Below are 57671 nucleotides of genomic sequence, written 5' to 3' on the forward strand. Positions count from 1 at the left end.
CGATCATGACCCACCACCTACTTTAAATACTGATATCCTTTGAGCGGGTCATTAGCTCAGTTGGTAGAGCAGTGGACTTTTAATCCATTGGTCGATGGTTCAAGTCCATCATGACCCACCATCTCAAAATTCTAATTCCTATCTGTATGGGTCATTAGCTCAGTTGGTAGAGCAGTGGACTTTTAATCCATTGGTCGATGGTTCAAGTCCATCATGACCCACCATACATCTTCATGTTCATTAAATATTAATAATCCTGCACTAATCGCGTCACAGACTAGGATTATCCACTGCAATTTCGTATAATTCGCGTCAATTTTGCAAAGTGCACTAATGGTCGAGAAATGAGTTTAGCAGAACAAATTATGCCAGAGGATTACATCTTTCCTCCAAAGCCGGCGCCACTTAACGACGCCGAGAAAGCTGAATATAAAGCACGTATTAAACAACTTCTAATAGATAAAAATGCTGTATTAGTTGCGCATTATTATACTGATCCTGAGATCCAAGCATTAGCTGAAGAAACAGGCGGCTGTGTTGCTGATTCTTTAGAGATGGCACGTTTTGGTGCAAATCAAGAAGATAAAGACATCATCATCGTAGCGGGTGTTCGCTTTATGGGCGAAACGGCCAAGATCTTAACGCCGAACAAAACCGTTGTTATGCCAACTCTTGCAGCAACCTGCTCACTCGATGTGGGTTGTCCAATTGATGAGTTCTCAAAATTTTGTGATCAACACCCAGATCGCAAAGTCGTGGTTTATGCGAATACATCAACAGCTGTAAAAGCACGTGCAGATTGGATCGTAACATCTTCTTGTGCTTTAGAAATTGTTGAACATCTGGACTCTGAAGGTGAAAAAATCATTTGGGGTCCTGATAAGCATCTAGGCTCTTACATTCAGAAGAAAACTGGCGCTGATATGATCATGTGGAATGGTGCATGTATCGTTCACGATGAGTTCAAGACTAAAGCGTTAAAAGATATGAAGGCACTTCATCCAGATGCAGCTGTGTTAGTTCACCCTGAATCACCTGCAGAAATAGTAGATCTTGCTGATGCAGTAGGTTCAACAAGCCAGCTAATTAAAGCAGCACAAGAGATGGATAATCAAAAGTTCATCGTTGCTACTGACCGCGGTATTTTCTACAAAATGCAGCAGTTATGTCCTGAGAAAGAGTTCTTTGAGGCGCCAACAGCCGGTGAAGGTGCAACGTGTAAAAGCTGTGCTCACTGTCCTTGGATGGCGATGAACGGCCTTAAAGCAATCGAAGAAGCACTTGTTAGCCCAGAAGGTAAAGAAGTATTTGTTGATATGGACTTACGTGAAGGAGCGCTACGCTCACTAAATCGTATGTTAGATTTCTCTTCTAACTTGAAGAAGTAATCAAATTTGCCGATATGTTAAGCAGTTAGATTAGCATATTGGCAAAAAAGCTTGCTTAAGTGTGGTGCTTTACTTAGTATAGCTTCGCGCTAAGGCGCAGTGGAGAGGTGGCTGAGTGGCTGAAGGCGCACGACTGGAACTCGTGTATAGGCTAACCCCTATCGAGGGTTCGAATCCCTCCCTCTCCGCCATTTCTTTCTATTTAAGTTCTGTTTTATTCCCTTACATTGGTACAATGTGTTAAATTCTTTATTCCTATCTTAATGGCTTTCGATTAGAATAACTTCAATCCTTTAAATTAACTTAAATGTCGTTGAGCGAATACTTGCTAACTAATTGACATATTTAGGTTGTTTCGTACTAGTCGATGATCGATTGGAAGTATTATGCAAGAAGAGCTACTTAACTCAGTCATAAAAATAACCAAAACTAGAGATGTTGATTCTCTCGAATATAGTTTGATTTCTACTATTCAAGAGTTTATTGGATGTGAAGAAGTTGGTATTTATAAAGATCTGCAGGTTCAGGGGAAGTTGGTAATTGAACGCAGTTTATGTTTAAAAGTACTACCTCATGATGACTTTCTTTGGGAAGACAGAGACGTAGTTCAAGAGCCGCCATCAGAGCTGGTTTCTTGTTTACAATCTGCATGTATCATCACTGTTCAATCTGCGGATGGTACAGAGCGACGCTGGTTGCCTATTACGTTGCAAGAGAAACCAATTGGCGCACTTGCAATTGTGAGTAAGGGGTTAAGCAGCTCAGATCAGGTCTTATTGAATGCTTTTTGCCGTATTTTTGAAAATTATTTAAGTATCTTGCACGAAAATGAACGAGATAAGTTAACTGGCCTTCTCAACCGACAAACGTTTGAAAAGAAGCTAAAGCAGCTGTTAGAAAAACAATTAATAGACCATCACAAGACAAGCTTTCCAAATGAAAATCGAAAACGAATTTTTGGGGCGACTTCATGGCTTGCCATGGTAGATATTGACCATTTCAAAAAAGTTAATGACAACTATGGCCATGTCTGTGGTGATGAAGTTTTATTATTGCTAGCGCAAAAAATGCGTCAATACTTTCGCTCCAGTGATTTGATATTTCGTTTCGGTGGTGAAGAGTTTGTTTTAGTCTTTGAGCCATGTGACTTTGATGCAATGAAAGCTAAAATTGATCAGTTTATGGAGCTAATCAGACAAACTCATTTCCCATTTGTTAAAACCATGACGGTGAGTATAGGTATGTCTAGGATCAGCCCTTATGACTTTCCTATAACGGTTTTAGAACAAGCTGATAAAGCGCTTTATTACGCAAAAGAAAATGGCCGAGATAAGTTGTGTTTCTTTGAGCAACTAATAGACGATCAACTGATTGATGAAAAAAATAGTGATGAAAGTAACGATATAGACTTATTTTAAAGACTACATTCGCATCAGTTTTTTAATGATTAAACCCCATAACTTGTTATGGGGTTTAATTTTATCTAGATAAATATTGTTTACTAGATCCCTGTCACTATATTGTTTTTCATAAATAAATTACACTCAGCCCTGTGTTATATTTACCTTGTATTCAACATGCACTGGAACGCAGAGGCTTGTCATCATGTTACATATCATTCAGTCAAATCGCATGGAGGCGTTGCAAGCGCAACTCCATAAAGTATTAGACACCGCGCCTTTAGACAGTATTTTTAGTAAAGAAATTATTCTTGTTCAGTCACCTGGTATGTCGCAATGGTTAAAGCTGGGGGTGAGCCAACATTCAGGTTTGGCTGCGCAACTCGATTTTCCATTGCCTTCAAGTTTTATTTGGCAGCTATATCAGACCTTTCTACCGCAAGTACCAAAAGAGTCGCCTTTTAACAAAGCGAACTTAACTTGGAAGCTGATGACCTTGTTGCCTGAGCAACTCGGATTATCTGTGTATGAGCCTCTTAAACTTTATTTAGAAGATGATGAAGCTGGCAAAAAGCGTTTTGCTTTGTGTGAAAAAATTGCCGACGTGTTTGACCAATATTTAATGTATCGTCCTGAATGGTTAGACACTTGGGAGTCGGGCATGGACGAGTTGCCAGACGTGGATGTTTCTATTGCGCCTTGGCAGCCTGACTTATGGCGAAAGCTTGTTTTATTAACTGAAGACTTAGGACAAAGTCCTTATCACCGAGCCAACATGCATGGCATGTTAATCGAAGCATTAGCTGGAGCCTCTTCAGAGCAGTTACCCCAGAGAATAAGCTTATTTGGTCTGTCAGCCATTCCAAGTAGCCAGCTTGAGATTTTCCAAGCGCTAGCTCAGAAAACCAATGTGTTGCTATTCTTGTTCAATCCGAGTGAACACTATTGGGGCGATGTGGTTGATGAAAAAACACAGGCTAAAATAGCCGCTAAATTTGTAAAATATCCAGAGCTCGAAGCGCAATCAGGGGAATACTTCCAAATCGGTAATCCTCTTCTATCGGCATGGGGTAAGTTAGGCCGTGATTACTTCGAACAGCTGCTGCAACTTGACGCCTCATGGATAGACGGTTTTGTCGAAGACTTTAGCGATAACGTATTGGGCAAAGTACAAAAAGAAATTTTCGATTTATCGTTTAAAGGCGAAACCCTAGTCGAAAACACACAGTGGTTTATAAACCAAGAGGGTCAATTATCCATCGAAGAAGATGATAACTCTATTGTGTTTCAAGGCTGCCATACGCCACTTCGTGAAATTGAACGTTTACACGACCATATATTAGCTTTGATGCACGAAGATCCAAGCCTTACGCCGAAAGACTTTATTGTTATGATGCCAGATGTAGCTAAATACAGTCCTTATATTGAGGCAGTATTTGGCGGGGCAACTGCAGAGCGCTATATACCTTACTCTTTGGCTGACTTGGCCATTGATCAAGAAAAGCCGGTGATCAATTCATTTTTGTCTCTGGTTGATTTACCTTTTAGCCGCTTTGGCGTATCAGATATCTTAGATTTATTTGCTGTTGAGCCAATTGCGAAACAATATCAGTGTAGTGAAGATGAATTTGAGCAGTTCAGATTTTGGCTTGAAGAAGTAGGGGTACGCTGGGGTATTAACGCAGAGCATAAGGCCGAGCATGAACTGCCAAAAATGCAGCTTAACACCTGGCAACAGGGCTTAAATCGTTTATTGCTTGGCATTGCTATGAGCGATGAGTCTTTAGAATTTGAAGGCATTTTCCCAAGCGATCAAGTTGAGGGCATGGCCACTGAGTCGCTCAGTAAACTGATTCACTTTATTGATGATTTAATAAGTCACAAAAACACCTTGAGTGAACATAACCCACTTGATATCAAAGCCGTACAGCTCAAATCACTGATAAAGACTTTTTATCACCCAGATTCAGATCAAAGCTGGGATCTGCAAGTGCTCAATAAAGTAATTGAAACTTTACAGACCCACTTTGACAATAAAGATATGCTTGAAGCGGTAAGCCCCGAAATCATCAGTTATTGGGTCAAACAAGGGGTCGCACAGAAAGGGGTCGGGCAACGTTTTCTTGTGGGCGCTGTTAACTTCTGTACACTAATGCCAATGCGTGCTGTGCCGTTCAAAGTCGTTTGTCTACTTGGCTTGAACGACGGTGACTATCCGCGAAGTGTTCAGCCGATAGGCTTTGACCTTGTATCGCAAAGTCAGCGTAAAAAAGGTGACCGTTCACGTAAACTCGATGACAGGTATCTATTTTTAGAAGCATTATTGAGTGCGCGAAAACAACTCTTACTCAGTTACGTGGGGCGCTCATGCTACAACAACGAGCCGCAAGTTCCGTCAATTTTGGTCAGCGAACTTATTGACTACATTGACCGTTGTTTTTATATCGAAGGCAAAGCGTGTAAACCTTCTACGCACCTATTAAACCAAGCCACACTGCAGCCATTCTCTACGTTAAATTATATTGAGAGCGATCAACAAAGCTTTAATCCCACTTGGTTGATTACAAAGGCTACTAAAGAGCCTTCGAGCAATGGAAACAACACGAGTTTTAACGAAGGCCTGCCAAGCCTGTTTGATACAACAGATCATGAAGTAGATATCAATCAGTTAATCCGAGCCGTTTTAAATCCACAAGCAGCGTTTTATCAACAACGTGTGGGTGTGCGTTTATATAATGCAGAAGAAGTGATTGACGACGATGAGCCATTTGCACTCGATGCTTTGTCTCGCTATCAATATCTAGATGAATTACTAACAGACTCTCTGAATGATTCAGAAAAAGCGCCTGAGCAACTTTTACAACGAGGCGACTTGCCACAAGCCGAAGTGGGTAAAGTGCAACTTGGTCAATTACAGCAAAGGATCACACCCCTAGCTGAGCGTATAAAAACAACACTCACCTCACCTTCAGAGCCAGTTGAAATTGATATCGACTGCGGTGCAATAAAACTACAAGGATGGCTCGATAATCTCTTTACGTCGCAACAAATCTTTTATCGCCCAGCAAGTATTAAAGCGAAAGATAAACTAAGAGCGTTTATTTACCACTGTGCAGCGAATTGTATGGGGCAATCGGTCACGACTTCTGTTTATGGTTTAGACGAGCAAGTTAGCCTTGCGTCGTTAGAGGCAGAAGAGGCAAAAACCGAGCTACAGAAATGGGTCAATTTTTACATTTCGCTTATGAGCAGTCCGCAACCTTTCTTTGTTGCATCTAGTTATGAATATGCGCTCACTGAAGACATCAATAAAGCGGCCAATAAATTTAACGGTGGCCAATATATCGGCATGGGCGACAGCGAAAACCCTTACGTGGCGCTCGATTTTAAAAATCTATTTGATTTTGAAGCTGAATTTGTCAGCTTAAGTAAATCGTTATTTGGCAAACTGATTGACCTTGCGAAGGAAGAAAAATATGCAAATGCTTGATCCAACAGTTATGCCTTTGGTTGGGCAAAACTTAATTGAAGCCAGTGCGGGGACGGGTAAAACTTATACCATTACAGGTTTGTATTTACGTTGTTTACTGGGTTTGACCGTACCTGAGCAAGAAAGCATGCCATTAAACGTTGAGCAAATCTTAGTGGTGACCTTCACAGATGCGGCAACCGCTGAGATCAGAGACCGAGTAAGAAAACGCATTGTCGAAGCGCGCGATGTGTTACTCGGCAAAGAATCAAAAGACGACCTCATTCTTCGAGTGTTAAAAGACGTCAAAGACAAAAAACAGGCTTTTACGTTACTCGATGCTGCGGCCAAATCAATGGATGAAGCCGCGATTTACACCATTCATGGTTTCTGCCAAAAAATGCTGAAACAGCATGCTTTTGAATCGAACATGGGTTTTAACCAAACGTTTGTACTCGACAGTGCAGATTTAATCGACCAAGCAGTAAAAGACTATTGGCGCAGTTTTATTTACCCGCTCGATACCGATACCACTCAGACTATTTTAGAGCATGTGCCAAACCCGCAATCTCTGAATAGTAAAGTGAGTAAACTGCTGAGTAAGGGTAATATCACTATAACACCAAGTTATGACTTAGATGATGTGCTGGCCACTAAAGCGCAATACCAGCAACAAGCACAAACATTTAAAAGTGCGCTGTTAGCAAGCGACTTCTTTACTGCATTGGATAGTTCGGGCCTTGCGAAAAACAAAGCGCCTGGGCGAGTAGCGAATATTGCGGCTTTAATTGAATACTGCCAATCGGATAATTGGTATTTTGAATTTGGCTCTGCAAAGCATTCATTCAACTTGTGGAGTGAAGAAACGCTGTCAGACAGCCAGTATTACAAGAAAGGGCAAGCGCCGATGTCGCATCCCTTGCTTAAATCGTTTACTGAAATGTTTGCACTGCACCAAAAGTTACAAGAAGGGTTACCGCTGGGCATAGTGCAACAAGCGTCGAAGCAAGTTGCATCCTTATTAGAAAAACAAAAACGAAAGCAGGGTGTTTTAACGCCTGATGATTTGCTTACTCAGTTGCATGCTGCACTCACTGCTGAACAAGGCGAGCTATTAGCTGAGAAAATTGCCACGCTTTTCCCAATGGCGATGATCGATGAATTCCAAGATACGGATCCCATTCAATACGGTATTTTTCAATCGATTTACGGCACGCGCGAAACGACTACTTTGACCATGATCGGCGATCCAAAGCAGGCGATTTATGGGTTTAGGGGCGCAGATATTTTCACCTATATCCATGCCAAAAAGCAGGTGCAAGACTCACATCAATATACCCTTGCAACTAACTTCCGCTCTGCAAAAGGCGTGGTCGATGCGGTTAACAGTATTTTCAAACAAAATGAAAATAGCTTTATCTATAACAAAGACATTCCGTTTGAAGCCGTGGCTGCAAATGGCAAAAAGCCCGGCGAAGGCTTTGAGCTAAGCAATGAGCCTGCAGCACCATTGTGTTTTAGCGTTTTAAAAGATGCCTCTGAGGTCACCAGTAAAGGCGTGGCGCATCCAGCACTGGCCGAGCTTTATGCCAGTAAAACCGCAATGCTTTTGAATCAAGCACAGCAGGGGGCAGCCACAATTGCGGGATTACCTGTGGCGGCAGGAGATATTTGTTTTTTGGTACGAGACAGAAATGAAGCGGCTTTGATAAAACATGCTTTAACCAATAAAGGCATAGACAGTGTGTATCTTGCCAGAGAAAGTGTCTTCCAGCAGCCAGTTAGCCAAGCCTTGATGCAATTTTTGATGGTGCTTCATGGTCCATACGACGAAGCTCTATTAAGAGGAGTTTTGGCCAGTGATTTATTTGGTTTGAATTACCAGCAAATTTTTGCATTGCAGAACGAATCAGACAACCTTAAAGCAGCTCAAAATCATGTAACACATAAAACCTGGCAGGAGTATTTATTACAGTTTTCTAAGCTAAAAGCTTTGTGGTACAAAAAGGGCGTGATGGCCATGCTTGAGCAATTGTTGGTTGAGAATGACCTCCCTTTGCTTTGGCAACAAAAAGGCCATCACGTAGAGCGTTGGTTAACGGACTACCGTCACCTTGCAGAGCTCTTGCAGCATAAGCAAATTGAACTAGAAGGCACACAGCGGGTTTTACGTTGGTATGAAAAGCAGTATACCGAGTCGTTAAGCGATACTGCACAGGTACGCTTAGAAAGCGATGAGAACCTAGTTAAAATCATCACCATGCACGCTTCAAAAGGATTGGAATATCCAATAGTGTATCTACCATTTGCCAGCGGCTATCGTGAAGCGAGCGAAGCGATTTACCATAAAGACGACACACTGATGTATGACTTATCTAAATCCGATGGCGCAATGCAACAGGCTGAAAAAGAGCGTTTAGCTGAAGATATTCGTCTTTTGTATGTAGCCCTTACACGCGCTGTGCATCACTGCGATGTGGGTATGTATAACCTAGCAGAAGGGCGCAGCAAAAAGCCAGGTATTACTCGCACAGCCCTAGGTTATGTGCTTTTTGCTCCAGATATTATGACCTTTGCAGAACAGTGGCACGCGCGACTTGATGCACTTTGTACAAGTGATGCGAATTTACAGGTCGCTTATTTTGATATTAATGCTTTGCCAAGCGAAAGTTACACACCAGCTCAACAAGCGCAGACGATTGATTGTGCTGTAAAAGCGGTGTCAGCGAATATAGAACGAGATTGGCGAGCAACCAGCTTTAGCCAGTTAACCTATCATCAAGATCACGATGACAGACCATTAGGGGCAATAGATGAAAACCACTTGCTTGACCTGCCATTGGCAGAAAGCCAAGAAACACTAGATGCCTACACCTTTCCAAAAGGTGCAAAAGCGGGTAGCTGTTTACACGAAATTTTTGAGTTAATTGATTTTAGCGAGCCTGAAACGCCGCAAGTACCGAACCTGACACTAGAAGAAGCAGTAAAACAGACGCTGGATAAATTTGGTTTTGAAGAAAAGTGGCAAGCACCGGTCAAACAATGGGTATCAGCGTGTCTGGCATGCAAACTTAATAATAATTTAGCGCTAAAAGACATAACGCCTGCACAGCGTTTAGTGGAGATGGAGTTTAATTTACCTCTCGCACCATTAGACCAAGTGACGCTGAATAATATTGTCACAAACATCACCCAGCATCCGAGTAACCTTAAATTTGATAATGTCAAAGGGCTACTCAAAGGCTTTATAGATTTAATCTTCGAGCATCAGGGCAAGTATTATATTCTTGATTACAAATCCAACTATTTAGGCGATGCACCGAGCGACTATGCCAGCGATAACCTAGTGCAAGCTATGAACGCGCATCAATATCATCTGCAATATATGATTTATACCGTGGCACTTCATCGCTTACTTAAAGCACGCTTACCTAACTATGAGCCAGAACAACATTTAGGTGGCGTCTATTATGTTTTCTTACGCGCCATGGGCGACGGAGAAGGGGTGTTCTTTAAACAACTATCACTCAGTGAACTCGAACAGTTAGATGCCTTATTTTTACAAGGAGCAGCATAATGGAACAAACCGACTTATTTGCTCAACCTGCATTCACTGCTCCTTTTGAACATCAAAGCTTTATCGGGCTTTTAATCGAGCAAGAAAAACTGCTGCACAGCGATATCGCGCTGGCGACATTACTCAATGGGTCCAAAATTGATGACGCATTTTATCTAATCTTGTTATTACTGAGAGCGCAAAGACAGCAACACAGCTGCTTGGAGTTAGAGCAGATTGACTGGCAAAACCCATTTTCGCTACCAGTAAAATTACAAGGCGAAAATGTGTTAACCGCGCCTTGGTCTGATGACAAACAAGCTGCGATAAAAGCGTTAGCGTCACACGCAGCTGTGGGTGACGATAAACCAATGAGGTTATTGAATAATAACTTATATTTAGCCCGTTACTTTGACTACGAAGCAAGCCTTGCTGAAGCTTTCCAAGCGTTGAACAACAATAAAGTGACCTTGAACCTGGACACACTCACTGAATTACTCAATCACTTCTTTGATGATCAAGATGACATTGATTGGCAAAAAGTGGCGTGTGCGATGGCTGCATTAAATCGCTTTTGTGTGATCACCGGGGGCCCGGGTACAGGTAAAACCACCACTGTTACTAAGTTGTTGGCAATTTTACAGTCGCTGTATCGCAGTGCACCACTGAGTATTAAACTGGTAGCGCCAACCGGTAAAGCCGCAGCGCGCTTAACAGAGTCTATGATAGGTGCGAAGAAAAAGTTAATCGAAAGCGGCATGATAGATGGCGGGTTGTTTGATTTGTTGCCTGAGCAAGCGCAAACCATACATCGCTTACTGGGAGTTGTGCCGCATACTCATCACTTTAGGCATAACGAGCACAACCCGCTGCACTTAGACCTACTTATTGTCGATGAAGCGTCGATGATAGATTTACCCTTGTTAACTAAATTAGTCAAAGCGTTACCATCTCATGCTCGTTTAGTCTTACTTGGTGACAAAGACCAACTGGCCTCAGTCGATACAGGTAATGTGCTAGGGGACTTATGTGAGCATCTAAAGTTGGGCGAGCAGCCCCATTACTCACAAAACTGTGTAAATGCACTCAAGCAAATTTGTTTTAATAATGCGACAAAATTATACGAAAAACCGAGTCATTTTTTGCTTTGCGACAATATCGCATTTTTACAGCAGAGCCATAGATTTAATGCCCAAAGTGGTATTGGTCAATTGGCACAAGCGGTGAACAATAACGATCAGAGGCATTTACAGCAGACAATTCAGCATGGCTTTGAAGATTTAGAATTGTATGACTTCAGTAATGATGCCTATCATGCGTTAATCGAAAGAGCGGCAGGGCATTACCAAAACTACTTACGCCTCATTCAAAGTAAAACAATTTTGAATGCCGAAGATGTGCAAGCAGTGCATCATGCTTTTAGCCAGTACCAGTTACTTGCAGCGGTGAAAGAAGGCCCTTATGGAGTAAATGCACTGAACCAACGTATTGAGCAGAGGCTGCATCAAAGTGGTTTAATTGATTTAACCCAGCGCCAATATGCGGGCTTGCCAATTATGATCACCCAAAACGACTATCAGCTTAATTTATTTAATGGTGATATTGGGGTTTTAGTGAATTATCAATCAAATAGTTCTGCATCGGCGAGTTTAAAAGCCGTGTTTGTTGATGAGCAAGGTCATGTTCGAGATTTCTATCCGAATAGGTTACCTAGGCACGAGAAAGTCTATGCTATGACCATACACAAATCTCAGGGCTCTGAGTTTGCGCATACCGCCATGTTGTTGCCGCCAATGCAAAGGGCACATTCAGGTATTAACAGACAGTTGGTTTACACCGGGATCACCCGAGCAAAACAAAAATTTGAGCTGGTGGCACAAATGTCGGTTTTAACTCTTTCATTGTCTAGACAGTTACAACGTTGTTCAGGCTTAAGGCAGAGATTGCAGACAAGTTAGCCCTTTAATACCAACCCTCAATAATACTCAATCATTTTGAGGGACTAAAACTGACGCTAACTTTGTTAGAAACTTCTTATTTACGACTGCATGGATGCAGAAGGTAGAGCAATGCAGGAGCAATTGCCGAGAACAACTAAATAGCAAAATTTCCGCCTAGTTACCGACAAGTTTTCCTTGCCTCAAAATAGGTAGCTTAATTAAAAGGATTGGTATAAATTGACAATGAGGCGAAAAGTGTGGTTTTAATTTAGTGTTATAACTCTATTTATAAGTAGAACTAAAATGAAAAAATTAGACCAACACTTAATCAAATATGCGCTCTACCATCGCGATGAGCGCAATATTTTAACCCATTTTTTGGGCGTGCCGCTGATTGTATTTGCGGTAATAGGCCTATTGTATTTTCCTTTAACGTCAGTCAACGGTCTTCTGATCACCCCAGCATTGATTATTGCGATACTCGCCATGCTGTTTTACTTAGCTTTAGATATTAGATTAGGGCTACTCATGAGTGGCTTATATTTATTAGGGCTTTGGGGGGTAGACAGTATTTTTGAAAGCATGAACGCGCAAACGGCGAGTTTCTATGGGTTATTTGTGGGGCTATTCGTTATTGGTTGGATAATTCAATTTATCGGTCACTATTATGAAGGCAAAAAGCCAGCATTTGTTGATGATTTAATAGGTTTATTAGTTGGGCCATTATTCGTTGTGGTCGAGTTACTATTTAAACTTGGCCTACTTAAAAGCTTAGAAGCCCGCATAATTGAACATGCAGGCCCCTACAGAAATTAGCAATTTGATGAAACTGTGAGACTTGCTCTAGATAGAAATGCGGGTCTCAAGTTTACTGCCTTTAACAATGGTAATGTCATTACAGTTAATTCTGACTTTACCATTTTCTGATTCAAGCATGTAAGCAAATTCAGGACATATATCTAAACACGCATCAGCTAATTGTTTTCTTGCTCTGTGCAACATGATATTCATATTATTCATTTGAATACCTAATGCTTTAGTTAACTCTTCTCGATACATCCACCCTTGTAACTCTGGCTCTAACCCAGCTTGTTTGTCGAGAATACGAGTTCTAGCAAGGAGTAAAAGAAGGTAATGATGTGAGCGAGTACCTAAGTCAACTGTTTCACCAGCTACATTAAGTGTAAGTTGTGTATTTTCTTCATCTAAACTTACTGCGAAAGATAATGCATATTGAATATTTTGCGCCACTTCACTTTTAATTTGTTTAGTCATAGTCGACGGGCTAGAGCAATAAAATTGCCACTGATCATTAAAAATGCTGATCAGCCCTCCATCAATCAAAACTTGTCTATCATTTGTGAATAGGTCTTCTAAAAACCAGTAATTCAACATGCCATCAAAATAAGCAATATGCGTGGCTTCTTGTTCATTAGGAAGCAGCAGTTGATCTTTAATTTCGATGACCTTATTGGTATTAGACTGAGAAACTAAAAATTGACAATCAGTACTTAAATCGCCGACTACAAAAGAGTTTCTTCCCGGGCCCGCAAAGTCAATTTTATCGTTTAGGCATAATTGATATGGTAAATTTTTACATATTTTCTTTTCGTTGATCCAAATACCATTGGTACTCACATCTCTGATCAGCCAATTCCCTTGATTATGTTCAATAATGGCATGGTGGCGAGAAATTTCAGGCATATTTATTAGCGTATCAACGTTATATTTGAAGCGCCCAACGGTGTGGTAACTTTTCAAATAAACCTTTTCAAGCTTTTGTTCATCAATGAGATAAGCCATAAATGCTTCCTTTTCTAAATTTAACTAGAATAATAATATCCGTGAAACAATCTGCTGATATAAAATTCTAGTTTATCAGCGCAATATTATTTAGCTTGTCAGTATACATATTGAACTCATTAATTTTTAGAGAAAAGTTCAAATTATAGTAACCAATATTGAGTCTATGCTTTTTTCAGAAAAGAAGCGATTACACTAGGTTACACTTCTTGCGTAATTAGATTTCCTGAGCCATATTTTTATTTACATAATCGAAATAAACTTGGTGTGTAGAAGTAACAAATGGGTGAGTTTAAAAATAGACACAGTTGAGTTAAAAGGAGTGTATCAATTCTGCGATCATTTCGACTCTGAAAAACTAGATCTTAAGAGTAGTGCCCTTAAGATAGTGACCGATTTTACCCGACGAACGCCGCAAGTTATTTTAAAAGACGTAGATGTTGATCATGCCTTATTCATGATGGTAAATGGTCATGTTAGGTCTAAGTTAGTAATAGACCATGACGATACTTTTTTAGGAGTCATTAATTCTCGTGATTTAACGGGTAGAAAAGTGCTGACTGTGGCGCAGAAACGTAACCAGTCTCGCAATGATCTGACTGTTGAAGATTTAATGACAAAAAAATCAGATCTGCGTGCGATGCCTTACTCAATGGTAGAAAACTCTAAAATAGGCGATGTACTCGAAACGCTTAGAGGGTTAGGTCATCAACACATTTTATTGGTTGATGAAAAAGGTAACTTAAGAGGAATGATCTCAGCCAGTGATATTGCTAGGGCGTTACATATTCCAGTTAATATTCTTCAGACAGCGCATTCATTTAAAGAAATCTTCGAAATTATTCATGATCACCAAGAAGTCACAGCTTAAATGATATAAAAGTGTCTCAAAATTGAGACACTTTTATTTTTTAAGCTGTTTCAGTTTCGACACAATATAGTATTATCTCCAACCTGAAAAATATAAAAATCATTAAATAACAATAAATTAAATCTTGGCTCGATAGTTGATTTAAGTTACCCAGTTCAACTATTGGAGTCAGCTATGGATACGAAGAGAACCTCACAACCAAAACCTGCAATTAAGCGATATTGGTACTTACCAGTTATATCTTTGATCGCCCTAGCCATTTACCTTTCAAAGCAGTTTTTAGGCGATGCTTCTTATTTTGTCGCACGAGATAAATTACAAATGGCTAACGTACAGCACGGAGACTTCAAAATTGAAGTTAGGGGCTCTGGGGTTTTAAAGCCAAAATCACTGCAATGGAGTGCAGCGCAATCTAGAGGCAGAGTTCAACAGTTACTTGTAAAGCCTGGAGACAGTGTAGTGCAAGGTCAGAAAATTGCGGAGTTAGAAAATGTCGAACTGCTGAGTGAACTAGAGAAAATTCAATGGGAACTTAAAGCCATTAAGGCTGAAAATAATGCCGCTGCTGTTGCACAACAAGCTCAACAACTTGATCTTGAAAATGCCGTTATGGAAGCTGAGTTTAATTACAAAAGCTCAAAACTAAAACTTGATGCAGAGCAATCGTTACTAGATCAAGGCAAAGGCTCATTGTCTGCATTAGATTTTAAACGCACTCAACTTGCTGTTAAGCAACAGTATGCTCGCTGGCAGGCACAAATAAAACGTGCTGATAAAATGCAACAAAACTATCAAGCTAGCGAATTAGCAAGACAAGCACGTCTTGAGCAGGTTGAAAATAACCTCAGAAAAGCACAGCAGCAGGTAAGTGGCTTAACGATCACAGCGGGTATCTCTGGCATAGTTCAAAAGCTGCCGATTGAACTTGGTCAGCAACTTAATAGCGGTGAAAATGCAGCCTTAGTGATAGATCCAGCTTCACTATTTGCTGAGATAAACATTCAAGAAATACAAGTCAAAGACGTTGTGATGGGTCAACCCGTTACCATTGATACCCGCTTTAATAAACTCTCTGGTGAAGTGCAGCGTATTTCACCGCTATCTGAAAATGGTCTAGTGGCAGTGGAGGTGGGAATTATCTCTGAACTGCCTAAGGAAGCGCGCTCAGATCTCAATATTGATGGTTACATTGAAGTGACAAACATCAAAAACACGCTTTATGTAAAACGCCCTGCATTTGCACCAAAAAATCGTACGGTAGATCTGTTCAAAACGACCAGTGACGGTGCGTTTGCACAAAAACATGAAGTCAAACTTGGCACCAGTACTGCCAAATATATTCAAATTCTCTCTGGTCTTAACCCAGGCGATCAAATTATTATCTCTGACACCAGCGCATGGGCATCTCATAGCAGTGTCAAAATACAATAATATCAATAGGTTTAAAAAGGATCTCTCATGTCATTATTAAGTTTAAGTAACATCAATAAATCATTTTTAACTGAAGACATTGAAACCCATGCGTTAAGTAATATTAATCTTGAAATAGCACAAGGTGAGTATGTTTCCCTATCTGGCCCTTCTGGCTGCGGTAAAACTACCTTGTTGTCTATTTTAGGCTTACTAGACACCGCAACTAGCGGACAATATTTATTTAATGGTCAGGATGTCACGGGTTTTAGTCGAGATAAACGGGCTAAGATCCGTTGTTATGACATCGGCTTTGTTTTTCAGTCTTTTAATTTAATTTCTAGTCTCACAATCAGTGAAAACATCATGTTGCCGCTGACTTACCAAAATGATGTCTCTAAGAGCTTGATGCAAACTAAGGTGGATGAAGTATTGGAACGTGTTGGTATGCAACATCGTGCGAATCACTTTCCTTCTCAGCTGTCTGGTGGTCAACAGCAAAGAGTGGCCGTTGCAAGAGCTTTGGTGAACGATCCTAAAATTATCTTTGCCGATGAGCCAACAGGTAACTTAGACAGTCAAAATGCAGAAAAAGTGATGGCGTTATTTGACCAGTTACATCGAGATGGCAGCACGATTTGCATGGTGACGCATGACCCTCGCAGTGCTCAGATGGCGCAGCGACAAGTTAGTATTCTTGATGGCACATTAGTCAATGATGTCATGCTTCATTCCGTCGAAAAAGTACCAGCGTAAGGAGCACAGTATGTGGCTTGATATTAAGTATGCACTCAGACAATTACTTCAGTCGCCTAAATTCTCAGCCTTGACGCTGCTGGTGCTTATTGGCGGGCTATTTGTCAGCTTGTATAGTTTTTCATTCTTGAATTCAGTGCTATACAAAGATTTACCTTTACCCGAAGGCGATACCATTTTACATATATCTTCTCAATCACAAGAAGATGCAGACCTAGATCCTATGCCGGCTTGGGAAACCGCGAATCTAATCGAATCACAAACCAGTTTCGCGCAGATAGGTCGTTATGTATCAACATTTGGGCATATATTATTTGAACAAACATCTAAACGACTTAGTTTAGAAAAAGTAGACAGTAACTTCTTTGAGTTTGCAAAAGTTCAACCATTAATGGGACGTACACTACAAGCTGAAGACTACCAAGCCGGTGCAGAACCTGTGGTGGTGTTAAGTTATGTTATTTGGCAGAGCACTTTTAATGGTCAGCAAGATATAGTTGGTCAAATTATAAATCTTAATAATCAATTAACGACGGTTATAGGCGTTATGCCTGAAGGTTTTGCGTTTCCAGTCGCAGGTAGAGCTTGGCAGCCTTTATCTTTGCAATATAGACAGCCACAAATGAGCAACGATGAGTGGCTTAGTGCCTATGGTCGTTTAAATAAAGGCACGTCTGTTGAGCAAGCCGAAACTGAATTATCTAGCTTGTTAAAAGGGTTTTATGCTCAGAAGCAGCAAGCACTGGGCCGTGACTATGAGCCAAGAACAGTTGCGATTACATCGTTTCCGAGTGCACAAGTAAATGGTGCGGGTGGTATTGTTTTTACCTTTATCAATGGTGTTGCACTATGCATATTATTACTCGCTTGTATCAATGTTGGTAACTTATTGCTTGCTAGAGCGTTAGAGAAAAATAAAGAGACGGCGATCCGTGCTGCGTTAGGTGCCCCCACAAAGCGTTTAATTTCTCAGTTAATGTGGGAGGGGAGCATTTTAACCATTCTTGGTTCTGTGTTAGCGGTTTTATTAGCAGGAGCTGCCCTGAGTTATACAGAAATCGTTTTACAAAGTCATATGGCTGATAACCTTGCATTCTGGTGGCATTGGGGAATGGATACTGACACCTTATTCGCAGCCTTAGTGTTTGCAATAGTGACGCTTTTCTTTGCTTGTTTCTTACCTGCGTGTAAAGCAGCAACACAAGATATGAATGCCACTCTACGAGATGGTACAAGAGGAGCTCAAGGTAAAAAAGCGGGTCGACTTTCTAAAGTATTATTGACCGCACAAATATTTTTAATTTCTACCCTAATGCTTATTGGCGGGTTATCTGCGTTTTTATCCCAAACTATTATTAATATGGATATGGGCGTCGACTTCAAGAATAGTCTAGATGTGAATTTAACGTTAGATGAAAACCGCTATACCTCTGCAGAACAAAAACTTACTTATTATCAATTACTAAAAGCTGAACTTGAACAACAAGATAGTATTAGTGATGTGTCTCTCAGTGCTTATTTGGGGAAGAAACCTGTCTACCCAGAAGGTCAAATCATTGAAAGAGATCAGGATAAACCACAAGTAGATGTAATTGAGCTGATTGGAAACACACAAAGCTACGGTCCGTATTTGCTAGAAGGTCGTCACCTTGAAGAGCAAGATCATCGCAATGCCATGCGAACGGCTGTGATCTCAGATTCAATGGCAAAACGGTACTGGCCGAATGCCAGCCCAATTGGAGAGCAAATAGACGTTGAACTTAAATCAGGTAAAGAGACGCACACAATTGTTGGAGTTGTGACAAACAGAATGAATGTATCGTCTCTATTCGCTGCACTCGATAAAGAAGACGAAATTTATACATCGGCGTTACAGGGTGAAGTTGGGCCTTTAAGAGTGACATTAAAACACTTTGGAGATAGCCAACAAGCACAGACCGATTTCTATCATGTATTTTACCGTTTAGATCATGCGTCAGATCCAGGCTATTTCAGATCGAAAGAAGATGACTTTGGCATGCTGCACAAAATGGCTAAAACAGCGTTCTTTATTACTTTTGGATGTGCTTTCTTTGCATTGTTTTTAGCATTAACAGGTATTTATGGCTTAAGTGCGGGTACCGTTTATCAACGTTACAATGAAATTGGTATTCGCCGTGCTGTTGGTGCGACTGATAGAGCGATAGTCAGTCTGTTCGTAAAGCAAGGCAGCAAATTGTTGGTATTAGGAAGTGGTTTAGCCTTGTTATTTTTTGTCTTGATTGCTTATCTGTTTCATAATTTTACGGAACAGCTCGTGCCAGCTTATATATATCCTATGCTCGCATGCGTTGTAACAGTCTTGGTGGCCAGTGCAGTGTTACTAGCCATTTATTTCCCGACTAGAAATGCGGTAGTATTGGAGCCAAGCCAAGTGCTTCGCTATGGGTAAGGAATAACAAAAAGAATGGCAAATATTTTAGTGGCTGACGATGATATTAATATCATCGCCAGCTTACAGTTTTTACTCGATGATCATGGTTTTGATGTGCAAGGGGTAACATCTATTGAAGCCGCTAAAACCCAATTAACACAACATAACTTTGATCTTGTCATGCTGGATATGAACTTCCATCGGGATACTACCTCAGGCAATGAAGGTACTGAATTTATTCAGCAAATGAATGAATTGTTGACCGATAAACTGCCGCCGATTATTGCCATGACTGGTTGGGCAACCATAGATATTGCGGTTGCTGCATTGAAGGCTGGTGCAAAAGACTTCGTGCAAAAACCATGGCAAGATGAAGCACTCATCAATACCATTCAAACCCAAATTAAACTGGCTGAAAGAGAGCAACAACTTGAACTCGCAAAAGACGAGAACAGCCAATTAATACAAGACCTATATCTTCAACATGATGATCTCATTGCAGAATCAGCAGTGATGCAGCAATTGCTAAAACAAGCACAGAGCTTAGCAAAAAGTGATATGAACATTTTGATCACAGGTGAAAACGGCACGGGGAAAAGTTTACTTGCAAGCAAAATTCATCAGTTTTCACAGCGTGCTTCAGGGCCCTTTGTTAGTGCAAATATGGGCGCGATTGTAGAAAGTTTATTTGAAAGCGAGCTATTTGGTCACGTAAAGGGCGCGTTTACAGATGCCAAACAAAACCGTGCAGGGCGCTTTCAAATGGCGCAGCAGGGCACATTATTTTTAGATGAAATAGGCAATATTCCGCTTGCCCAGCAGGCAAAATTGCTGCGCGTTCTCGAAGAAAAGCAATTTGAACCTGTGGGTTCAAGCAAAACCCAATGTGCTGATGTAAGATTAGTTTCTGCGACCAATACAGATCTTGAGTCTGCTATTCAAGCTGGGTCATTTCGACAAGATTTATTTTATCGCTTAAATACGGTTACCTTGCATATGCCAGCGTTGAAAGCGCGCAAAGATGACATAGTGCCATTGGCTAATTACTTTGTTGCGAAACACAGTAAGCATTATGGTAAAACCGATGTTTGTTTATCTGAGTGTGCTAAAGCTGCATTACTTGCATATCACTGGCCGGGTAATTTAAGAGAGTTAAGCCATTGTATAGAGCGTGCACTGTTTTTAAGTGACAGAAGTATCACAGCTGAAAGCTTGAATCTCAGCGTAACAGGTAATGATGCCCAGCAAAATTCCCCAACATCGGAGCCAGAAGAAAACATAATCACTCAACCTAATTTAACTTTAGATGAAATAGAGTTTCAGGCAATGGAACAAAGACTTAAACACTTTGCAGGGAATGTCACCGAAACAGCCAAATCTTTGGGTCTTAGTCGCAGTGGCTATTACCGTCGTTTAGCTAAATACGAAGCGCAATAACATGCAATTTTTTAAGCGCTTAAAAACGAAAGCGGTTGATCATAAACAGCAACAGACTCGGTTATTATTGGGTTTGTCGATCCCTATGATTTTAGTGTCGTTTTTTAGTTTATTTTACGCCGGGATAAACACCTATTTGCTGGCGTTTTTCAGCATCATTGCCATGTTAGGGTTATTTTATGTGGTGTATGCCACACGAAATAACATAGACAAACAACAACAGCTTATTAGTAACTTATTGGCGGCTTTGATTGAAGAAGATTACACAATGCGTGGAAATTTACAGCAAGATGCCGCCATCGCACCGTTACTGAAACTAATCAACACGCTCGCAGATAACTTACAAACCAAGAGTCGGCAAGTATCTGAAAAACAGGTCCTGATCGATAAAATTTTAGATCAGGTTCAAGCGATGTGCTTTGCTTACGACATTGATCAAAGTATTGTGATGGCAAATCATGCCGCGCATACCCAGCTATTTTTAGGTCAAGAGTTAGAAGCTTGTTCACTTCAAGATTTCAATTGGATGAAATCACTCACTGAGAAAAACTCAGCGGTAGTCACGTTAAACACGACACAGTTACAAGGTGAGTATTTTGCATTTAAAGATAAGTATTTAAGCGCTGGCAACCCACAGACGCTGTTGCTTTTAATAAAAGCTGAGCAAATACTAGATGAACGTAAGCAGCAAGCTTGGCAAGATCTATTACGCGTATTAAGTCACGAACTTAATAATTCACTCACGCCAATTGCGACAATCAGCCGTAGTCTTAATAAGAAAATTCAACAATGTGAATTTCCTAAACAATCTCAGTTCCAGCAAGGACTTGAAATAATTTCCGAGCGGGCAAGCTCTTTGCAGGCCTTTATTACCAGTTACCGTGAATTGGCTCAATTACCAAAGCCGAGTAAATCAGCTACCACAGTACAAAGTTTATTTGATCCGATCTTGCCTTTGTTTGATTGTGAATTTACTTATAGCGAAAATTGGCCAAAACCTGCCTCACAGTTAGTGCTGAATGTTGATAAAAAACAGCTTCAGCAAGTGCTTATCAATCTGATAAAAAATGCCATTGAAGCCAATACAGCAAATAACCAACAAGGCATTGAACTAAACCTTGAGGCAAGCGATGACATGTTGAAAATTAGCATCCGAGATTTTGGGCAGGGGATCGCTAATTTTGATAACTTATTTGTGCCTTTTTATACCACCAAGCAGCAAGGCACTGGCTTAGGCTTAGCATTAAGTCGACAGATAATGCTTAACCATGACGGGCAATTACAATTAGAGAATCATCTTGATCAAGGTGCAATCGCAACCGTGACTTTGCCAGTGTTGCAAAGAGATAACGAATAACTGGTAATTCATACAGTATTTTGGCATTATGCCAAAAAAATAAATGAGAATGTGCTTTGGCAGTAATCTTAGGCATAGATCCCGGTTCAAGATTTACCGGGTACGGTGTGATTGATCATCAAGGAAGTAAGTTTACCTACTTAGGCAGTGGCTGTATTAAAGTGGGGGAGCATGATTTTCCGACCCGATTAAAAATGATCTTCCAAGGTGTCACTCAGTTGGTGGAGCAATTTAACCCGCAAAGCTTTGGCATAGAGCAAGTGTTTATGGCACATAATCCAGACTCTGCATTAAAACTAGGGCAAGCCCGAGGCGCTGCGATTGTGGCCGCTACTATGCAAGATATACCCGTATATGAGTATTCAGCTAGGCAAGTAAAACAGGCGGTAGTAGGTACAGGCGGCGCTAAAAAAGAGCAGGTCCAAGAAATGGTCAAACGTATCCTGAAGCTACCAGGAACACCGCAAGCCGATGCAGCAGATGCATTAGCCATTGCCGTTTGTCATGCACATTCTGAGCAAAATTTAATTCGTTTAGCTGGTAACGCCAGTAAAACAGTTCGTCGAAGATTAAGGTAATAAACATGATTGGAAGACTAAACGGCATACTATTAGAAAAACAACCACCGGAGATTTTACTTGATGTAAATGGGGTAGGTTACGAAGTTCAAATGCCAATGACCTGTTTCTATGAGTTACCTAATGTTGGCGAGCAAGCAGCGATTTACACGCATTTTGTGGTACGTGAAGACGCCCAGTTGTTATTTGGCTTTAATCATAAAAAAGAGCGCGCTTTATTTCGAGAATTGATAAAAGCCAACGGTGTTGGTCCAAAACTCGGTTTAGCGATTTTATCGGGTATGTCAGCTGAGCAATTCATCCACTGTGTGAACAACGAAGATGCGACCACTTTGGTGAAAATTCCGGGGGTGGGTAAGAAAACCGCTGAACGTTTAGTGCTCGAAATGAAAGACAGGCTAAAAGACTTTGGCAATGATTTATTAACCCCGTTTAGCGATAATGCAGTGATAGCACCGCAAGAAGATCCGACTGTTGCCAATAATCCGACCGATGATGCAGTTGCTGCCTTACTCGCGTTAGGCTATAAATTAGCGCAAGCACAAAAAGCGGTGAAAGCGGTAAGCCAACCTGATATGAACACTGAAGCGCTGATCAAAGAAGCGCTTAAATCTATGATGTAAAAACCTTATGATTGAAGCTGATAGACTGATTGAACCCAGTGTTCAAGGCAATGAAGAAGTAATTGACAGAGCCATAAGACCTAAGTTACTCGATGACTACACAGGTCAGCCCCATGTGAAAAAGCAAATGGAGATTTTCATTGAGGCGGCGCGCTCACGTCAAGAAGCACTCGATCATCTTCTGATTTTTGGCCCACCAGGTCTGGGTAAAACAACGCTTGCCAATATTGTTGCTAACGAGCTTGAAGTGAATATTAAGACCACTTCGGGTCCTGTACTCGAAAAAGCCGGTGACTTAGCAGCATTGCTTACCAATTTAGAAGAAGGTGATGTGCTGTTTATTGACGAAATTCACCGTTTGAGCCCACAGGTTGAAGAAATTCTTTATCCTGCAATGGAAGACTATCAGCTTGATATTATGATTGGCGAGGGGCCTGCAGCACGTTCGATTAAACTAGACCTGCCGCCATTTACACTGATCGGTGCCACCACGCGCGCTGGTTCTTTAACTTCACCGCTGCGTGACCGTTTTGGTATTGTGCAGCGCTTAGAGTTTTACTCAGCTGCCGATTTAGCGACCATTATTTCTCGTTCGGCATACTATTTAGATCTAGCAATTAGCCCGGAAGGTGCCGATGAAGTGGCACGTCGTTCACGCGGCACACCACGTATTGCTAACCGCTTACTGCGCCGAGTTAGAGACTTTGCCCAAGTAAAAGGCGACGGTAAAGTCAGTCAAGATATTGCCAAGCAAGCCCTCGATATGGTCGATGTCGATAAATGCGGCTTCGACTATATGGATAGAAAATATTTGCTAGCCCTGATTGAAAAATTTGCTGGTGGCCCAGTCGGCCTAGATAACATTGCCGCGGCGATTGGTGAAGAGCGCGAAACCATAGAAGACGTAATTGAACCATTCTTAATTCAACAAGGCTTTATTCAGCGCACGCCGAGAGGGCGTATAGCATCAAATGCCGCTTATTTACATTTTGATTTGGCACCAAAACAAGACTAAGAAATAAACCCTTGGGTTTTAGAACTTTAATCTGGTTGAGTCTCATTTGGTCGAGACTCGACCCAACGTAAATCCCTTATCCATTTCACCATATTAGGGTAGCCCGCTTCAGGGCACGTCATTTGCCATGCCTTTAATAGTGGAAAGCCAAACCCATTACCACTTTCAAAGTCATTAATTAACGTATTATTGGCGCCGCGATACGAATCACTGTGAAAAATAATATCTAGTGGGATAGATAAATGCTTAGCAGCTGCGACAGCCCAAGCTGTGGCCGCCATTTCTTCTCCATACATGGCTTGCTTTTCTCTGCCTACCAGCAAACCGTTTTTAAATATATTGCCTTTTAAGCACTCTCTAAAAATAGGTTCGCACACAGCAACATGACCAGCTTCATGCAATATGTCTCCGGGGAAAAGAAGTTTGTCTTTATCAATCAATAACACGCCATGTTTGAGTATTAACCCGGGTAATAAAGTCTTTTCAGTAATGGGCTGAAGCTCAAAGGCCAGCTCTATTTCAGTTAAAAAATTTAAAATCGTTCTTGTGTGATCGATCATGAGCGAACTCCTTTGACTCAAGCCTTTCGACTTTCCCTTTATTAAGTTATCAACTCTAAAGGCACCAGTGCAATAGAGTGTAATGGACTGTAAGCGTAGTCGAACCTTGTATATCTAAATTGGTAAAAGTGATTGTGTAACATATGTGTGTATTTTTTTAGGTAAAGTTAGCAAGGTGTAATGAGCTGTAATTAGGGATTTTTTATATTTGTGTAATTGTATAGTGGCTTAAATTATTTATTTCAGAATAAGGAACAGGTAATGCAACGCCGCAATTTTTTAAAAACTTCGGCTTCGGTCGTTGGACTAGTTTTAGCACCAGCTTCTGTAACTGCATTGGCAGCCAATGCTGAACTAAATACGTCAAAATTGACTCGACGGATAAGTCAACAAGCCCTTAAAGATTTATCGATTAGCTTTCCTGAAATGACCATGACATCACCATCAGGGCAAGATGTCACTTTTGAACTCAACCCCTTAGCAGCCAGATATTATCCAAATGGACTATTTGTACTTTTTGAACACACAGACGAAATTTACATATATGACCAAGTTGGACAAGTGCTTGGCAGTATTCCACTAAATCTAAAATATGGCTTAATCAAAGACTTTGCCGTTGATGAAGATAATCAGTTGGTATTCTTAGTGACCGGCCCAGGCACGATTAAGGTGATAGGCTTTGATGGCGGCCATTATGGTGATGTGGGAAGCCAAGGTCTCAATCACTTTGAACAATTAAACGGTATTAAATCAATTACCCTAGATGATTCTGGGCGTGTACATGTTCTTTGTAGCCAGTCTAATTCAATAAAAGTATTCGATAACTCAGGGACTTTGCTCTATAGCTATAGCGCTAAGTCGTTGCTTTCAAAACCAACCTTGCATCAATTGGATGGACAGAGCGAAATAAAGGTTGTTGGCGGACAGTTTAAAGACAGAGAGTGGTTTTTTGCACCCAGTGGCCAGCCAATTGGGTAAAAAAATGCAACGCATGATAAATGGGGTCATTGGTTTTGCTAAATTAGACAAAACCTTAGATGCACAGCAAGCACTTGATGAGCTTAACAAGTTAGAGCAACTTGACTGGCATACCCATGTAAACAAAACGTGTTATCAGGGGGAGTGGGATGTGGTTGCATTAAGGGCTCGGCATGAGCATTTAGAATGCCATCCTATTTTGCAGTGCTTTTCTTTAGAAGGGCCGCAAACATCTTGGATGAATTTACCGATTTTAGAGCGTTTGACGTGTATGAAGGCGTTTATTAATTTACTCCAGTGCCCAGTAAGATCTGCGCGCTTGATGAGGTTAAAACCTCAAAGCCAAATTTTACCGCATTCTGATAACCATGTTTCGATTGAGTACGGTGAAGCGAGATTACATGTCCCTTTGTCTCATGGTGATGACGTCGGTTTTTATGTTGAAGAGCAATGTGTTCCTATGAACTCAGGAGAGCTTTGGTACATCAATACCCATCTGACTCATCGAGTGACAAACAATAGCAACAAAAGCAGAGTAAATTTAGTAATCGATTGTGATGTTAATGAATGGTTAGCATGTTTGATTAAAAACAAGCAAAGAAATATAGACATTAATTATACCAATTTAACGCACGTTACAGGATAAGGATCATGGTGCAATTTACAATTCCGCAAGGGCTGCATATTCGCCCCTCAAAGCCAAGTGATACACCTTTTATAGAAAAACTGCACAGAGAAGTAAGGCAAGATCTGCAATGTATAGAGGGTGAACAGGACTTTATTGAATCAATAGTCGACATGCAGCTGAAAGCCCAAACACAAGGCTATGGTGCTCAGTATCCTAACGCAATGTATTTCATTATTGAAAAAAATGGAGAACCGATAGGGAAGGCCACCCTTGATTTTGGTCATAATGAGATTCGCTTAATTGACATAGGCTTTTTAATCGCAGCTCGAGGTCACGGCTTTGGCCGAGCAATTATCCAGTCTTTTCAGCATTGTGCTGCTCAATCAGCAGTCCCTTTAACGCTTTCTGTCTTAAGCCACAACTTGGTTGTGAAACGCTTGTATTTAGAGTTGGGATTTCAAGTTTCTGAAGTTCAGTCACCATACGAGCTCATGATTTGGTATCCCCCTGCGATGAAGCAAATTGTAGGCGTTTAATCGCGTTCGTTAATGGGACGGGCTTTTTCTTAAATAAAAATATAAAGAGTAGCAAGAAATGGAAATAGTAACGCATGATTTGATGCACTCGTTAGTGGGTGAAACAGTAAACGTATTTTCAGTGCAAAATGAACAACAGGTTGGTGAGCTTGAAATAGCTAATGTAGAGACCGGTAAAATAAATACTGAGGAGTTTTCTTCATTCAGTATTTCCCTTCATGGTGATCCGAATAACCAACTTCCTCAAGATAACTATTTATTTAAGCATAGTGCGTTTGGTGAATATCCGATGTTTATGAGCATTTATGACGTTGATAAATATCAGATTGTTATTTCGCGTAAGCGTAGTTAAACAGTGGGTTAAACCCAATTTAAAAGTAAGGAGTGGTTTTTATGGTTAATCCGTATTTGGGCATGATGCAGATGGTTGCCTTTAATTTTCCACCTGTTCATTGGGCATCATGTAATGGCGCATTGATTAATATCCACGACAACCCCGCGTTATTTTCATTACTCGGAGATACGTTTGGTGGTAATGCTCGAACGAACTTTGGCTTACCAGATATGCGCGGGCGAGCGCCTGTTTATCAAGGCAAGTATGGCATTATGAAGCAAGGGCAAAAAAGTGGCTTTGAAGAGGTTACTCTGACAAATGCGCAAACAGGGCACAATCATGACTTTCAAGTTAGCTCAGCAGAAGGTGATAGCTTTTTACCCTTTAGTAACGCAAATCCTTCAACGCGTTACACAATATCTACAGCTAATACAACTTTTCCAAATGGGGTTAAGAAGTTTTATGCAAACAACTCTGGTGGGCTGGATACTTTATCGTCTCAAAGCATGGGTACTGTGGGGTCGAATTCGCCACACACTAACCTTCAACCGAGCATGGTTATTGGTTTTATTATTGCGCTGAATGGTACATATCCGCCTAGAAATTAAGCAAAGGAGCAAAATATGAGTGATGCATATTTGGGTGAAATTCGCATGTTTGCAGGCGTGTTTTCACCTAACCACTGGTCATACTGTGCAGGCCAGCTACAAGCAATAACTGATAATGCATCTTTATTCAGTTTATTGGACACTAGGTACGGGGGTGATGGTCGAACTACTTACGGTCTTCCTGATATGCGAGGGCGAATCCCTGTAGGTGATGGGCAGGGGCCAGGCTTGACAAATTGGGTATTAGGGCAAAGCTTTGGTGTGGAGCAAGTTGTGTTGTCAACCTCACAGTTACCTGCTCACAATCACACAGTTCAAGTAGCCAGTGCTGCGTCAGAATTACAAGCACCAGTTGATGGGCAGTCTTTCATTGGTAGTGAATTACACTTTTTACCAGACTCAACGGCAGGGTTAAAAACAACTTCTTTTAGCAGCCAAACCATAAGTACAACAGGTGGTGACAAGCCGCACGAAAATAGAATGCCCATGTTGTATCTTGGTTTTATAATTTGCATGAACGGTATATACCCGTCTCGTAATTAAAGGAGTAATAAGATGGATCCATTTATTGGTCAGGTTGATATGTTGCCTTACACCTTCGCGCCAGTGGGCTATACGTTCTGTGTTGGGCAATTTGTTGATATCTCACAAAATCAGGCATTGTTTGCGGTTATAGGTACTACCTACGGCGGCAATGGTCAAACCAACATGCAAATGCCGGATTTACAAGGTAGAAGTCCAACCATGTTTGGTCAAGCACCGGGGTTGTCTCCGGGGGATTTAGGTGACAAAGTTGGATTACCTGATGTTGTACTGATGGAGAGCCAATTACCTTCTCACACTCACGAGTTATACGCTGGTAAAACGATTAAAGCAGGTTTGGTTGATAGATCGAACGGTACAGGTTTACTCTCTGCGGCAAGAGCAACAACAGGGGGTTTAGCCCGAGTTTATTCATCAGATGATTCGGGAGGGTCAAACATTACCCTTAACCCACAAGCGGTATTAAACAGTGGACAAAATCAAGCACACGAAAATAGACAGCCATATCTAGCTATACAATTCTGTATTTGTATAGATGGCATATTTCCTCCAAGAAGTTAAAAATATGCCCCTCATTAAGTGGTTAAGTGTTTGTTTATTATTCCTATGTAGCAATGCCGTTGTTAGCAGCGACTTTGCTACTGTGGTTGACGAGCCCTTTTTGTCTTTTTATAACCAATCTGGATTGGTCAAGCTTTATGAGACTGACAGAGAAGGGATTTATCAAAGTAATGTGGGGATAGAGTTATTTTTAAATAAACGCATTATCGTTGAGACAAAAAAGTATTATTTTAGCCAGTTAAATGAGACTCAAGGTGTCAGTAAAATTCAGATACTTGCTGAATTAGAGCACACTCAAATAGTCTTATTAACTGCAAAAGCAGAGCTATTTATTCAAGTATTTAATTCGTTAAAGAACGAATTAAATGTTGTTCAGGTTCAACCTGATTTTGCCATTGTTAAAGAATCAAGCTTCAGTAAACAAATACAAGAACAACCATTTAAGCTTGATGCGATTACATTAAAAGATTTACCCCTATCATCTTGCTCATCGCCTACATCTAAGCGTATTGCCATAATTGATGATGGCTTCAATTTTGAGCATCCCTTACTTTCTGACTTGGACTTCATACTCGCGTACGATGCGGATAAAAGAGCCACCTCCAAAATGTTTCAGCAAAATGGCCACGCCAGTATGGTTACAGCAACAATTGCTCAACAATTATCGGATGGTCAATCGCCGGTTACAGCTCAATATATCGCACTGCAGCAATCTAGTACGCTCACTTCAGCCATGATATTAGCATTTAGTATTTCTCAAAAGATGAACGCGCACATCATCAACACCAGTTGGACTTTACCTTTTTTGTCAGACTTTCTTTCTAAAGTGATTGATCATGGCTTAGTAAATGGTGGGGTCGATTTTGTGGTGGTGTCGGCAGGAAATAAAGGCCAGCCGGCATGTGAGTTTAATCATCTGGCAAAAATTCAAGGGGTCACTATTGTAGGTGCACATACTACTGAGGGGACGATTTCAGGGTTTTCAAACTATGGCCAATGTGTAGATATCTACGCGCCAGGAAAGGTTATTTTGAGCCACAAAAAAGGCACCTTAAAAGCGCTCGGTACTTCTTCTGCTGCGGCTATGGTGTCGGGTGAGCTTGCTCGACTGTTAAGTTGTGGCTTAACAAAAGCACAAATACACAAAAAGTTAAAAGCTTAAAAGTAATAAGACTTTTTTAGATTCAATTTGCATTTATCAAGGAGTAAAGATTTGCAAGGGTATAAAAAATTAGACTCGGCTGAAGTATCAGAAAGCTTGCCCATCGACTTTTCAAGTAAGTACAGTGAAAACTTTCCAAAGCTGCTAAAAGCCCTTGGGGTTTCTTTGGTAGTGACTAGTTACCATGCACATTCTGTCATGTTAATACGCAGCAAAGATGGCAAATTAAACTGTGGAGTAAAAAAGTTTATACGTCCGATGGGAGTCACAGTTAGTAAGGATAGGCTAACAATTAGCACTGCGTATCGAGTTTTAGATTTTAAAGCTAGCCCTCAGTCTTATGAAACTGTGCAACAAGGCAGTTTGGATGACCTCACTGCAATGTCTAAAAAACTCCAAGATAAAGAAAGAGACAACGACGCTTTTTTGACCATGAGGAAAGAGCAAATTGCTGCTATTAAACAAAGTGACGTGCTTTATACAGAGCGAGCTTCATTATCTACTGGCATGATAAATACCCATGATATTGCTTGGGGAGATGAAGGGTTATGGGTTGTTAATACAAGCTTCTCGTGTTTGGCGACCCTGTCACCAGAGTATGGCTTTAAGGCCCGTTGGAAGCCGCCTTTTATAAGTGAATTGACGCCCGATGATAAATGTCATTTAAATGGTATGGCTATGTTAAATGGTGCTCCTAGGTATGTGACCACTTTTAATACGACTGATGAGAAGGACTCATGGCGAGAAGAGTTAAATGGGACACTGATTGATGTTAAAACCAACGAGCTCCTTTTAACTGGCCTTTGCGCGCCGCACTCACCAAAGTGCCACGATGGAGCAGTATATTTATGCGATTCTGGTAGGGGGCAAGTTATTCGTTTTGACCCTCTTAATCATACAAAAAATGTGGTGTGTACTTTACCGGGGTTTACCAGAGGACTCATTGTGTTTGGTGACTTGATTATAGTGGGCACAAGTAAAATGCGTCGCTCTGACGCTGTGCAAACGTATCCCTTAGCAAAGCAAATGCAGCCTGACGAAACACAGTGCGGTATTTGGGTTTTAAATAAGCATAACGGCGAAATAATCTCTCACATTATATTTAGCGGTGACGTAGAACAGCTCTACGATATCGCGGTTATTCCCGAGTCTACCTACCCTGAGTTAATGAGTGCGGACGATGCAGTTTCAGCACATTTGTTTGAATTCTCAAAGGAACTAGTCAATGAAAAAATCTGATATGACGGCAACTATTATTGGTGCCATGATCCCGTCTTTGTTACATGCAAGCCCGAGTATTCAATATCATGAATTGTCGACTGTTAAAAGCTATGAAAACTCAGAACTTACGTCTTTGATGCTTTCGTCTTCGCACTATTTTAAAGATTCATCTGTTGAGCAAAATAATCGAGTGACAACCGCCTTAGACTTCACATCGCAAAAAGTATCAGCAGCAAAAGATGATTATAAAAAGTACGCCACTTTGTCCTTTTTACAAGAACAAGGTTTACTGGAAAGTGACGGCATGGAATTAATGCACGTCAGTGGCGAGGTGAACTTAAACAAAGAGCTTGCAGCATCTTGCAGAATAGCATCTTGGCCTAGCTCATATAGTTGCACTCAAGCTTTCGGAAGTGAAGCCAGTTGTGCACAATCCGGCGGAGTATGGTACCCAGACACTGATAACTGTACTGTAGCAGCATCTCCAGATCCTGACATCAACTTAAGAGGTAACGGTAGCTCAATCACCTCTGGGGACACCACCCCAAGTGCCGCAGATCATACTGATTTTGGCTCACATCAAACTGAGGCCAGTAATTTTACCCGCACCTTTACCATAGAAAATATCATTGCATCCTCTACGCTAACTTTGAGTGGCGCTTCATCGGTTAGTATTTCTGGCTCCAGTGACTTTTCAATATCCAGCCAGCCTGGCTCAAGTTCTTTAAATGGGATAACCAGCACGACATTTGTTGTTCAGCTAGACCCGACCACGGTTGGCTCACCTGAAGCGACAGTGACGATTTCTAGTGATGACCCAGATGAGGGGAGCTATACTTTTAAAGTTGGCGCAACGGTGACGGCTGCAAATACGGCACCTGTTATAGATTTAGATACGGTTACTGGTGGTAATAACAGCTCGTCCTCCTTTAGTGAGGGGGGCGGGGCTGTTGGTATCTCTAACAGCGCCAGCATCACCGATGCTGAATCAGATACCATTAAAACAATTACGGTATCTCTGACAAACGACCAAGATGGAACTTCGGAAGGACTAAATGTTTCGGGCGCAGCGCAAAATGCTTTAAATGGGGTTTCGGGCAGCTCAGATATCACCCTGCAAGATACCATTTCGATTACAGGGGCGACTGCAACACTTGCCCAAGTGCAAACATTTTTAGACGCCATAACTTATAACAATACGTCGTCAACGCCTGATACAACTGCTAGAAATGTAACGGTCGTCGTCAACGATGGTACTGATGACAGCTTATCACGCACCGCAACGGTAAGTGTCGCGAATGTCACTTCTACTTCATCATCAGGTGCATCGTTCGATACCACAACCGGTGCTAATTTAAATCCAGCGATTTTATTCACCAATGAGAATGAATCTCTAACTATAGCTCAAACATCAAATGTGACAGGGTCTACAGCGGATGGTGGCGGTGGTACTGATACCTTGAATGTCTCAGATGGTGTGGATATCAGTGGACTGACAGCGTTAACAAACTTTGAGACATTAGAGGCGACAAACAACGGTCACTTAACCTTAAGCGAGGCTCAGCATGAGTCATTTACCACCATAAATGGTGCGGGAACTAACCAATTTACACTTAGCAGTGCTGATGGCAATGCCGTTATTACTGGTGATGCAGATATCGAAACGTATGTGTTGAGTGCCGAGTTTACCTTTATACTGGGCGGTGCTGCGCAAAATGTCACGGGCAGTAGCTCAGCTGATACAGTTGCAACAGGCTCGTTGACGGCAACAGGTACTTTGGCGGGTAGTGGGGGGACCGATGTATTACAGCTGAGTAACGGTGCCAATATTGCAGGTGCGACAGTAAGTAGTTTTGAAACTCTGACCGTGGATGCCAACGCATCTGTGACAATGACTGAAGCGCAACATGATGCTTTTAGTACGATTAACGGCAGCGCGTCGGAAAGCATTACCATCTCTGTGGCAACCGATGGCCTGACGGCAGCGAGCGCAATCGAAACTTATGTGCTGGGCGCGGTAAATAGCATTACGCTGAGTTCAGCCTCACAAAACGTTACCGGTAGCAGTGGTAACGATACTATCGACATAGCAGCATTGACTGTAACGGGGACTTTGAATGCGGCCGGAGGCACAGATACCTTATCAATGAGTTCTGGTGCCAGTATTGCGGGTGCGACGGTATCTAACTTTGAAAACCTGATATTAGCCAGTGGTGCCAGCGTCTCTATGACAGCTTCTCAGCCAGCACTCTTTGGTGGTATCATAACTGCGGCGGGTACTGAAACCATCAATATTTCAGGGGATGGTAATTTTACCACGCTTGCCAATGTAGAGAGTTTCTCGGTCGGTGACTCTTCGATTAATAGCCGTACAGTGACCGTTGCGGCCGCTGACACTTCTGTGACGGCATCGTCTTCTACTGATGCCGTCACATTTAATGTGGGGACGCTCAGTTATACTGGCGCGCTGACTGGTGATGGAACAACGGCAGATACTGTGTCGCTGTCTTCTGGCGCTAATATTTCGGGTGGTACGCTTGCAAACATAGTTAACCTGACCCTAGCCAGTGGTGCATCAGTGACGATGACGCCTTCGCAAAATGCGTCTTTTAGCGGTACTGTCACAGCGTCAGGTTCGGAGACCATCACAATTTCTGGAGACGGTAACTTTACAACGTTATCGGGTATAGAGACTTACTCGGTTAACGATGATAGTACTAACAGCCGTACTATCACAGTGACCAATGCGTCAGCGACGATTGACGCGACAGCGACCAATGACGCTATTACATTTGATATTGTCGGAAGTGCTTTTAATGGTTCGCTTAAAGGTGACGCAACGACCGGTGATACAGTGAGTGCCTCTGATGGTGCTGACGTGAGCAGCGGTGGCTTTACCAATATTGGTACCTTGTCACTGGCAAGTGGTGCGACCGTTACCGTTGATGTATCCAATGTGAACAATAATTTTACTACCGCGATTACCGGTGCTGGTGGCTCAGAAACGTTAAAGCTGGTGGATGGAGGCACGTTCAACTTCGCCAATACCATTGTCTCTGAAATCGAAAACCTGGCAATTGGTACCAACAATATCTTCACTATTACACTGACTGATAACTTTGATTCCGATGGCAACTCGGTCACTGTCTCCAATGCCTTTGGCTTAGCGCTCAGCAACGCTATCACGCTGGACGCCAGTGCACTGAGCGGCGATACCCTGAACATGACAGCAACAGACTTTGATGGTAGCGATATCATTACTGGCGGTAGCGGCACAGATACGATTCGCCCAGGTGGTGGAACCGATACTATGACAGGTAATGCCGGCAATGATAACTTTGTTGGTGATGCGGCTGATCTCAATGGTGATAGGATTACCGACCTGAGTGTGGGTGATATTATAACCATTACCGGTGTGACTGGCCTGACAACCAGCAACGTACGATTTAATGGCACCAGCACGTTGCAGGTAGATACCAATGCCACTGACTTTAGCGCTGTTGAAATCGCCATGAGTTTGACAAATTCTCCTGCGAACTCGCTCGACTTTACCGTTGCAGATAGTGGTGCCAATACCAATATCACCTTTATTGCGCCGAACGACGTGCCTGCATTTAGTAATCTCAATAGTGGACAGACCTACACTGAGAACGGCACTGCTGTGGTTATCGATTCAAATGTGGTTGTGGCTGACACCGAACTCGATGCACTTGACGGCGGTGCGGGTAACTACAATAATGCAACCCTGACGATTTCACGTAATGGAGGCGCAAGCTCACAAGATGTGTTTTCCAACAATGGGTTGCTGGGCACCCTGACCGAGGGCAATACATTTACCTATAACGCCACAACAGTGGGTACCGTAACCACAAATACGTCTGGTACTCTGGTCCTGACCTTTAACACCAGTGCGACTTCTGCCATTGTCGATTCTGTATTGCAGAATATTACCTATCAGAACATCTCAGATGCGCCGCCAGCGTCGGTAACGCTTGACTACACCTTCAACGATGGCACGGCAAACAGCACCGGCACAAACCAGGCAGTAGTCAATATTACGGCTGAAAATGATCTCCCCACGGATATCAGCCTGACCGCGACCGCGATTAACCAGTCGGCAACTGGGGCAAGTTCGAACGTCGGTAACTTTATTACAACAGATGCTGACACCGATGACAGCCATACATACACTTTGGTGAGTACAGGTGCAAATGGTAATTGTACAGCAGATACCAATAATGGCAGCTTCCAGATAAACGGTTCTAGCTTGCAAACTCAGGCTGCGTTGACTGCTGGCAATTATATCGTTTGTGTGCAGACCAATGACGCTACAACCACATTCCAAAAATCGCTCACGATTACTGTTAACGATGATGTTGCGCCCAATGCGCCTTCTACACCAGATCTGGATGCAAGTTCTGATAGCGGTTCATCAAGTACGGATAATATCACTAACGACACAACGCCAACCTTGAGTGGTACAGCGGAAAGCGGCTCAACGGTTAAGCTATACAGCAATGAGGTTGGCGGTGGAACAACTGTGATAGGTACGGGCACGGCGACAGGTGGCAACTGGCAAATAACCACAAGTGCTTTGACGGCAGGTACGACACACGCTATCACTGCAAAGGCAACGGATGCCAGCAGCAATGAAAGTGCCTCTTCAAGCAGCCTAAATGTTACAATTGATTCCACAGCCCCATCGGCTCCAAGTACACCAGTTCTGGCCGCAGCCAGTGATACCGGTAGCTCAAATACTGACAATATAACTAATGATACGACGGCAACATTTACGGGCACGGGTCCGAATAATGGCGCAATTACGCTGATTTCTAGTATTGATGGTACCGTGGGAAGTGCGACTGTGACGGGTGGCAACTGGACGATTACGAGTTCAGCCCTGAGTGCCGGAACACACACTATGACCGCCCGTTCAACTGATACGGCGGGTAATACCGCGGATAGTACTGGCTTGTCAGTTTCAGTAGACACCAGCGTCAGTGCGCCCAGTATCACCACGCCAATCGAAGGGGATGGCCGCGTCAATGCCGCAGAAGACAGCGACGTGCTGATCGCCGGTACCGGTGCTGAGGCGGGCAACAGTGTGACGGTGAGTATCACCGATAACAGCAGCACGGTGACCCGTACAGTCACAGCCGATAACAGCGGTAACTGGACCCTGAGCGGCAGTGAGCTGGATGTCAGCGGCCTGAACAATGGCACCCTGGCGGTGTCGGCCACACAAACCGATACGGCAGGCAATACCTCCTCAGCAGCCACACAAAGCATTACTTTGGATAACAGCGCGCCGACAGCATTGACCATCACCACGCCAATTGAAGGGGATGGCCGGATCAATGCTGCAGAAGACAACGACGTGTTGATCACGGGGTCGGGTGCAGAAGCGGGCAACAGCGTCACGGTTTCTATCACCGATAACAATTCATCCCTAAGCCGAACGGTGTCTGCAGACAGTTCAGGTAACTGGACAATCAGTGGCAGTGAGTTTGATGTCAGTGCATTTTATAATGGCACGTTGACGATTTCTGCGACTCAAACAGATACAGCGGGCAACACTTCAAACTCAGCTAGCAGCGCGATTACTCTAGATAATACCGCCCCAACAGGCCAAAGTACTGCATTAGATCAAACGTTAATAAATGCAAGCAATGAAGCGGCTCTAAGCTTTACGTTATCAGGACTTGAAGGCACAGGAAGCTTCACTTATCAAGTTAGTGACGGAACCAACACTGTATCTTCAAATAGCGCCGTAGCAATTAATGCAAGTAGTCAGCAAGTGACAGATGTAGATGTGAGTAGTCTCTTGGAAGGTACGTTGACACTTTCTGTGACTGTAACAGACAGTGCTGGCAATTCGGGTACAGCTGTCACAGCAACCGTGACTAAAAAGTATAATATAGCCCCAGTGTTATCTGGCTTACCAGTGACAAGCATAAACGAAGATTCAGAGTATAGTTTTACGCCGACACTCACAGATACAGATACTAATGATATCCACACTTTTAGTATCACTAACATGCCTAGCTGGGCATCATTTGATACCCAAACAGGTAAATTATCTGGTACGCCTACAGATGCGAATGTTGGTACCACTGAAAATATCACTATCTCAGTAGACGATGGCACTGATTCAGCGAATCTTACTGCATTTAGCATTGAAGTTATTAACACCAATGATGCCCCGACAGGACAAGATACCAGCTTTACTTTAGATGAAGGCGCAACTTTATCGAGAGATTTAAACAATGGTTTACTGACCCTGGCTAGTGATGATGATAGCGACAGTGGCGATACATTGACTGTTTCTGCAGTTACTCAGCCACAATATGGACAATTAATACTTAACTCTGATGGTTCATTTAGTTATGTGCACGATGGCAGTGAAAATCACAGTGATAGCTTTACTTATCAAGTGAATGACAACAACAGTGCAAACTCATCGGCTTACACGGTTTCACTCACGATTACGCCAGTTGCTGATGCGCCTACTACGGTGAATGACACCGCAACGACAGATGAAGACACCGCAGTGACGATTAATCTGTTAGCAAATGACTCTGATCCTGAAGGGGATATGGTGAGTTCTTCTGCGGCAATTGTTATTCATCCTAGTAATGGCTCTGTTTCAATTACCAATGGTGTCGCAACATATACGCCAACGGCAAATACAAACGGCCAAGATACTTTCACATATACAGTGAAAGATGCAGCGAATAACACCTCAGAGCAAGCAACCGTAACAGTGACTGTAAATGCAGTGAATGATGCACCGGTTGCTGCGAATAAAACCATTTCAGTCACTGAAGATACAGCTTCTGAAGCCACTAATTTGAGAACGCTAGCAACGGATATTGAAGACACAACACCGACTGGAGATTTAGGTATTGTTGCAGAGCCTACAAAGGGAAGTGTGAGCTTTGATCAAAGTGCGGGCACATTTACATACACGCCAAATTCGAACGAAGTAGGACAAGACTCTTTCACTTACACAATTAAAGACAGTGACGGTTTAGTGTCAAATACTGCGACCGTCACAGTTAATATTGGTGCTGTGAATGATAGACCTGTTGTTGGTGATGACTCGGTTACCACCGACGAGGATGTGTCAGTCACTCTGAATATTCTTGCAAATGACTTAGATGTTGAAGATTCAGGCTTTAACGGTGCGAATGTTTCTTTAGAAGATCAAGGAAATGGTGCTGGAGAGTATACTAAAGCGACTGTCTCGATTAACACAGACGGCACACTTAATATTGCTCCGAAACAAGACGAAAATGGCAGCTTTAGCTTTACTTATACGTTGACAGACAGCGAAGGTCTAGCATCTGAAACTGCAACAGTCACAGTTACTTTAACCGCCGTGAATGACGCGCCAGTAGCCGTCGATAACACTGTTGAGATCCAAGAAGATGGTTCTTATGAAGTTAACGTTTTAGGTAATGATACTGACGTAGATGCAAACGACAGCTTCGACTTAAGTAGTGTGAAAGTAGTGACCGCAGCACAAAATGGTCAAACGGTCGTTAATGCCGATGGTTCAATTACTTACACGGCTAATGCAAATTATTATGGTAATGACACCTTTACCTATACGGTAGCGGATGCAGCAGGTGCTGTTTCGAATGAAGCCACAGTTACTATGACCATTAACTCTGTCAATGATGCACCTATTGCCACAGCTCAGTCAGTTGATTTAGATGAAGATGGATCATTGGTTATTATGCCTGCAGCTACCGATCAAGAAAATGACGATTTAACATTCTCGATTGCCACCAATGTGACAAGCGGTACATTGATACAGCAAACTGAAACAACTTGGTTGTACACACCAAATGCAGACTTTAATGGTGCGGATAGCTTCACCTTTATTGCCAATGATGGGACTGATGATTCATCTGAGGCTACTGTTAGCATTACTGTCAATGCTGTAAATGATAAACCAGTTGCTTCAGCGCAAAGTGTTTCAGGAGATGAAGATACTGATATCACCATTACACTTGCCGCGACCGATACTGAAAATAGTGAGCTAACTTATAGAATCGAGACTGCGCCAGTAAGTGGCTCAGCCTCATTAGTTGGTAATGTCGTCACCTACAGAGGTGAAGCAGATTTCAATGGTTCAGATAGTTTTACTTTCGTAGCTAACGATGCAGAGTTAGATTCGAACGAAGTAACGGTGAGTATTACCATTGACAGTGTGAATGATGCACCGACTATTTCAGGTTCGCCAAGTAGCACTGTCGATGAAGATACCAGCTTTGACTTTACACCATCAGCCAATGATGTTGATGGCGACGATCTAACATTCTCGATTGTAAATAAACCAAGTTGGGCTAGTTTTGACAGCACAACAGGGCAATTAAGCGGTACTTCAGCGAATAGCTTCGTTGGAGTCTACAGTGATATTCAGATATCGGTGAGCGATGGCACTGAAACCACTGCATTGTCTTCATTTAGCATCACAGTTATAAACACCAATGATGCACCGGTTATTTCGGGCAGCCCTGCAACTTCTGTCGATGAAGATTCGGCATACAGCTTTACACCGGCTGCAAGCGATGTGGATGTGGGCGATAACCTCACATTTGCTATCAGCAATCAACCTAGTTGGGCAAGTTTTGATACTTCGACGGGCACCTTGTCAGGAACTCCAACGAATGATGATATAGGTAGTTTTGCCAATGTCATAATCAGTGTTTCAGATGGCACAACCAGCTCTGCACTCGATGCATTTACTATTACAGTGAATAATACCAATGATGCACCGATTATTTCGGGCAGCCCTGCTGCTTCTGTTGATGAAGATTCAGCATACAGCTTTACACCGACGGCCAGCGATGTGGACGTAGGTGATAACCTGACATTCTCGATCACCAATAAGCCTAGCTGGGCTAGTTTTGATAGTGCAACGGGGACCTTGTCAGGTACACCAACAAATGATGATGTGGGTAAAACAAACAATGTTGTGATTGCGGTATCGGATGGAACAGTCGCAGTTGAATTAACCGCGTTTAATTTAACGGTTAATAACGTCAATGATTCGCCAGTAGGTAGTACATACAGCTTTACTTTAGATGAAGCTGCACTGCTGAGTGTTGATGCCCAGTCAGGTCTATTAAGTTTGGCCACCGATGATGATTTAATTCACGGTGATAGCTTACAAGTTTCACTTGTAGCTCAACCACTTTATGGACAGCTTAGTTTAAATACCGATGGAAGCTTCTCTTATCAGCATAATGGTGGAGAAGATCACGCTGACAGTTTCACTTATCAAGTAGTGGATAGCGCAAATGCCACATCTGCAACTTATACAGTTACATTGACAATAACACCTGTGGCAGATGCGCCAATTACACAAGATGACAATGCTTCAACGAATGAAGACACGGTTGTGAGCATTAATTTATTGAGTAATGATTCGGATGCTGAAGGTGATATGGTTGCGTCTTCTACAAGTACTGTAACTCAACCGACACTAGGCTCAGTCTCTGTTAACAACGGAGTAGCAACCTATACGCCTAATAAGGATGTTAATGGTACAGATACTTTCACCTACACAGTGTCCGATGCAGAAGGTAATGAGTCGAATACGTCGACAGTAACAATTTCTATTGCTGCGGTGAACGATAAGCCAATTGCTAGCAACTTTACTGTTAACCTTGATGAGGACGCTGCAGCAACCGTTTTTGTTATCAGAGAAAACACCTCAGACATTGAAGATGGAACCCCTAGTGGCGAGTTAGTTGCGATTTCGCAACCTAGTAAAGGTCAAGTGAGCTTTGATCAGCAAGCTGGCACTTTCACTTATTCACTTAATAGCAATGAAAATGGTGTAGATAGTTTCAACTATACCGTTGCAGATAGTGAAGGGCTGGTATCTGAGCAAGCGACAGTGACCATTAACATTGGTGCAGTCAATGACAGGCCTGTTGCTCAGGATGACAATGTTACAACTGATGAAGATGAGGCTGTTACTTTGGATATCCTAGCAAACGATAGTGATGTCGAACAAAGTGAGTTTAATGGTGCAAATGTATCCTTAGAAGACCAAGGTAATGGCACTGGGGATTATGCCAAAGCCGTTGTCACTATCAATGCGGATGGGTCGCTTAATATTGCACCTAAGCAAGATGAAAACGGTGAATTCAGCTTCACTTACACCTTAACTGACACTGATGGCCTGACATCGGAGCCTGCCACAGTGACAGTGACATTAACACCAGTTAATGATGCACCAGTTGCGGTAGACAACACAGTTCAGCTGCAAGAAGATGGTCAGTTTGAAGTAAATGTACTTGGCAATGATACCGATGTTGATGATGGTGTAGACCCGTCATCAGTTGTAATTGAATCTGGCCCAGAATTTGGTCAGGCCACGATCACTTCAACAGGCTCAATTGTTTACGTCGCCAACGAGAATTATTTTGGTGATGATGCATTTACCTACAGTGTGAAAGATTTTGCAGGTGCAAAATCGAATATTGCAACTGTGAATCTTCAAGTAGATGCTATCAATGATGCACCAGTTGCTGAAGCACAATCATTGACAACATCAGAAGATACCAGTTTAACAATTACACTGAATGCATCGGATACAGAAAACAGTGCACTGACTTATCGTATTACTGAAGATGTTACCAGTGGTAATCTGGTTCAACAGTCTGCGACACAGTGGCAATATACGCCAAGTCAAAACTTTACGGGTTCTGATTCATACACCTTTGTGGCAAATGATGGTGAATTAGATTCTGAACCAGTGGCGGTTTCAATCACAGTAACTGCAGTAAATGATGCGCCAATTTTAGATGGGCAATCACTGGCAACAAATGAAGATAGTGTTTTAGATATTAGTCTAACTGCCAGTGACGTGGATAGCACAAATATTACTTATCGTGTGGCTAGTTCACCGAGTAATGGTTCTGCAGAGATCAATGGTGGGGTTGTTACTTATACGCCAGACACGAACTTTAACGGTAATGATAGCTTTACGATTGTCGCGAACGATGGAGAGCTTGACTCAGAGCCTGCAACTTTCTCTGTGAGTGTCTCTGCAATTAACGACGCGCCTGTGATATCAGGCTCGCCACTTACACAAGTAAATCAAGATACTGTGTATAGCTTTACGCCTATTGCGCAAGATCTTGATAGCGAAACACTTAGTTTTAACATATCTAACAAACCCAACTGGGCTCAATTTGATAGTGCTACAGGTCAGTTATCAGGCTTACCATCAAGAGGGGATGTTGGCGTATTTGAGAATATTGTAATCTCAGTATCTGATGGCGAGTTAACTGCATCACTTTCAGCATTTAACATTAATGTTGCCTATGTCAATGCGGCACCAATTGCGAATGCGATGTCAATTTCGCTAGAAGAAGATACGTCAACTTCACAAAACTTCAGCGCTACCGATAGCGATGGAGACTATTTATCGGTCTCGATTATTAGTCAATCTCAGCAAGGTACAGTAGTTGTTCAAGGCACAAGCTTTACTTATACACCTGAGGCTAACTTTAATGGCAGCGATAGCTTTACTTACAGTGTATCTGATGGTGCGTTGACTAGTGCCGAGCATACTGTGTCTATCATAGTTAATAGTGTGAATGATGAACCAGTTGCAAATGCAGATAGTTTTAGCTTTGATGAAACTGACACTAATACCTATTTATTGGATGTTTTAGCAAACGATTCAGATATTGAAGATAGTCAACTAAACATAATAGGGGCTAGGGCTTCAATAGGAACTGTTAGCATTGTGGATGGTAAGCTTAGTTTTGTTGCACCTGCTGACGTATTAGGACAAATAGCACTCTCATATGTAGTATCAGATAATGATAATGGCACAGCTCAAGCTGAAGTTGAATTAGTAATAAATTCTGTATTAGGTTCCGCACCAGTGATTACTGTTCCAAGTGATATCACAGTGGATGCAACTGGGCTATTTACCAAAGTTGATATTGGTACAGCTACGGCATTAGATTTTAACAATAATCCTATAGCAGTTTCTCTTGTTAATGGAACAAATCTATTTTCGCCAGGAAGTCATTTAGTATATTGGCAAGCGACAGACAGCCAAGGCTTGCAGTCCATAGCAACACAAAATGTATTTGTAAACCCATTAGTATCTTTGTCTAAAGATTCTCAAATTGCTGAAGGTCAAAATCATGAGATTACACTCCATTTGAATGGTCCTTCTCCTGTTTACCCTGTTATTGTGCCCTTCAATGTTTCAGGTCAAGCAGATTCATCGGACCATGATTTAGTTTCTGGTGAGGTAACGATTGCCCAAGGCACTGAAGCTGTGATTGGCTTTTCGGTATTTGAAGACGCCCTTGGCGAAGGTAATGAGTCTTTTGTAATTACACTGTCTGACTCTGTGAACGTAGGTGCGAAATCATCCACATCAGTGACGATTGTAGAAGAAAATGTAGCTCCGGAATTGTTTGTTACTGTTTCGCAAAATGGTGAACAGCGATTGCTAGCCGAAATAAATAATCAGCCGATTGAGCTAGTTGCAAGCGCAACAGATACAAATCCTAATGATAGCTTAACTATTGAATGGACTGCAGTTGATTCTGACGTAATCAATTTAAGTAGTGATGCTAATACATTCGAGTTCAACCCAGAACAAATGTCAGCAGGTATTTATCAATTCACAGTGTCAGCAACAGATAATGGAGAACCTAGTCTATCTTCTGCAGCAGATGTCTATGTTGAACTTATTGAAAGGCTTTTACCTTTAACATCACAGGATACAGATGGTGACTTAATACCAGATGATCAAGAAGGTTACTCTGACAGTGATAACGATGGTATTCCTGATTTCCAAGATGCGATTACAGACTGTAACGTGATGCAAGAACAAGCTGGCGAGTCCAGTCAATTCTTAGTTGAGGGTGAACCTGGTGTTTGTTTACGTAAGGGGGCCACTGTTGCTCAAAATAACACTGGCGGTGTGCAATTGTTAGAAAATGAACTGCCTAGTGATGAAAGTGCACTTAACATTGGTGGCTTATTCGACTTTATAGCAACGGGATTACCACAAGCAGGTGATACTTACAGTATTGTAATTCCGCAGAGAAGGCCAATTCCACTCAATGCAGTATATCGTAAGTTAAAAGGGGGCGAGTGGGTTGATTTCATCAACGGCAATGGCAACCAAATTCTCTCAGCAACGGGTGAACCGGGTTATTGTCCTCCACCAGGCAGTAATGAATGGACTGAGGGTCTAACTGAAGGTGACTGGTGTGTGCAATTGCAAATTGTTGACGGGGGACCAAACGATGATGATGGTATTGCTAACAGAGCTGTGGTTGACCCCGGTGGTATTGCAGTCCCTAAAACTAGCAATAACTTACCACAAGCTCAGTCTGATGAAGTAACAATTCGCTCTGGTGAAGCGATTATTATTGATGTATTGAATAATGACAGTGATGCGGATAATGATACGCTGACAATAACGGGAGCGAGCGTAGATTTTGGCTCGGTCGTGATTGAAGATAATAAGTTGGTTTACACTCCGCCAAATGACTTAATTGGCCAAGCAATTATTCAGTACAGCATTTCTGATGGCAAAGGCGGTACATCTAATAGCACTGCTACAGTGAACTTGATAGTAAATAGCGCACCAACAGCAGCTCTTGATATTGCAAATACAAATGATAAAGCAACTATCACTATAGATGTTTTAGCAAATGACACAGATAAAGATGGAGATGAGCTAAAGCTTGTCAGTGCAACTGCTCAGCATGGTGAAGCACAGGTTAATCTCAATGGTACACTGACGTATGTGCCAAAAGTTGGTTTTAATGGCATTGATGTTATCAAGTACACCTTAAAAGACAGTAAAGGCGCACTTTCACAAGGTGAAGCGCGTGTTACCGTCACAGCCCATCAAAGTGTTGCGATTGAAAACAAATCATCAGGTAGCCTAGGAGGGGCAGTTATCATCATGATTTCAATTTTATTAATGAGAAGAAGGAAGACCTTACTACCAAGCTTTGCGTTAATTACATCTAGTTGTTTAATTAGCTCTGAAACGATGGCATCTGATTGGGGGATAGAAGCTGGAGTCGGGCAAGCGAAAGCTGATTACTCAACGACAAACGTAGATGGAGTCACAGAAGTCATGGTTGACGACAGCAGTAATAGTTGGTCAGCTGGTGTCTATTATCAACTTACTTCCGATTGGTCTACTTCATTACGCTATATCGACTTAGGGCAAGGAAGAGTCTCTTTTAAAGGGGAGTCTCTAACGCCGGGTTCAGTCCACCATAGCGTCGCTGAACAAGCACCAAATTTTTCTGAAGGCTTTGCACTTCAAGCCAAATATAATTTCTTAACGTTTGGTCATGCTCGAATTGGCGCTTTCTTAGGAGCTTACAAATGGGAGTACAAAGTCGAAAGCGTGAGAAATAACCAACTGATAAAAAGCGAGATGGATGGCACAGACTTATATTATGGTGTTGGGATGAGCTATGCATTAACAGACTCTCTTAGTGTTCAACTTGATTATAGTCACTTTAATCTAGAGCCTGAGTCTGTCTCAGATCTTCAGCTCGGATTATCGTATCGCTTCTAGCAACAGAGCGTTAAATCAATAAGAAAGCCTTACTAATGTAAGGCTTTTTTATGGTCAGTATTAATTTAGCCTGTAGTAACAATTTTCATAAGTATGATTCTTTAATTGATTAGCGATAAAAAGCCCGATTAGATTTAGTTTCACCAGCAAATATTTACCTCTTTATAAACATCTATTAATACTGCTTATTGTGAATATTTATTCTGTTAATTTTCAGTTTACGTAAACGTAAAGGTGGTGATTTAAGTGACTTAACACAACCTTTATTAAATATCCTTTAAAATGTCACCGGTGTCATTTGTTTTTTGTTTGTCATAATTTAACATATTTGATGTTTTTTACTTCTATTGGTGAATTTGTCAGACCAATGAGAAATATTCAAGTTAATGAATATCTATTCATAATTTTGTTGACTCTATTTTAAAACAAAGCTAGTTTTGAATATCTGTCGGAACAATCGTCTTGTTCATTTCCGACCATAGATGTAGCAGGGGAGGGGTGCATGCTATATGACTCTAAGTTAGAAAAAGATAATTGTGGTTTTGGTTTAATTGCTCAGATAAACGGGCAAGCAAGTCATAAACTGATCCGCAATGCAATTACAGGGTTAGACCGAATGCAACACCGTGGTGGTATTGCATCAGATGGTAAAACAGGTGATGGTTGTGGTTTATTACTGCAAAAACCTGACAGCTTCTTTCGAGCCATTGCCTCTGAAAACGGTTGGCACTTAGGTAAAAATTACGCTGTCGGTATGTTGTTCTTGAATACTGACGAAACGCTTGCATCTCAAGCCCGTAAAGTGATTAACGAAGAATTAGAAAAAGAAACGTTAACACTCGTTGGCTGGCGAGTCGTGCCTACTGAACCAGGCATGCTAGGGCCTATTGCCTTAAAGCAACTACCTAAATTTGAGCAGGTGTTTGTATCAGCACCTGAAGGCTGGCGTCCAAAAGATCTAGAACGTCGTCTATATATTGCAAGGCGTCGAATTGAGAAGCGCTTAATTGAAGACGACCAGTTTTATATCTCAAGCCTTTCAGGTTTGGTAACGGTTTACAAAGGCTTAATGATGCCAGTGGACCTTCCAAACTTTTATCTGGATTTAGCAGATATGCGCATGAAAAGTGCTATCTGTGTTTTCCACCAACGTTTTTCGACGAATACACAGCCGCGTTGGCCGTTAGCTCAGCCATTTAGATATTTGGCACACAATGGTGAGATAAATACCATTGCTGGTAACCGTCAGTGGGCGAGAGCGCGTGCTTACAAGTTTTCTTCACCATTATTGCCTGATTTACAAACGGCCGCGCCATTCGTGAATGAAGAAGGTTCAGATTCATCAAGCTTAGATAACATTCTTGAATTATTCCTTGCCGGTGGTATGGATATTTTCCGTGCTATGCGTATGCTTGTGCCGCCAGCATGGCAAAAAAACCGAGCTATGGACGATGATTTACGCGCCTTTTACGATTTTAACTCTATGCATATGGAACCCTGGGATGGCCCAGCAGGTATCGTTATGTCAGATGGTCGATTTGCGGCATGTAACCTTGATAGAAATGGTTTACGCCCAGCGCGCTATGTGATCACCCAAGATGGGTTTATCACGCTTGCATCTGAAGTCGGTATTTGGGATTACACAGCCGATGAGGTGGTTGAAAAAGGCCGTGTTGGTCCAGGGGAGTTACTGGTTATCGATACCCTTCATGGCAAGATTTGGCAGTCTGATGAAATCGATCAAGACTTAAAATCACGTCATCCTTACAAAACTTGGCTTGAGCAAAACGTAAAACGTCTTACGCCTTTCGAAGATTTGTCAGAAGAGGATGCGGGTGTACGCGATTTTGATGATGAATTATTGCTGACTTATCAAAAGCTATTCGGATACAGCAATGAAGAATTAGACAATGTCATTCGAGTAATGGGACAAAACGGGCAAGAGGCAACTGGCTCAATGGGTGACGACACTCCATTTGCTGTTTTATCTGAAGGACATCGCTCTTTTTACGATTACTTCCGTCAAAAATTCGCGCAAGTGACTAACCCACCGATCGACCCACTTCGTGAAAATCATGTAATGTCATTGGCGACCTGTATCGGCCGTGAGCAAAACGTATTCAATGAAACAACAGGGCATGCTAAGCGTCTTCAGTTTGCCTCACCAGTGCTTACATTCTCTGATATGCAGCAGTTAGTGAATGCCGATGACGAACATTACTGTGCCTGTAAAATTCAGCTTAACTATGACAAAACTGAGTCTTTAAAATCAGCGCTAGAGCGAGTCTGTGACGAGGCTGAACAAAAAGCACGTTCTGGGTGTGTCATGCTGGTTTTGAGTGACAGAAATATCAGCAAAGATATGTTGCCAATTCCTGCGTCTATGGCTGTGGGCGCAGTACAACAGCGTTTGGTAAATACGAATTTACGTTGCGATGCCAACATCATAGTTGAAACAGGCAGTGCAAGAGATCCGCATCAGTTTGCCGTGTTACTAGGGTTTGGTGCGACGGCGATCTATCCATATTTGACATACGAAACACTCGTTGCCATGTGTGACAGTAAAGTGATTGATAAAACCTACCGCGAGGTGACGCTTGCTTATCGTAATGCCATCAATAAGGGTCTATTCAAGATCATGTCTAAGATGGGGATCAGTACGGTCGCGTCATATCGTTGTTCTATGCTATTTGAAGCCGTGGGCCTATCAGATGACATTGTTGAAATGTGTTTTAAAGGCGTGGCTAACCGTATTAAGGGTGCAGATTTTGAAGATTTTGCTTATGAACAAGCGCAGCTTCATAAGCTCGCCTTCAGTAAGCGTAAGCTGTTGTCACATGGCGGCTTATTAAAATTTGTTCACGGTGGCGAGTATCATGCTTATAACCCTGATGTGGTACAAACACTTCAAGTAGCGGTTAAATCTGGTGAATATCAAGATTATCTAAAATACGCGGATCTTGTGAATAATCGTCCAGTGACAAACATTCGAGACCTATTGGCGCTTAAGTCAGACGTATCACCTGTCAGCCTTGATGATGTAGAGCCTGCAACAGAACTTTATAAGCGTTTTGACTCAGCAGCCATGAGTATCGGTGCATTATCACCAGAAGCTCATGAAGCGCTGGCAATTGCCATGAACCGCTTGGGTGGGTGTTCGAATTCTGGTGAGGGCGGTGAAGATAAGCTGCGCTTTGGAACAGAGAAAAACTCTCGTATTAAACAAGTTGCATCGGGCCGTTTCGGCGTTACTCCACATTATTTAAGAAATGCCGATGTTATTCAGATCAAAGTTGCTCAGGGTGCAAAACCTGGTGAAGGTGGTCAACTACCGGGTGAAAAAGTAACGCCTTACATTGCTAAATTGCGCTACTCGGTGCCGGGTGTGACGCTAATTTCGCCACCACCACATCATGATATTTATTCAATTGAGGATTTAGCCCAGCTTATTTTCGATTTGAAGCAAGTTAATCCAGAGGCGATGATCTCGGTTAAGTTAGTATCTGAGCCTGGCGTTGGCACAATCGCAACGGGTGTTGCCAAAGCGTATGCTGATTTAATCACGATTGCGGGTTATGACGGCGGTACAGGGGCAAGCCCACTGACATCGGTTAAATATGCCGGAAGCCCATGGGAGTTGGGCCTTGCTGAAACTCAACAAGCCTTGGTTGAAAATGGCCTTCGTCATCGTATTCGCCTGCAAACAGATGGCGGCCTAAAAACAGGTTTAGATATCATCAAAGCAGCTATTTTAGGTGCCGAAAGCTTTGGTTTTGGTACTGGCCCTATGGTCGCGCTTGGCTGTAAATATCTACGTATTTGTCACTTAAATAACTGTGCAACAGGCGTTGCTACTCAAGACGATACACTTCGTCAGAAGCACTATCATGGTTTACCTGAGATGGCGATGAACTACTTCAAGTTTATTGCTCAAGAAGCCCGTGAAATCATGGCGCAATTAGGCGTAACTCGTTTAGTCGATTTAATTGGCCGCACCGATTTACTAGAAATGATCGAAGGCAAGACGAGCAAGCAAAGCAAGCTAGATTTATCAGACCTGTTAGCCAAGCCTAACAACCCAACTAATGAGACTTTGTATTGTTCAGCAGCGAATACCTCTCATTATAAGGGTGATCTAAATGAACTACTGCTATCAAAAGCACAAGCTGCAATTGAGAGCAAATCAGGTATTTCATTGGTGAATCGTATTAGTAACACCGATCGTTCGGTAGGCGCGATGCTATCTGGTTACATTGCCAACTTACATGGCAACCAAGGCATGGCAGCAGACCCGGTGGCTATTGAACTTCACGGCACAGCAGGTCAGTCGTTTGGTGTATGGAATGCAGGTGGCCTTGAAATGACTTTAGTCGGTGACGCTAACGATTATGTCGGTAAAGGCATGGCTGGCGGTAAGCTAGTAATTCGTCCGCCAGTTGGTTCAAGCTTTGAGTCACATCAGGCAAGTATCGTAGGTAATACCTGTTTATACGGTGCGACTGGCGGTAAGTTGTTCGCAGCAGGTAAAGCGGGTGAGCGATTTGGGGTTCGAAACTCAGGTGTGACGTCTGTAGTTGAAGGCTTAGGTGACAACGGCTGTGAATATATGACGGGCGGCGTTGTCTGCGTTCTTGGTAATGTAGGTATCAACTTCGGTGCAGGCATGACAGGTGGATTTGCCTATGTGTTAGATGAAAAAGCAGACTTCGAAAAGCGTATCAATCCAGAGTTGGTTGAAATTATTGAGCTGTCAGAGCTTAATGCACATCAAGAGCACTTACGTGGTTTGATTGCTGAGCATTTAGAGCTTACAGGCTCTGCTAGAGCAGAACAGATCCTAGCTGAATTTGAGTTGTATTTACCTAAATTCAAACTAGTTAAACCAATTTCAAGTGATGTAAAGAGCCTATTAGGTCATCGTGCTCGCAGTAGCGCTGAATTAAGAGTACAGGCGCAGTAAGGGGAAGAGTATGAGCGAAAATGTTTACCAATTTATCGATGTGCAACGTGTTGATCCAAGAAAAAAACCAATTTCAGCACGTAAGCAATCATTTGTAGAAATTTACGAGCCATTTTCACAAAATCAAGTGAATTCTCAGTCTGATCGTTGTTTGGACTGTGGTAATCCATATTGTGAATGGAAGTGTCCGGTTCATAACTATATTCCACAGTGGTTAAAGTTGATCCGTAATGGTCGTATTTTAGAGGCCGCTGAGCTCTCACATCGCACCAACAGCTTGCCTGAGGTATGTGGTCGAGTGTGTCCACAAGACCGTTTGTGCGAGGGGGCATGTACGCTCAATGAAGAGTTTGGTGCTGTAACAATCGGTAATATCGAAAAATACATCACAGATACAGCCTTTGCTCAAGGCTGGAAGCCGGACATGTCGTATGTAGTTTGGACTGACAAGAAAGTCGCCATTATTGGCGCGGGTCCTGCAGGTTTAGGCTGTGCAGATATTCTAGTACGCAATGGGGTTAAACCGGTTGTTTTCGACCGTAACCCAGAAATTGGTGGTCTACTGACGTTTGGTATTCCATCTTTCAAGCTTGAAAAATCAGTGATGGAAAATCGACGTGAAATTTTCACTGAGATGGGCGTTGAGTTTAAGTTAAATACAGAAGTTGGCAAAGATATCAGTCTTGATGAAATCATTGCTGAATATGATGCAGTATTCATCGGCGTGGGCACATATCAAAGTATGCGCGGTAACCTTGAGAACGAAGATGCTGAGGGCGTATATGACGCGTTACCATTCTTGATTGGTAATACAAACCGAGTGATGGGGTACGATGAAGCTCAACAACCTTATATCAGCATGGCGAATCAAAAGGTTGTGGTGTTAGGTGGTGGTGATACAGCGATGGACTGTGTACGAACATCTATCCGTCAAAACGCAGCGCATGTTACCTGTGCGTATCGCCGTGACGAATCAAATATGCCAGGCTCAGTTCGTGAAGTAAAAAATGCCAGAGAAGAAGGCGTAAACTTTAAGTTTAATGTTCAGCCAAAAGGCATTGAATTAAATGCCGAAGGCAAAGTTGTTGGTGTAAAGATGGTCGAAACCCGTTTAGGCGAACCCGATGCGGCAGGTCGTCAACGTGCAGAAGAAGTGCCTAGCACAGAGCATGTGCTTGATGCTGATGCGGTGATCATGGCGTTTGGTTTTAAACCACACAATCTTGATTGGCTAGCACAATACGATGTTGAAATTAACCGTTGGGGTGGCATTGTTGCGCCTGAGCAGGGCGCCTACACGCACCAAACAAGTAACCCTAAGATCTTTGCAGGTGGCGACGCAGTTCGAGGTTCAGACTTGGTTGTAACAGCTATTTTTGAGGGCCGTAATGCTGCTGAAGGAATTTTAGATTATTTAGAAGTTTAAATAACAAGGCAATAAAAAATGATTTAAATAGGTCGTAATGTAAGTTGTGGCCTTTTTTATGAATAAAGCATTTGTTTCATACAAAACAGCTTCGCACTACTGCAATATTAAGGCATTAAAGAGATAGTTTCATAATGTACTATATGTAACTAATACAGATTTCTTTATATATTTAATTAATGTACTTTCAGTAAATAAAAACGCCACGAATCGTTAAATTAGTAGCGCTAAAAAGTTTTAAGCTAAACGAGTATTAAAACTCTCTTGGAGACACAAAGGTCCCGTTTTGAATTTCTTCAAATGTTTGCACAGCTAGATTATCTAAGGGAGAGAGTGAGCGACCTCGGCTTGTAATTTCATGGGTTACAGGAAGTATGTCTATATCTTCAAACCCTGACATTTGTGCTACTTTTGCAAACGTATACGCATGCTTAAATTTCTTCTGTTTAAAAAAAATACTGACCAAACTGCTATAAACTTCAAGCTTAGGTTGTTGACCAGCTTCGTTTAACTCTAAAACACGGTAAAGTAAGTCTACTGTCTTTTCATCATCAAATTTAGCGTAGTAGGTTGCCAAGAAAAACTGTATTTCAGCATCATTTTTAACATTATCTTGGTCCTGCATGTTTAGCAGCTTGTTCATTGCAAAGCGGCTGTTGTTTCTTGACCAATGATAATAAAGTAAACCAGGGTGGTTGGTTTGCTTTGTATCTTGAAAAATACGATTCATTTCTTTGAGGCTTGTTAAATGACCTTCAACGCGTGAAGTGGTTTTTTCTTTTAACTTTATATGTTCTATTTTTGCTGCAAGGGATACACACGAATTATAAGACTCTAATTTTTTTAATAAATCGTACTTATTATCGTCAGTTGGTGTTTTATATTCGTGGTAGCGAGCAAAAATTAAATCAGCACGCAAGTCTTTACAGTGACTATCTTTATTCAAGTCTTCACAAAATCCCGGAGTTTCTTCGCATACCTTACTTAAAGTTAAAGGTTGCTCACAGCCTACAAGTGTAAAAATACTTAGTATGAGCAGCGTCCTGAATGCCATCTTGCTTCCTCTTTTTTCTTTTTCAAATAGTTTAGCCTAATGAATTAGACAGTAACAGTGGAGAATCATAGCAGTTTAAATTAGAATAGCAGTGCCCCAGAGGGCTATCCGTTCAAAAAATTGTTTAATTAGGCAGAAAAAATGACCTTATCTCACGAGCAAGAATATCAAAATAGCTGGCAAGAACGCCAAGATTATGCTGAAAACATGCAACCAATCATTGGTCGTTTGTACCGTAACAGGGGGGTTGAAATCTCTGTTTATGGTCGTCCACTTGTAAATACAAGCACAATCGACGTGATCAAAGCTCACAAGACTGTGGCACGTTTCGAAGAAAGCAAACTACGCTTACGTGAAAGTTTCCCATTCCTAGAAGCTATTAGCAAAATGGATTTAGCACCTGCGCGTATCGACCTAGGCAAACTAGCTTATGGTTATGTTCACAAAAATGCAGGCGAAGGTCGTTCAATTGAAGAATACCTAAATGCTGAATTAGTTGACATCGTTAACAAAGGTGAAAATCAAGAGCCTCGCGATGTTGTTCTATACGGTTTTGGCCGTATCGGTCGTTTATTGGCACGTCTACTTATCGAGCGTGGTGGCTCTCACACTGATCTACGCTTACGTGCTATCGTTGTTCGTGGTGGCCGTGACGGTGACCTTGAAAAGCGTGCAAGCCTTTTACGTCGTGATTCAATCCATGGTCCTTTCAATGGTTCAATCACAGTTGATAACGAGCGTAATGCAATCAAAGCTAACGGTAACTACATCCAAGTTATCTATGCGAACTCTCCAGATGAAATCGATTACAATGAATACGGTATCAACAATGCACTTATCGTTGATAACACAGGTATCTGGAAAGACAGAGATGGCTTAGGCCTTCATCTTAAGTCAAATGGCGCTGCTAAAGTACTTCTTACTGCTCCTGCAAAAGGCGATATCAAAAACGTAGTTTATGGTGTTAACAATAGAGACATTCTTTCTGAAGATTCAATCGTTTCAGCTGCGAGCTGTACAACGAATGCAATCACACCAACACTTAAAGCACTTAATGACAAGTACGGCATTCAGAATGGTCACGTTGAAACAGTTCACTCTTACACTAACGACCAGAACCTGATCGATAACTACCACAAAGCAGAGCGTCGTGGTCGTGCAGCAGCACTGAACATGGTTATCACTTCAACAGGTGCGGCTAAAGCTGTTTCTAAAGCACTACCTGAACTTGAAGGTAAGTTAACTGGTAATGCTATCCGTGTTCCTACGCCAAACGTTTCAATGGCAATTCTTAACCTAAACCTTGAAAAAGAGACAACGGTTGAAGAGTTAAACGAGTACTTACGTGAAACATCACTTTATTCTGACCTTCGTGATCAAATTGATTACACAGCGTCAACTGAAATCGTTTCTACTGACCTAGTAGGTAGCCGTTACGCAGGTGTTGTTGATTCTCAAGCAACAATTGTTGATGGTAACCGTGTTGTACTATACGTATGGTACGATAACGAGTTTGGTTACAGCTGTCAGGTTATTCGTGTTATGCACGATATGGCTGAGGTTGAATACCCAAGCTTACCTCGCTAATAGCGAAAAGTAATAAAAAGCCAGCTTTTGCTGGCTTTTTTAGTTTTTGAACTTAAATCAGTGTGATACTCTTTACAAACTATTTTTACAAGTGAATTACACTTCCTAAACGATAAAGACAAAAATTTCATTTTTGTCTGAGACTTTTGCGTCGTTAATTTATAAAAAGAAGGTTACGGATGAAAATCACCAGTAATTTTGACAGTGGTAATATCAAGGTGCTTGCGAGCAACGAGCCACTCGATATTCAACTAGCTATCAACAATGATAATGAATCTGAATTTTTTCAGTGGTTTCATTTTCGTTTAGAAAGTACTCCTTTTTTACAGCATAAAATGCAAATTGGTGGTCTAGAAAAATCAGCTTACCCAGAAGGGTGGGATGACTATCAAGCAGTGGCATCATATGATCGCCAAACTTGGTTCCGTGTTCCTACATCATACGAAAACGGTACCCTTACTATTGATTTCGAACCTGAGCAGAGTCATACCTACTTTGCTTATTTCGCCCCTTATAGTTATGAGCGTCATTTAGACTTACTATACTGGGCGCAAAGCCATGATGCATGTGAAATTGAAACACTTGGCGAAACGCTAGATGGTCGTGACATTAGTTTGCTTACAATTGGTGAACCTGAAGAAGGTAAAAAGAAAATTTGGATAACTGCCCGTCAGCACCCTGGCGAGACAATGGCAGAGTGGTTTGTAGAAGGCTTACTTCATAAGCTTCTAGATGACGAAGACCCGCATGCAGCAGCGTTACTTTCAAAAGCTGTTTTCTATATTGTTCCAAATATGAACCCTGATGGCAGTGTTCGTGGTCACCTTCGTACAAACGCAGTGGGTGTTAACCTTAACCGCGAGTGGGCTGAACCAAGCCTTGAAAAATCACCAGAGGTTTTCCATGTGTTAAATAAGATGCATGATACAGGCCTAGATATGTATTTAGATATTCATGGTGACGAAGCACTGCCTTATAACTTTGTTGCTGGTAGTGAAGGTATCCCAAGTTATGACGCACGTTTAGAATCATTAGAAAACGATTTTAAAGCAGCACTTCTTACTATCACACCTGAGTTTCAAGATGAGTTTGGCTATCCAAAAGACGCGCCAGGTGAAGCTAACTTAACAGTTGCATCTTGTGCCGTAGGTGAGGCGTTTAAAGCGCTGGCTTACACGATTGAAATGCCGTTTAAAGATAATGCGAATCTACCAGACCCATATTACGGTTGGTCTGACAGACGTTCATATCAATTTGGTCAAGATACATTAGCTGCAATTGTTTCAGTTGTAGATAAATTAAGATAATAATCAACAGTAAAATCAAAAGGTAGTACTTAGGTACTGCCTTTTATGTATAAAAACAATGAGGATGAGTTGTGGACACATTTGGACAGTTTCTAGATAATCTAGATGGCATGTTGGGGGGAGCAGCTTGGTTCCCATATGTATTACTTGGTGTGGGTTTATTCTTCACCATTTATCTTAAATTCCCACAGATCAGATATTTCAAACACGCTTGTAAGGTTGTAACCGGTAAGTTTGATAAAAAAAGCCACGAAGGTGATACAACGCATTTCCAAGCACTTGCTACTGCGCTTTCAGGCACCGTTGGTACGGGTAACATAGGTGGTGTGGCACTGGCAATTTCAATTGGTGGTCCCGCGGCACTATTTTGGATGTGGATGACCGCATTCTTCGGTATGACCACTAAATTTGTAGAGGTTACCTTATCTCACAAATATCGTGTTAAAACAGATGATGGCACGATGGCTGGTGGTCCAATGTACTACATGGATCGTCGTTTGAATATGAAGTGGTTAGCAGTCTTGTTTGCCGTCGCCACTGTAATTAGTTCTTTTGGTACAGGTAGCTTGCCGCAAATCAATAATATCGCTCAGGGTATGGAATCAACCTTTGGCTTCGAGCCTTGGCATACGGGCGGTGTGTTATCTATCTTGCTTGCTCTTGTTATTTTGGGTGGCATTAAGCGCATTGCTGCAATCACTTCTCGCGTTGTACCACTAATGGCAGCCGTTTATATCATTGGTGCATTAGCAGTTATCTTCTACAACATTGAAAATATTGCACCATCTTTTGCAGCTGTATTCACTAATGCTTTCTCGGGCTCTGCTGCAGCGGGTGGCTTCTTAGGGGCATCATTTGCTTACGCTTTCAACCGTGGTGTAAACCGTGGTTTATTCTCTAACGAAGCAGGGCAAGGTTCTGCACCAATTGCACACGCATCAGCTAAAGCGGACGAGCCAGTATCTGAAGGTATGGTGTCAATTCTTGAACCTTTCATCGATACTATCATCATCTGTACTTTAACAGGTTTAGTTATTCTTTCTTCCGGTGTATGGACTGAAAAGTTTGAAACACAATTTGAACGTTCATCAATGGTCATTGTAAAAGGTCAGTACTCTGAAGATAAGGAAGAAAACCGCCAATCTCTATATAAGTATTTAAATGGCCATAAAGACCATGGCGTAGAGCTTTATAATGGCGAACTTCATTCAATACAGGGGAAAGCGGTAGAGAAGGATTTTACTATTATACATTCTCGCTCAATTGCTGAAAATGTGCGCTTCGGTTTAACTGAAAAACACGTTTACACGGGCACTATTGAGATTAAAGATGGTATGCCAGTCGATACAGATATTATGGTTACAGGTAAATCATTAGTCCACTCTGCTGAGCTTACAACTAAAGCGTTTAGCCGAGGCTTCTTTGGTGAAAATGGTAAATATATCGTATCAATAGGCTTGTTATTATTTGCTTTCTCGACAGCAATTGCGTGGTCTTATTATGGCGATCGTGCGATGATTTATCTACTTGGTAGCAAATCAGTGATGCCTTACCGTGTATTTTATGTCGCAGGCTTCTTCTGGGCATC

The 57671-nt window shown here is 42.0% G+C and carries 33 protein-coding genes and 3 tRNA genes (1 of these 36 running past the window's edge); 33 read left to right on the forward strand and 3 right to left on the reverse strand.

The window, feature by feature from the left end; all coding sequences use genetic code 11:
- Positions 1–45 precede the first annotated feature (45 nt).
- The 9 genes from CWB72_RS08475 (at position 46) to CWB72_RS08515 (ending at position 12569) form a co-directional block, all read left to right on the forward strand.
- A tRNA-Lys gene (locus CWB72_RS08475) sits at positions 46–121 on the forward strand.
- A gap of 27 nt (positions 122–148) precedes the next feature.
- Positions 149–224 (forward strand) — tRNA-Lys (locus CWB72_RS08480).
- Positions 225–344: 120 nt separating this feature from the next.
- The gene (nadA, locus tag CWB72_RS08485) at positions 345–1388 is read left to right on the forward strand and encodes a quinolinate synthase NadA (protein WP_138630579.1); all 1044 of its coding nucleotides are present in this window, start codon (positions 345–347) and stop codon (positions 1386–1388) included.
- A 101-nt stretch (positions 1389–1489) separates the two neighbouring features.
- Positions 1490–1579 (forward strand) — tRNA-Ser (locus CWB72_RS08490).
- A gap of 195 nt (positions 1580–1774) precedes the next feature.
- Positions 1775–2806 (forward strand): GGDEF domain-containing protein, encoded by a 1032-nt coding sequence (locus CWB72_RS08495; RefSeq protein ID WP_138630581.1) that lies wholly within the window; start codon positions 1775–1777, stop codon positions 2804–2806.
- A gap of 187 nt (positions 2807–2993) precedes the next feature.
- On the forward strand, positions 2994–6278 hold the full coding sequence (recC, locus tag CWB72_RS08500) for an exodeoxyribonuclease V subunit gamma (RefSeq protein WP_138630583.1): 3285 nt from the start codon (positions 2994–2996) through the stop codon (positions 6276–6278).
- Complete coding sequence (recB, locus tag CWB72_RS08505; RefSeq protein ID WP_138630585.1) at positions 6265–9834, forward strand: exodeoxyribonuclease V subunit beta; 3570 nt, start codon at positions 6265–6267, stop codon at positions 9832–9834. The genes recC and recB overlap by 14 nt, the downstream gene beginning before the upstream one ends.
- Entirely contained in the window at positions 9834–11771 is a 1938-nt protein-coding gene (gene recD, locus CWB72_RS08510; RefSeq protein ID WP_138630587.1) for an exodeoxyribonuclease V subunit alpha, read from the forward strand. The genes recB and recD overlap by 1 nt, the downstream gene beginning before the upstream one ends.
- 285 nt (positions 11772–12056) lie before the next feature.
- Positions 12057–12569, forward strand: a complete 513-nt coding sequence (locus CWB72_RS08515) for a DUF962 domain-containing protein (protein WP_138630589.1) — start codon at positions 12057–12059, stop codon at positions 12567–12569.
- A 27-nt stretch (positions 12570–12596) separates the two neighbouring features.
- Here CWB72_RS08515 and CWB72_RS08520 read toward each other — a convergent pair whose 3' ends face one another.
- Positions 12597–13556: an FHA domain-containing protein gene (locus CWB72_RS08520; RefSeq protein WP_138630591.1), complete on the reverse strand. Its 960-nt coding sequence runs from the start codon at positions 13554–13556 to the stop codon at positions 12597–12599.
- A 286-nt stretch (positions 13557–13842) separates the two neighbouring features.
- Here CWB72_RS08520 and CWB72_RS08525 point away from each other — a divergent pair, with 286 nt between their 5' ends.
- The 9 genes from CWB72_RS08525 to ruvB all read left to right on the forward strand — a co-directional run bounded on the left by CWB72_RS08525 (position 13843) and on the right by ruvB (position 24016).
- On the forward strand, positions 13843–14427 hold the full coding sequence (locus CWB72_RS08525) for a CBS domain-containing protein (RefSeq protein WP_252371514.1): 585 nt from the start codon (positions 13843–13845) through the stop codon (positions 14425–14427).
- Between the two features lie 174 nt (positions 14428–14601).
- Positions 14602–15858 (forward strand): HlyD family secretion protein, encoded by a 1257-nt coding sequence (locus CWB72_RS08530; protein WP_138630595.1) that lies wholly within the window; start codon positions 14602–14604, stop codon positions 15856–15858.
- 27 nt (positions 15859–15885) lie between these two features.
- The gene (locus CWB72_RS08535; protein ID WP_138630597.1) at positions 15886–16593 is read left to right on the forward strand and encodes an ABC transporter ATP-binding protein; all 708 of its coding nucleotides are present in this window, start codon (positions 15886–15888) and stop codon (positions 16591–16593) included.
- Positions 16594–16603: 10 nt separating this feature from the next.
- Entirely contained in the window at positions 16604–19024 is a 2421-nt protein-coding gene (locus CWB72_RS08540; RefSeq protein WP_171037247.1) for an ABC transporter permease, read from the forward strand.
- Positions 19025–19039: 15 nt separating this feature from the next.
- Positions 19040–20443: a sigma-54-dependent transcriptional regulator gene (locus CWB72_RS08545; RefSeq protein ID WP_138630601.1), complete on the forward strand. Its 1404-nt coding sequence runs from the start codon at positions 19040–19042 to the stop codon at positions 20441–20443.
- Between the two features lies 1 nt (position 20444).
- The gene (locus CWB72_RS08550; protein WP_138630603.1) at positions 20445–21800 is read left to right on the forward strand and encodes a sensor histidine kinase; all 1356 of its coding nucleotides are present in this window, start codon (positions 20445–20447) and stop codon (positions 21798–21800) included.
- A gap of 56 nt (positions 21801–21856) precedes the next feature.
- Positions 21857–22378, forward strand: a complete 522-nt coding sequence (gene ruvC, locus CWB72_RS08555) for a crossover junction endodeoxyribonuclease RuvC (RefSeq protein WP_138630605.1) — start codon at positions 21857–21859, stop codon at positions 22376–22378.
- A 5-nt stretch (positions 22379–22383) separates the two neighbouring features.
- Positions 22384–23001, forward strand: a complete 618-nt coding sequence (ruvA, locus tag CWB72_RS08560; RefSeq protein WP_138630607.1) for a Holliday junction branch migration protein RuvA — start codon at positions 22384–22386, stop codon at positions 22999–23001.
- Between the two features lie 7 nt (positions 23002–23008).
- Entirely contained in the window at positions 23009–24016 is a 1008-nt protein-coding gene (gene ruvB, locus CWB72_RS08565) for a Holliday junction branch migration DNA helicase RuvB (RefSeq protein ID WP_138630609.1), read from the forward strand.
- Between the two features lie 26 nt (positions 24017–24042).
- Here ruvB and CWB72_RS08570 read toward each other — a convergent pair whose 3' ends face one another.
- Positions 24043–24576 (reverse strand): hypothetical protein, encoded by a 534-nt coding sequence (locus CWB72_RS08570; protein WP_138630611.1) that lies wholly within the window; start codon positions 24574–24576, stop codon positions 24043–24045.
- A gap of 261 nt (positions 24577–24837) precedes the next feature.
- Here CWB72_RS08570 and CWB72_RS08575 point away from each other — a divergent pair, with 261 nt between their 5' ends.
- The 12 genes from CWB72_RS08575 to CWB72_RS08630 all read left to right on the forward strand — a co-directional run bounded on the left by CWB72_RS08575 (position 24838) and on the right by CWB72_RS08630 (position 52135).
- Positions 24838–25554, forward strand: coding sequence for a hypothetical protein (locus CWB72_RS08575; RefSeq protein WP_138630613.1), 717 nt, complete (start codon positions 24838–24840; stop codon positions 25552–25554).
- 4 nt (positions 25555–25558) lie between these two features.
- Complete coding sequence (locus tag CWB72_RS08580; protein WP_252371515.1) at positions 25559–26200, forward strand: aspartyl/asparaginyl beta-hydroxylase domain-containing protein; 642 nt, start codon at positions 25559–25561, stop codon at positions 26198–26200.
- A 5-nt stretch (positions 26201–26205) separates the two neighbouring features.
- Positions 26206–26718: a GNAT family N-acetyltransferase gene (locus CWB72_RS08585; protein ID WP_171037248.1), complete on the forward strand. Its 513-nt coding sequence runs from the start codon at positions 26206–26208 to the stop codon at positions 26716–26718.
- A gap of 58 nt (positions 26719–26776) precedes the next feature.
- On the forward strand, positions 26777–27070 hold the full coding sequence (locus CWB72_RS08590; protein ID WP_138630615.1) for a DUF6916 family protein: 294 nt from the start codon (positions 26777–26779) through the stop codon (positions 27068–27070).
- A gap of 41 nt (positions 27071–27111) precedes the next feature.
- On the forward strand, positions 27112–27660 hold the full coding sequence (locus CWB72_RS08595; protein ID WP_138630617.1) for a phage tail protein: 549 nt from the start codon (positions 27112–27114) through the stop codon (positions 27658–27660).
- Between the two features lie 15 nt (positions 27661–27675).
- Complete coding sequence (locus CWB72_RS08600) at positions 27676–28203, forward strand: phage tail protein (protein ID WP_138630619.1); 528 nt, start codon at positions 27676–27678, stop codon at positions 28201–28203.
- 12 nt (positions 28204–28215) lie between these two features.
- Positions 28216–28764 carry a phage tail protein gene (locus CWB72_RS08605; RefSeq protein WP_138630621.1) on the forward strand — a complete coding sequence of 183 codons (549 nt, stop codon included), beginning with the start codon at positions 28216–28218 and terminating at the stop codon, positions 28762–28764.
- A gap of 4 nt (positions 28765–28768) precedes the next feature.
- Positions 28769–29926 (forward strand): S8 family peptidase, encoded by a 1158-nt coding sequence (locus CWB72_RS08610; RefSeq protein WP_171037249.1) that lies wholly within the window; start codon positions 28769–28771, stop codon positions 29924–29926.
- A gap of 51 nt (positions 29927–29977) precedes the next feature.
- On the forward strand, positions 29978–31165 hold the full coding sequence (locus CWB72_RS08615) for a TIGR03032 family protein (RefSeq protein ID WP_252371516.1): 1188 nt from the start codon (positions 29978–29980) through the stop codon (positions 31163–31165).
- Positions 31152–45749, forward strand: a complete 14598-nt coding sequence (locus tag CWB72_RS08620; protein WP_138630625.1) for a tandem-95 repeat protein — start codon at positions 31152–31154, stop codon at positions 45747–45749. The genes CWB72_RS08615 and CWB72_RS08620 overlap by 14 nt, the downstream gene beginning before the upstream one ends.
- Before the next feature lie 502 nt (positions 45750–46251).
- Positions 46252–50709 carry a glutamate synthase large subunit gene (gene gltB / locus CWB72_RS08625; RefSeq protein ID WP_138630627.1) on the forward strand — a complete coding sequence of 1486 codons (4458 nt, stop codon included), beginning with the start codon at positions 46252–46254 and terminating at the stop codon, positions 50707–50709.
- Between the two features lie 10 nt (positions 50710–50719).
- Positions 50720–52135 carry an FAD-dependent oxidoreductase gene (locus tag CWB72_RS08630; RefSeq protein ID WP_138630629.1) on the forward strand — a complete coding sequence of 472 codons (1416 nt, stop codon included), beginning with the start codon at positions 50720–50722 and terminating at the stop codon, positions 52133–52135.
- Positions 52136–52388: 253 nt separating this feature from the next.
- Here CWB72_RS08630 and CWB72_RS08635 read toward each other — a convergent pair whose 3' ends face one another.
- Positions 52389–53189 carry a DUF2989 domain-containing protein gene (locus tag CWB72_RS08635; RefSeq protein WP_138630631.1) on the reverse strand — a complete coding sequence of 267 codons (801 nt, stop codon included), beginning with the start codon at positions 53187–53189 and terminating at the stop codon, positions 52389–52391.
- A 141-nt stretch (positions 53190–53330) separates the two neighbouring features.
- On the opposite strand from CWB72_RS08635, the gene CWB72_RS08640 reads away from it, so the two are divergent.
- The 3 genes from CWB72_RS08640 to CWB72_RS08650 form a co-directional block, all read left to right on the forward strand.
- Positions 53331–54776 (forward strand): glyceraldehyde-3-phosphate dehydrogenase, encoded by a 1446-nt coding sequence (locus CWB72_RS08640; protein ID WP_138630633.1) that lies wholly within the window; start codon positions 53331–53333, stop codon positions 54774–54776.
- 179 nt (positions 54777–54955) lie between these two features.
- Positions 54956–56083 (forward strand): M14 family metallopeptidase, encoded by a 1128-nt coding sequence (locus CWB72_RS08645; protein ID WP_138630635.1) that lies wholly within the window; start codon positions 54956–54958, stop codon positions 56081–56083.
- A gap of 71 nt (positions 56084–56154) precedes the next feature.
- On the forward strand, positions 56155–57671 hold the 5' portion of the coding sequence (locus tag CWB72_RS08650; RefSeq protein ID WP_436409851.1) for an alanine/glycine:cation symporter family protein. 217 nt of this gene lie beyond the right edge of the window; only the first 1517 of its 1734 coding nucleotides appear in the window; its start codon is at positions 56155–56157; its stop codon lies off the right edge, out of view.

It is taken from the genome of Pseudoalteromonas phenolica (assembly GCF_005886345.1).
Taxonomy (GTDB): Bacteria; Pseudomonadota; Gammaproteobacteria; order Enterobacterales; family Alteromonadaceae; genus Pseudoalteromonas; species Pseudoalteromonas phenolica_A.

Excerpts from the sequence above, each read along its gene's own strand:
- nadA (WP_138630579.1), top strand. The coding sequence starts at position 345 with ATGAGTTTAGCAGAACAAATTATGCCAGAGGATTACATCTTTCCTCCA.
- CWB72_RS08495 (WP_138630581.1), top strand. The coding sequence starts at position 1,775 with ATGCAAGAAGAGCTACTTAACTCAGTCATAAAAATAACCAAAACTAGA.
- recC (WP_138630583.1), top strand. The coding sequence starts at position 2,994 with ATGTTACATATCATTCAGTCAAATCGCATGGAGGCGTTGCAAGCGCAA.
- recB (WP_138630585.1), top strand. The coding sequence starts at position 6,265 with ATGCAAATGCTTGATCCAACAGTTATGCCTTTGGTTGGGCAAAACTTA.
- recD (WP_138630587.1), top strand. The coding sequence starts at position 9,834 with ATGGAACAAACCGACTTATTTGCTCAACCTGCATTCACTGCTCCTTTT.
- CWB72_RS08515 (WP_138630589.1), top strand. The coding sequence starts at position 12,057 with ATGAAAAAATTAGACCAACACTTAATCAAATATGCGCTCTACCATCGC.
- CWB72_RS08520 (WP_138630591.1), bottom strand. The coding sequence starts at position 13,556 with ATGGCTTATCTCATTGATGAACAAAAGCTTGAAAAGGTTTATTTGAAA.
- CWB72_RS08530 (WP_138630595.1), top strand. The coding sequence starts at position 14,602 with ATGGATACGAAGAGAACCTCACAACCAAAACCTGCAATTAAGCGATAT.
- CWB72_RS08535 (WP_138630597.1), top strand. The coding sequence starts at position 15,886 with ATGTCATTATTAAGTTTAAGTAACATCAATAAATCATTTTTAACTGAA.
- CWB72_RS08540 (WP_171037247.1), top strand. The coding sequence starts at position 16,604 with ATGTGGCTTGATATTAAGTATGCACTCAGACAATTACTTCAGTCGCCT.
- CWB72_RS08545 (WP_138630601.1), top strand. The coding sequence starts at position 19,040 with ATGGCAAATATTTTAGTGGCTGACGATGATATTAATATCATCGCCAGC.
- CWB72_RS08550 (WP_138630603.1), top strand. The coding sequence starts at position 20,445 with ATGCAATTTTTTAAGCGCTTAAAAACGAAAGCGGTTGATCATAAACAG.
- ruvA (WP_138630607.1), top strand. The coding sequence starts at position 22,384 with ATGATTGGAAGACTAAACGGCATACTATTAGAAAAACAACCACCGGAG.
- ruvB (WP_138630609.1), top strand. The coding sequence starts at position 23,009 with ATGATTGAAGCTGATAGACTGATTGAACCCAGTGTTCAAGGCAATGAA.
- CWB72_RS08570 (WP_138630611.1), bottom strand. The coding sequence starts at position 24,576 with ATGATCGATCACACAAGAACGATTTTAAATTTTTTAACTGAAATAGAG.
- CWB72_RS08575 (WP_138630613.1), top strand. The coding sequence starts at position 24,838 with ATGCAACGCCGCAATTTTTTAAAAACTTCGGCTTCGGTCGTTGGACTA.
- CWB72_RS08580 (WP_252371515.1), top strand. The coding sequence starts at position 25,559 with ATGCAACGCATGATAAATGGGGTCATTGGTTTTGCTAAATTAGACAAA.
- CWB72_RS08585 (WP_171037248.1), top strand. The coding sequence starts at position 26,206 with ATGGTGCAATTTACAATTCCGCAAGGGCTGCATATTCGCCCCTCAAAG.
- CWB72_RS08590 (WP_138630615.1), top strand. The coding sequence starts at position 26,777 with ATGGAAATAGTAACGCATGATTTGATGCACTCGTTAGTGGGTGAAACA.
- CWB72_RS08595 (WP_138630617.1), top strand. The coding sequence starts at position 27,112 with ATGGTTAATCCGTATTTGGGCATGATGCAGATGGTTGCCTTTAATTTT.
- CWB72_RS08600 (WP_138630619.1), top strand. The coding sequence starts at position 27,676 with ATGAGTGATGCATATTTGGGTGAAATTCGCATGTTTGCAGGCGTGTTT.
- CWB72_RS08605 (WP_138630621.1), top strand. The coding sequence starts at position 28,216 with ATGGATCCATTTATTGGTCAGGTTGATATGTTGCCTTACACCTTCGCG.
- CWB72_RS08610 (WP_171037249.1), top strand. The coding sequence starts at position 28,769 with ATGCCCCTCATTAAGTGGTTAAGTGTTTGTTTATTATTCCTATGTAGC.
- CWB72_RS08620 (WP_138630625.1), top strand. The coding sequence starts at position 31,152 with ATGAAAAAATCTGATATGACGGCAACTATTATTGGTGCCATGATCCCG.
- gltB (WP_138630627.1), top strand. The coding sequence starts at position 46,252 with ATGCTATATGACTCTAAGTTAGAAAAAGATAATTGTGGTTTTGGTTTA.
- CWB72_RS08630 (WP_138630629.1), top strand. The coding sequence starts at position 50,720 with ATGAGCGAAAATGTTTACCAATTTATCGATGTGCAACGTGTTGATCCA.
- CWB72_RS08635 (WP_138630631.1), bottom strand. The coding sequence starts at position 53,189 with ATGGCATTCAGGACGCTGCTCATACTAAGTATTTTTACACTTGTAGGC.
- CWB72_RS08640 (WP_138630633.1), top strand. The coding sequence starts at position 53,331 with ATGACCTTATCTCACGAGCAAGAATATCAAAATAGCTGGCAAGAACGC.
- CWB72_RS08645 (WP_138630635.1), top strand. The coding sequence starts at position 54,956 with ATGAAAATCACCAGTAATTTTGACAGTGGTAATATCAAGGTGCTTGCG.